50 protein-coding genes (1 of these 50 only partly in view) are annotated in these 57,671 nt (G+C 69.3%); 25 read left to right on the forward strand and 25 right to left on the reverse strand.

The genetic code is table 11. The annotated features are described in order from the left end of the window. On the forward strand, positions 1-1,305 hold the 3' portion of the coding sequence (locus QSK34_RS21580; protein ID WP_285586047.1) for an MMPL family transporter. Its footprint begins 903 nt before the window's first position; the window shows 1,305 of its 2,208 coding nt (coding positions 904-2,208); the start codon falls outside the window, past its left edge; its stop codon occupies positions 1,303-1,305. A 45-nt stretch (positions 1,306-1,350) separates the two neighbouring features. Here the strand turns inward: QSK34_RS21580 and QSK34_RS21585 are convergent, their stop codons facing one another. Further along, the gene (locus QSK34_RS21585; RefSeq protein ID WP_285586048.1) at positions 1,351-2,169 is read right to left on the reverse strand and encodes a hypothetical protein; all 819 of its coding nucleotides are present in this window, start codon (positions 2,167-2,169) and stop codon (positions 1,351-1,353) included. A gap of 58 nt (positions 2,170-2,227) precedes the next feature. Here QSK34_RS21585 and QSK34_RS21590 point away from each other — a divergent pair, with 58 nt between their 5' ends. After that, complete coding sequence (locus tag QSK34_RS21590; protein ID WP_285586050.1) at positions 2,228-3,436, forward strand: MFS transporter; 1,209 nt, start codon at positions 2,228-2,230, stop codon at positions 3,434-3,436. On the opposite strand, the gene QSK34_RS21595 is transcribed toward QSK34_RS21590, so the two are convergent. Then, a complete protein-coding gene (locus tag QSK34_RS21595) occupies positions 3,388-4,122 on the reverse strand; it encodes an MBL fold metallo-hydrolase (RefSeq protein WP_285586052.1) in 735 nt (244 codons plus the stop codon). The genes QSK34_RS21590 and QSK34_RS21595 overlap by 49 nt on opposite strands. Positions 4,123-4,344: 222 nt before the next feature. Between QSK34_RS21595 and QSK34_RS21600 the strand changes: the two genes are divergently transcribed. The 3 genes from QSK34_RS21600 (at position 4,345) to QSK34_RS21610 (ending at position 8,451) form a co-directional block, all read left to right on the forward strand. Continuing rightward, a complete protein-coding gene (locus QSK34_RS21600) occupies positions 4,345-5,124 on the forward strand; it encodes a putative RNA methyltransferase (RefSeq protein ID WP_285586053.1) in 780 nt (259 codons plus the stop codon). 138 nt (positions 5,125-5,262) lie between these two features. Beyond that, positions 5,263-7,035, forward strand: a complete 1,773-nt coding sequence (locus QSK34_RS21605; protein WP_161479741.1) for a S9 family peptidase — start codon at positions 5,263-5,265, stop codon at positions 7,033-7,035. Positions 7,036-7,236: 201 nt separating this feature from the next. Continuing rightward, positions 7,237-8,451, forward strand: a complete 1,215-nt coding sequence (locus QSK34_RS21610; RefSeq protein WP_285586054.1) for an MFS transporter — start codon at positions 7,237-7,239, stop codon at positions 8,449-8,451. On the opposite strand, the gene QSK34_RS21615 is transcribed toward QSK34_RS21610, so the two are convergent. Further along, entirely contained in the window at positions 8,338-9,855 is a 1,518-nt protein-coding gene (locus tag QSK34_RS21615) for a PP2C family protein-serine/threonine phosphatase (protein ID WP_285586055.1), read from the reverse strand. The genes QSK34_RS21610 and QSK34_RS21615 overlap by 114 nt on opposite strands. Positions 9,856-9,978: 123 nt before the next feature. Between QSK34_RS21615 and QSK34_RS21620 the strand changes: the two genes are divergently transcribed. Together QSK34_RS21620 and QSK34_RS21625 are read left to right on the forward strand one after the other, a co-directional pair. Continuing rightward, positions 9,979-14,163 (forward strand): HAMP domain-containing protein, encoded by a 4,185-nt coding sequence (locus QSK34_RS21620; RefSeq protein WP_285586056.1) that lies wholly within the window; start codon positions 9,979-9,981, stop codon positions 14,161-14,163. Positions 14,164-14,166: 3 nt separating this feature from the next. Beyond that, complete coding sequence (locus QSK34_RS21625; RefSeq protein WP_161479738.1) at positions 14,167-14,793, forward strand: response regulator; 627 nt, start codon at positions 14,167-14,169, stop codon at positions 14,791-14,793. Between the two features lie 129 nt (positions 14,794-14,922). On the opposite strand, the gene QSK34_RS21630 is transcribed toward QSK34_RS21625, so the two are convergent. Together QSK34_RS21630 and QSK34_RS21635 are read right to left on the reverse strand one after the other, a co-directional pair. Continuing rightward, a complete protein-coding gene (locus QSK34_RS21630) occupies positions 14,923-16,098 on the reverse strand; it encodes an NYN domain-containing protein (protein WP_285586057.1) in 1,176 nt (391 codons plus the stop codon). 120 nt (positions 16,099-16,218) lie between these two features. After that, positions 16,219-16,758 carry an RNA polymerase sigma factor gene (locus QSK34_RS21635; protein ID WP_285586058.1) on the reverse strand — a complete coding sequence of 180 codons (540 nt, stop codon included), beginning with the start codon at positions 16,756-16,758 and terminating at the stop codon, positions 16,219-16,221. Positions 16,759-16,884: 126 nt separating this feature from the next. Between QSK34_RS21635 and pyrE the strand changes: the two genes are divergently transcribed. Next, entirely contained in the window at positions 16,885-17,421 is a 537-nt protein-coding gene (pyrE, locus tag QSK34_RS21640) for an orotate phosphoribosyltransferase (RefSeq protein WP_161479735.1), read from the forward strand. On the opposite strand, the gene QSK34_RS21645 is transcribed toward pyrE, so the two are convergent. Together QSK34_RS21645 and QSK34_RS21650 are read right to left on the reverse strand one after the other, a co-directional pair. After that, positions 17,393-17,776, reverse strand: coding sequence for a hypothetical protein (locus QSK34_RS21645; RefSeq protein ID WP_285586059.1), 384 nt, complete (start codon positions 17,774-17,776; stop codon positions 17,393-17,395). The two genes, pyrE and QSK34_RS21645, sit on opposite strands and share 29 nt — an antisense overlap. A 128-nt stretch (positions 17,777-17,904) precedes the next feature. Further along, the gene (locus tag QSK34_RS21650) at positions 17,905-18,603 is read right to left on the reverse strand and encodes a DedA family protein (RefSeq protein WP_285586060.1); all 699 of its coding nucleotides are present in this window, start codon (positions 18,601-18,603) and stop codon (positions 17,905-17,907) included. Positions 18,604-18,723: 120 nt separating this feature from the next. Between QSK34_RS21650 and fbaA the strand changes: the two genes are divergently transcribed. The 4 genes from fbaA (at position 18,724) to QSK34_RS21670 (ending at position 22,639) form a co-directional block, all read left to right on the forward strand. Beyond that, complete coding sequence (gene fbaA, locus QSK34_RS21655; RefSeq protein ID WP_030456298.1) at positions 18,724-19,746, forward strand: class II fructose-bisphosphate aldolase; 1,023 nt, start codon at positions 18,724-18,726, stop codon at positions 19,744-19,746. A gap of 126 nt (positions 19,747-19,872) precedes the next feature. After that, positions 19,873-20,289, forward strand: coding sequence for a DUF3151 domain-containing protein (locus tag QSK34_RS21660; RefSeq protein WP_030456299.1), 417 nt, complete (start codon positions 19,873-19,875; stop codon positions 20,287-20,289). 99 nt (positions 20,290-20,388) lie between these two features. Further along, positions 20,389-21,672, forward strand: coding sequence for an adenylosuccinate synthase (locus QSK34_RS21665; protein ID WP_285586061.1), 1,284 nt, complete (start codon positions 20,389-20,391; stop codon positions 21,670-21,672). Positions 21,673-21,739: 67 nt separating this feature from the next. Next, positions 21,740-22,639, forward strand: a complete 900-nt coding sequence (locus QSK34_RS21670) for a glycerophosphodiester phosphodiesterase family protein (RefSeq protein ID WP_285586062.1) — start codon at positions 21,740-21,742, stop codon at positions 22,637-22,639. A gap of 9 nt (positions 22,640-22,648) precedes the next feature. On the opposite strand, the gene corA is transcribed toward QSK34_RS21670, so the two are convergent. Continuing rightward, on the reverse strand, positions 22,649-23,752 hold the full coding sequence (gene corA, locus QSK34_RS21675) for a magnesium/cobalt transporter CorA (RefSeq protein WP_161479729.1): 1,104 nt from the start codon (positions 23,750-23,752) through the stop codon (positions 22,649-22,651). 260 nt (positions 23,753-24,012) lie between these two features. Here corA and purD point away from each other — a divergent pair, with 260 nt between their 5' ends. The 3 genes from purD (at position 24,013) to QSK34_RS21690 (ending at position 28,482) form a co-directional block, all read left to right on the forward strand. After that, complete coding sequence (gene purD, locus QSK34_RS21680) at positions 24,013-25,230, forward strand: phosphoribosylamine--glycine ligase (protein WP_285586063.1); 1,218 nt, start codon at positions 24,013-24,015, stop codon at positions 25,228-25,230. A 475-nt stretch (positions 25,231-25,705) separates the two neighbouring features. Continuing rightward, positions 25,706-26,977, forward strand: coding sequence for a UDP-N-acetylglucosamine 1-carboxyvinyltransferase (murA, locus tag QSK34_RS21685; RefSeq protein ID WP_285586064.1), 1,272 nt, complete (start codon positions 25,706-25,708; stop codon positions 26,975-26,977). Positions 26,978-27,189: 212 nt separating this feature from the next. After that, complete coding sequence (locus QSK34_RS21690; RefSeq protein WP_030456307.1) at positions 27,190-28,482, forward strand: transcriptional regulator; 1,293 nt, start codon at positions 27,190-27,192, stop codon at positions 28,480-28,482. Between the two features lie 602 nt (positions 28,483-29,084). On the opposite strand, the gene QSK34_RS21695 is transcribed toward QSK34_RS21690, so the two are convergent. Further along, a complete protein-coding gene (locus QSK34_RS21695) occupies positions 29,085-29,519 on the reverse strand; it encodes a hypothetical protein (protein WP_156046100.1) in 435 nt (144 codons plus the stop codon). A 297-nt stretch (positions 29,520-29,816) separates the two neighbouring features. Here QSK34_RS21695 and QSK34_RS21700 point away from each other — a divergent pair, with 297 nt between their 5' ends. The 3 genes from QSK34_RS21700 to QSK34_RS21710 all read left to right on the forward strand — a co-directional run bounded on the left by QSK34_RS21700 (position 29,817) and on the right by QSK34_RS21710 (position 31,502). Then, entirely contained in the window at positions 29,817-29,993 is a 177-nt protein-coding gene (locus QSK34_RS21700) for a hypothetical protein (RefSeq protein ID WP_285586065.1), read from the forward strand. 20 nt (positions 29,994-30,013) lie between these two features. Then, the gene (locus QSK34_RS21705; protein WP_285586066.1) at positions 30,014-30,325 is read left to right on the forward strand and encodes a hypothetical protein; all 312 of its coding nucleotides are present in this window, start codon (positions 30,014-30,016) and stop codon (positions 30,323-30,325) included. A gap of 283 nt (positions 30,326-30,608) precedes the next feature. Then, positions 30,609-31,502 carry an EamA family transporter gene (locus QSK34_RS21710; protein ID WP_285586067.1) on the forward strand — a complete coding sequence of 298 codons (894 nt, stop codon included), beginning with the start codon at positions 30,609-30,611 and terminating at the stop codon, positions 31,500-31,502. On the opposite strand, the gene hisC is transcribed toward QSK34_RS21710, so the two are convergent. Continuing rightward, complete coding sequence (gene hisC, locus QSK34_RS21715) at positions 31,477-32,550, reverse strand: histidinol-phosphate transaminase (RefSeq protein WP_285586069.1); 1,074 nt, start codon at positions 32,548-32,550, stop codon at positions 31,477-31,479. The two genes, QSK34_RS21710 and hisC, sit on opposite strands and share 26 nt — an antisense overlap. Before the next feature lie 102 nt (positions 32,551-32,652). Here hisC and QSK34_RS21720 point away from each other — a divergent pair, with 102 nt between their 5' ends. Further along, the gene (locus QSK34_RS21720; protein ID WP_161479720.1) at positions 32,653-33,363 is read left to right on the forward strand and encodes a polysaccharide deacetylase family protein; all 711 of its coding nucleotides are present in this window, start codon (positions 32,653-32,655) and stop codon (positions 33,361-33,363) included. On the opposite strand, the gene QSK34_RS21725 is transcribed toward QSK34_RS21720, so the two are convergent. The 6 genes from QSK34_RS21725 to QSK34_RS21750 all read right to left on the reverse strand — a co-directional run bounded on the left by QSK34_RS21725 (position 33,364) and on the right by QSK34_RS21750 (position 41,124). Continuing rightward, positions 33,364-34,455, reverse strand: a complete 1,092-nt coding sequence (locus QSK34_RS21725) for an acyltransferase family protein (RefSeq protein WP_285586070.1) — start codon at positions 34,453-34,455, stop codon at positions 33,364-33,366. 50 nt (positions 34,456-34,505) lie between these two features. Next, positions 34,506-35,162, reverse strand: a complete 657-nt coding sequence (locus tag QSK34_RS21730) for an NUDIX hydrolase (protein WP_161479718.1) — start codon at positions 35,160-35,162, stop codon at positions 34,506-34,508. Between the two features lie 26 nt (positions 35,163-35,188). Next, positions 35,189-36,964: a DUF4434 domain-containing protein gene (locus tag QSK34_RS21735; protein WP_285586072.1), complete on the reverse strand. Its 1,776-nt coding sequence runs from the start codon at positions 36,962-36,964 to the stop codon at positions 35,189-35,191. A gap of 94 nt (positions 36,965-37,058) precedes the next feature. Next, a complete protein-coding gene (locus QSK34_RS21740; protein WP_285586073.1) occupies positions 37,059-38,147 on the reverse strand; it encodes a glycosyltransferase in 1,089 nt (362 codons plus the stop codon). 13 nt (positions 38,148-38,160) lie between these two features. After that, a complete protein-coding gene (locus QSK34_RS21745) occupies positions 38,161-39,423 on the reverse strand; it encodes a nucleotide sugar dehydrogenase (RefSeq protein ID WP_285586074.1) in 1,263 nt (420 codons plus the stop codon). A 105-nt stretch (positions 39,424-39,528) separates the two neighbouring features. Next, complete coding sequence (locus QSK34_RS21750; protein ID WP_285586075.1) at positions 39,529-41,124, reverse strand: glycosyltransferase family 4 protein; 1,596 nt, start codon at positions 41,122-41,124, stop codon at positions 39,529-39,531. Positions 41,125-41,243: 119 nt separating this feature from the next. Here QSK34_RS21750 and wecB point away from each other — a divergent pair, with 119 nt between their 5' ends. Both wecB and QSK34_RS21760 read left to right on the forward strand, forming a co-directional pair. Continuing rightward, positions 41,244-42,386, forward strand: a complete 1,143-nt coding sequence (gene wecB, locus QSK34_RS21755; protein ID WP_161479715.1) for a non-hydrolyzing UDP-N-acetylglucosamine 2-epimerase — start codon at positions 41,244-41,246, stop codon at positions 42,384-42,386. A gap of 76 nt (positions 42,387-42,462) precedes the next feature. Then, on the forward strand, positions 42,463-44,538 hold the full coding sequence (locus tag QSK34_RS21760; protein WP_285586076.1) for a glycosyltransferase family protein: 2,076 nt from the start codon (positions 42,463-42,465) through the stop codon (positions 44,536-44,538). A 58-nt stretch (positions 44,539-44,596) separates the two neighbouring features. On the opposite strand, the gene QSK34_RS21765 is transcribed toward QSK34_RS21760, so the two are convergent. The 6 genes from QSK34_RS21765 to QSK34_RS21790 all read right to left on the reverse strand — a co-directional run bounded on the left by QSK34_RS21765 (position 44,597) and on the right by QSK34_RS21790 (position 50,610). Next, positions 44,597-45,976, reverse strand: a complete 1,380-nt coding sequence (locus tag QSK34_RS21765) for an acyltransferase family protein (protein WP_285586077.1) — start codon at positions 45,974-45,976, stop codon at positions 44,597-44,599. Positions 45,977-46,201: 225 nt separating this feature from the next. Continuing rightward, complete coding sequence (locus tag QSK34_RS21770; protein ID WP_285586078.1) at positions 46,202-46,639, reverse strand: hypothetical protein; 438 nt, start codon at positions 46,637-46,639, stop codon at positions 46,202-46,204. Further along, positions 46,636-47,958, reverse strand: a complete 1,323-nt coding sequence (locus tag QSK34_RS21775; RefSeq protein ID WP_285586079.1) for an alpha/beta hydrolase — start codon at positions 47,956-47,958, stop codon at positions 46,636-46,638. Before QSK34_RS21775 ends, QSK34_RS21770 begins: the two co-directional genes overlap by 4 nt. 72 nt (positions 47,959-48,030) lie before the next feature. Beyond that, the gene (locus QSK34_RS21780; protein WP_285586080.1) at positions 48,031-48,483 is read right to left on the reverse strand and encodes a hypothetical protein; all 453 of its coding nucleotides are present in this window, start codon (positions 48,481-48,483) and stop codon (positions 48,031-48,033) included. Then, positions 48,480-49,775 carry an alpha/beta hydrolase gene (locus tag QSK34_RS21785; RefSeq protein WP_285586081.1) on the reverse strand — a complete coding sequence of 432 codons (1,296 nt, stop codon included), beginning with the start codon at positions 49,773-49,775 and terminating at the stop codon, positions 48,480-48,482. Before QSK34_RS21785 ends, QSK34_RS21780 begins: the two co-directional genes overlap by 4 nt. Positions 49,776-49,806: 31 nt before the next feature. Beyond that, positions 49,807-50,610: an SDR family NAD(P)-dependent oxidoreductase gene (locus tag QSK34_RS21790; RefSeq protein ID WP_285586082.1), complete on the reverse strand. Its 804-nt coding sequence runs from the start codon at positions 50,608-50,610 to the stop codon at positions 49,807-49,809. 177 nt (positions 50,611-50,787) lie between these two features. Between QSK34_RS21790 and QSK34_RS21795 the strand changes: the two genes are divergently transcribed. Genes QSK34_RS21795 through QSK34_RS21810 form a run of 4 tightly spaced genes read left to right on the forward strand, consistent with a single transcriptional unit; the run spans position 50,788 to position 54,512 of the window. Next, positions 50,788-53,187, forward strand: coding sequence for a sensor histidine kinase (locus QSK34_RS21795; RefSeq protein ID WP_285586083.1), 2,400 nt, complete (start codon positions 50,788-50,790; stop codon positions 53,185-53,187). Beyond that, positions 53,184-53,591, forward strand: coding sequence for a roadblock/LC7 domain-containing protein (locus tag QSK34_RS21800; protein WP_030456327.1), 408 nt, complete (start codon positions 53,184-53,186; stop codon positions 53,589-53,591). The genes QSK34_RS21795 and QSK34_RS21800 overlap by 4 nt, the downstream gene beginning before the upstream one ends. After that, positions 53,588-53,956: a DUF742 domain-containing protein gene (locus QSK34_RS21805; protein WP_062341071.1), complete on the forward strand. Its 369-nt coding sequence runs from the start codon at positions 53,588-53,590 to the stop codon at positions 53,954-53,956. Before QSK34_RS21800 ends, QSK34_RS21805 begins: the two co-directional genes overlap by 4 nt. After that, the gene (locus QSK34_RS21810) at positions 53,937-54,512 is read left to right on the forward strand and encodes a GTP-binding protein (RefSeq protein WP_061296721.1); all 576 of its coding nucleotides are present in this window, start codon (positions 53,937-53,939) and stop codon (positions 54,510-54,512) included. Before QSK34_RS21805 ends, QSK34_RS21810 begins: the two co-directional genes overlap by 20 nt. A gap of 10 nt (positions 54,513-54,522) precedes the next feature. Here QSK34_RS21810 and QSK34_RS21815 read toward each other — a convergent pair whose 3' ends face one another. The 3 genes from QSK34_RS21815 to QSK34_RS21825 form a co-directional block, all read right to left on the reverse strand. Beyond that, a complete protein-coding gene (locus tag QSK34_RS21815; RefSeq protein ID WP_161479706.1) occupies positions 54,523-54,885 on the reverse strand; it encodes a DUF742 domain-containing protein in 363 nt (120 codons plus the stop codon). Then, positions 54,882-56,744: a sensor histidine kinase gene (locus tag QSK34_RS21820; RefSeq protein ID WP_285586084.1), complete on the reverse strand. Its 1,863-nt coding sequence runs from the start codon at positions 56,742-56,744 to the stop codon at positions 54,882-54,884. The genes QSK34_RS21815 and QSK34_RS21820 overlap by 4 nt, the downstream gene beginning before the upstream one ends. Positions 56,745-56,866: 122 nt before the next feature. Next, complete coding sequence (locus QSK34_RS21825; RefSeq protein ID WP_161479704.1) at positions 56,867-57,544, reverse strand: DUF998 domain-containing protein; 678 nt, start codon at positions 57,542-57,544, stop codon at positions 56,867-56,869. Positions 57,545-57,671 lie beyond the last annotated feature (127 nt).

The following is a 57,671-nucleotide window of genomic DNA, read 5'->3' on the forward strand; positions in this document are numbered from 1 at the left end:
GGCATCTTCATGGGCTTCGCCGAGGGCACCATCCTGGTCGTGCTGACCGCTGTGGTCGGCTCGCTGACCGCGCTGCCCGCGCTGTTGTCGCTGATCGGCGACAAGATCGACGCCCGCGCGTTCCACGGCACCGTCCGGGTGCTGACCCGGGGCCGCGTGACCTGGCGGCGGATCCTGGGCGTGCGGGGCGGCGAGAGCCGCGTGTGGGGCGCGATCCTGCGCCCGGTGCTGCGGCACCCGATCGTCTCGGTCGTGATCGCGGGCGGCCTGATGATCGCGCTGGCGGTGCCCGGCCTGAGCCTCAAGCCCGGCCCGCAGACGATCGACGAGCTCCAGGGCGACTACAAGATCGCCGAGACGTTCAAGGCGATCGACCAGGCCTTTCCCGGCGGCAACGAACCCGCCGTGGTGGTCGTGAAGAACCCCGACACCGCCGCGATCGAGCGGCTCAAGGAGCGGGCGCTGGCCTCGGGCCACTTCAACGAGCCGGTCACCGTCGACGTCAACCCGCGCGGCGACGTCGCCCGGATCAGCATCGGCGTCAAGGGCACCGGCACCGACGCCGTCTCGGAGAACGCGATCCACGAACTGCGCGACACGATCATCCCGGCCACGCTGCCGGGCGCGCACGTCACCGGCTCGACCGCCGGGTCGATGGACTTCAACGACCAGATGTCGGCCACCCGGCCGCTCGTCTTCGGGTTCGTGCTGCTGCTCGCGTTCGTGCTGCTGCTGGTCTCCTTCCGCTCCCTGGTGGTCGCGGTCAAGGCGATCCTGCTCAACCTGCTGTCGGTCGCGGCGGCGTACGGCGTGCTCGTGCTGGTCTTCCAGTGGGGGTACGGCGAGAGCGTCATCGGCTTCCAGTCGACCGGCACGATCACCGACTGGCTGCCGATGTTCCTGTTCGTCATCCTGTTCGGCCTGTCGATGGACTACCACGTGTTCATCCTGAGCCGGATCAGGGAGGCCTACGACAAGGGCATGCGCACCGAGGACGCGGTCGCCCACGGCATCCGCTCCACGGCCGGGGTGGTCACCAGCGCCGCCCTCATCATGGTGGCCGTGTTCGCGGTCTTCGCCACCCTGTCGCTGCTGACGTTCATGCAGATGGGCGTGGGCCTCGCTGCGGCGATCCTGATCGACGCGACGATCGTCCGCGCGGTGCTGCTCCCGGCCACGATGCGGCTGCTGGGCGAGTGGAACTGGTACCTGCCGCGCTGGCTGAACTGGCTGCCCACGTTGTCGCACGGCGACGACGACGAGGACGATCTGCCCGCTCCGCGCAAGGAGCCCGCGCTCGTCTAGATCAGGCGCGGAGGGCCCGGCTCAAGGGGGAGCCGGGCCTTTCCGTCACAACACCCGCAGCAGCCCGTACGTCCGGTACTTGGCCGGTTCGGCGATCTTCTGGACGACCTTGAGCCCGGGGGTGAGCACGACGACGGTGTTGCGGGTCGCCCCCCTGACCCGGACCGCCAGTTTCCCGTCGTTCAGATACGTGGCCCCGATCAGGGTGCCCTTGACCGGCGGCACGATCCGCTTGCCGGTGACCGTGTCGACGATCCGCGGCGGGAACGCGGTCGGCCACGAGCCGTCGCCGCCGCTCCGGGCCTGGTAGACGACCTTGCGCCCGTCGGGCGAGAGCGACTGCACGTGGTTGGCCATACCGACTCCCCTGGCCTTGCGGGTCTTGCCGGTCACCGTGTCGATCAGGTGGACGCCGTCGGTCGTCCCGGTGTATCCGGCCAGGTGGCGACCGCCCCACGCCAGGTGGCACACGCCGTAGGTCTTGCCGAGCCGCTTGCGGCCCGTGCCGTCGGCGCCGACGATCGCGATCGGGGCCATGCTCTCGGCCGCCGTCATCGCGTAGGCGACCTTCGTGCCGTCGGGCGACCACGCGGGGGTAGCGCAGGGCGTGCCGGAGATGGCGCCGGTGGCGATCACCTTGTCGGAGGCGCCGGCGCGCACGTGCACCCGCCCCGACGCGTCGATCCAGGCCACCTTGCGCCCGTCGGGCGACACCGAGAACTGGCTCATGCCGCCCACGGCGGTCTTCCCGTAGGGGGAGTGGACCGCCGAGTCGCGGTAGAACACCAGCCCCGGCGCGGCGGAGGCGGGCGCGGCGGGGATGATCGCGACCAGGGCGACGGCGGTGGCCAGCAGTCTTCTCATGGCATGCGATCTTCGCACCGCCCGAGGGGCGAAAACGGTCGAAAGGTAAAATCGCCCCATGTCGGGGACGCGGAAGGCCTACCTCTACTGGGGCGCCGGAGTCGTCGCCTACCTCGTCGCGGTCTTCCACCGCCAGACCCTCGGCGTCACCGGCCTGGAGGCCGCCGCCCGCTTCGACCTCGGCGCCGCCGGCCTGTCGGCGCTCGCGATGCTCCAACTGCTCGTGTACGCCGCCCTCCAGGTCCCCGTCGGCATCCTCGTCGACCGCCTGGGCTCCAGGAAGATGCTGCTCGCCGGGGCTGTCGTGCTGGCGGCGGGCAACCTCGTCTTCGCCCTCGCGGGCGGCGCCGCCGGAGCGATCACGGCCCGGATCCTGATCGGCGCGGGTGACGCGGCGACGTTCATCAGCGTGATCCGCATCGTGAACCTGTGGTTCCCGCCCGGCCGCAACTCTCTGATGGTGCAGACCACGGGGCTGCTCGGGGCGCTGGGGGGCATCCTGGCGGCCGTACCGCTGATCTCGGCCCTGCACGCCTTCGGCTGGCGCGACACCTTCCTGGGCGCGGCAGGCCTGAGCGCGGTCGCCTTCGCCGTGGTGGTCGTGCTGCTGCGTGAGGCCAGGCCGGGGAGAGCCGCGAACCCGCGCGGGTTACGCGCCGCCTGGGCCGAACCGGGCACCCAGCTCGGCCTGTGGACACACGCCGCCACCCAGTCGTCGATGGCGGCGTTCCTGCTGCTCTGGGGCTACCCGTTCCTGCTCCAGGACCAGAGGCTCTCGCCGAACGCGGCCGGTGCGCTGCTGACCACGATCACCGTGGTGTCGCTGGCCTGCAACCCGCTCTTCGGCTGGGTCGCCGGACGCTGGCCGCACCGCCGCTCGTGGATGGTCCTGGGCATCGTCGGCTCGACGGCGGGCGTCTGGACCGTCGTGCTGCTCTGGCCCGGCCCCTCGCCCCTGTGGCTGCTCGTGCTGCTGATGACGGTCCTGGCCACGAACGGGCCCGGCTCGGTCATCGGCTTCGACTTCGCCCGCACCTTCAACCCGGCCGAACGCATCGGCGTGGCCACCGGCATCGTCAACGGCGGCGGCTTCCTGGCCACGGTCGCCCTGCTCGGCCTGATCGGCGTCGGGCTCGACCTGCACGGCGACTTCCGGTGGGCGCTGGTGGTGCAGTATCCGATCTGGGCCCTCGGCGTCTTCCAGGTGCTGCGCTACCGTCAGCGGACCTTCGTGAAGGGCTCGGCCAAATGGGAGGTCGCCAGGTAGGCGGCCCGGCCGAGCACGACCTGACGGCTGGTCAGCGCCCTCTCGGGGTCGTCGTCGTAGTGGTAGCCGATCGTCGGGTCGGCGAGCTGCACCGGGTGGTGCAGCACGTCGCCGGAGACGATCAGGTCGCCCACCAGCACGACCTGGTGACCGGGGGTGTGCCCGGGGGTGTGCGCCACCCGGACGTTCTCGAAGAGGTCGCGGGATCCGTGCACGATCCAGAGCTGGTCGCCCAGCGGCTTCACGATCCGGTCGCGCATGAGCCCGCCGCCCGGCCAGTCGAGCTCGGCCTCCTGGATCACGTGACGGGCGTTGGGGAACACCGGCACGCCCTCGGCGACGCAGCCGCTCACGTGGTCGCTGTGCAGGTGGGTGAGGATCACCGTGTCGACGTCGGCGGGTGCCACGCCGACCGCGTCGAGTTCCTGGAGCAACCGGCCGGGGATGGGCGCCCAGCCCGCGGCGGGGCCGGTAAGGTCGCCGACGCCGGTGTCGACCAGGATGGTGTGGGAGCCGGTGCGCAGCAGGAAGCAGTGGAAGTGGAGGATCCACTCCTCGCCGTCGGCGAACGACCCGCCGGGGAACAGTTCGGGCAGCGGCCGGGCGATGCTCGGCCCCATGGGCCCGACGGCATCACACAGCGGCGTGACCTCGACCCCGGCGAAGGTCATCGGTTCGTACGGCATTACCGCACTTTATTCTCCTACATGCGGTCATCGTGCATCATCGGCCTGAATAATCGAAGTTCACGTCGGCGGCGTACACGGCACGCTGGCACTTCGCGCAGCGGTAGACGATCGGGCCTTCGTCCAGAACGGTCCGACAACTCGGGCAGTTACGTCTTTTCTTCGTCATAGGGACAGTTCACCCCAGACCGGTTGCAGACGACTTGACGGGATACTGGTCGGATGCTTGGAGACGTCATCGACCTGCTGGTCTGCCCCGTCTGCCGCGACGACCTGGCCCTCGCGGCGGGCGCCGCCCGCTGCCCGCGCGGCCACTCCTTCGACGTCGCCCGGCAGGGCTACCTCAACCTGCTGAGCACCCCGGTGAAGGGCGACACCCCGGAGATGGTCTCGGCACGTGAGACGTTCCTCGCGAGCGGCGCCTTCGCCCCGATCGCCGAGACGGTGGCCGCCCGCGCGAAGGGCGTCGTCGGGGACGCCGGCGCCGGAACCGGCTACTACCTGGCGCGGGCCGTCCACGACCGGGGCCTGGCCCTCGACGTCTCCAAGCACGCCCTGAAGAAGGCCGCCAGGGCCCATCCGAGGATCGGCGCGGTCGTCGCGGACGTGTGGAAACCGCTTCCGGTCCGCGACGCGGCCTTTGACACGCTTCTCAACGTGTTCGCCCCCCGGAACGCCGGCGAGTTTCGCCGTGTCCTGAAACCCACGGGAACCCTGATAACGGTCACGCCTAACTCCGACCACCTGGCGCCGATCGTGGCACGTTTCGGTCTGTTGTCGGTCGACGACGAAAAGGACCGGCGGTTGGCCGACACCCTCGGCGACCACTTCGCACGCGACGTGACCGAGCCGGTCGCCAGCTGGCTCGACCTGACGGCGGCCGAGGTCATGTCGGTGATCGCGATGGGTCCGAGCGCCTGGCACGCGCGTGCCGTGGAGGTGTCGGAGGGGGCCAGGGTGCGACTGTCGGTGCAGGTCACGGTGTGGCGTCCGAAAAGCTGAAAATGGTGCCCGCAGCCCTAGTGACCAAAGGGCTTTTTCACCGTAAATTCCCACCTGAGATCCCCTGTTTGTCGGCCATTCCGGGGGCTGACGGGACATACTTGACCGCGACCGACGGCGGACCCGGGAGGAAAGCCGATGAAGGCCGAGGAACGCTGGCAGACCAGGTTCCGTTCCCCGCGTATGACGCTGCCCACCTGGGCCCGTCAGGCCCCGCACCACGCGGTCTACCGAAGCAACGCCTCCGGCACGTGGGAGATCTACGCCTGGGACCGGGCCACCGGCACCAGCCGTCAGGTGACCGACCGGCCCAACGGCACGGCCTACGGTGACATCGACCCCACCGGCCAGTGGATCTGGTGGTTCGCCGACACCGACGGCGACGAATACGGCGTCTGGATCCGCCAGCACTTCCACGGCGGAGCCGCCCGCCCGCTCGACATCTCCCCCGGCCACCCGGCCGGTCTCGCGCTGGCCGCCAACGGCACCGCCGCCATAGGGCGTTCGTGCCGGCTCGGGTTCCAGATCGTCCTGATGGGCGAGGGCACCGAACCGACCGTGCTCTACCAGCACAAGGAGTCGGCCTCGGTGGCCGGCATCTCCCTCGACGGCTCCCTGATCGCCATCGACCACAGCGAGCACGGCGACGCCCGCCACCCGGCCCTGCGGGTGGTGAAGAAGAACGGCTCGGTCGTCGGCGACCTCTACGACGGCCCTGGCAAGGGCGTGCGCGGCATCCGCTTCTCGCCCGTGCTGGGCGACCGCCGCCTGCTGGTCCTGCACGAGCGAAGGGGCCGCCACGAGCCGCTGGTCTGGGACCCGCTGACCGGCGAGCAGCGCGAGATCTACCTCCGCGACCCCGGCGAGGTCACCGCCGACTGGTACGACGACGGCCGCGCCCTCCTGATCGTCAACCACCACCGGGGCCGCACCCAGCTCTTCAAGTACGACCTCGTCGGCGGCGCCATGACCCCGATCGAGACGCCCCACGGCGTGATCGAGGCGGCCGCCACCCGCCCCGACGGCACGGTCGAGTACTCCTGGTCGAGCGCCGCCCATGCCCCCGTGATCCGGTCGAGCCACGGCCACGTCGTCATGAGCCCCGGCCCCACCGCGCCCCCGTCGGTCCCGGTCGAGGACGTCGACGTCGAGGGCCCCGGCGGCTGGATCCACGCGATGATCTCCCGGCCCACCGGCCAGGCGGCCCCGTACCCGACCGTGTTCCTGCTGCACGGCGGCCCGTCGGCGCAGGACAACGACTCGTTCCTGCCCCACGTGGCGGCCTGGGTCGACAGCGGCTTCGCGGTCGTGCGGGTCAACTACCGGGGCTCGATCGGCTACGGCACGGCCTGGCGCGACGCCCTCCACGGCGAGGTCGGCCACATCGAGCTGGCCGACGTCTCGGCGGTCCGCGACTGGGTGGTCAACCGGGGCATCGCCGACCCCGACCGGCTGATCCTGGCGGGCGGCTCCTGGGGCGGCTACCTGACCCTGCTCGGCCTCGGCACCCAGCCCAAGGTCTGGAGCGCCGGCATCGCGGCCGTCCCGATCGCCGACCACCGCGCGGCCTACGAAGACGAGTCGGAGGCCCTCCGCTCCTTCCACCGCGCCCTGTTCGGCGGCTCCCCCGAAGAGGTCCCGGAACGTTACGTGGCCTCCTCCCCGATCACCTACGCCGACATGGTCGAGGCACCGCTGCTGATCCTCGCGGGCGAGAACGACCCCCGCTGCCCGATCAGGCAGATCGAGAGCTTCATCGAGGCCGTCCCGGTCCCGTGCCAGGTCTACCGCTACGACGCGGGCCACGCGTCCCTGGTCGTCGAGGAGCGCATCCGCCAGATGCGCACCCAGATCGAGTTCGCGACCAGGGTCATGGACGGCCGCAAACAACCCGCGACCCCAGGTCTGTGACGAACGACCCGGGCTTCGAGCGGCGCCGACCGCCGCGCCCGGGTCGCGGTCGCCCTGCCGTTCCCGGCCAACGGCGCGATCTTCCCCAGCCCGGTGCCGCGCCACCCCGCCCCCTCAAGCGGCATGCGGAGCCCTGAGCCACCTCGCCAGACCCGCGGGCCCCGCGAAATAGACGCGGGGCGTCTCGGCGCTGTTCCGCGCGTGCGTTCTGCCCTCCTCTCCCTGGCGATCAGCGCGTTCGGCATCGGCGTCAGCGAGTTCGTGATCATGGGACTGCTGCCCGTGGTCGCGGCCGACCTGGACACCTCGGTGCCCGCCGCCGGGAACCTCGTGGCCGCCTACGCCATCGGCGTCGTGGTCGGCGCTCCGCTGCTCGCGGCGGCGGGCGTGCGGATGTCCCGCAAGCGCCTGCTGGTGGCCCTGATGGCCTTCTTCGTGGTGGGCAACCTGCTCTCGGCGCTCGCCCCGGGCTTCGGGTGGCTGACCGCCGGGCGGTTCGTCGCGGGGCTCCCGCACGGCGCGTTCTTCGGCGTCGCCTCGGTCGTGGCCGCCCGTCTCGCGCGGAGGGGCCGGGAGGGCCGGGCGGTCGCCTCGATCCTGCTGGGGCTCACCCTGGCCAACATCATCGGCGTGCCCGGCGCCACGCTGCTCGGCCAGCATCTCGGCTGGCGGGCCACCTTCCTGGTCGTCACCGCCATCGGGCTGCTCGCTCTGGTCGCGTTGGTGCTCTTGATCCCGTACACCCCTCCCGAGCCTCACCAGAGTCTCAAGCGTGAGCTCCGAGCTTTCCGGAACCCCAAGGTCCTGCTGTTCCTCGGCACGGCGGTCTTCGGCTTCGGCGGGGTCTTCGCCGCCTACGCCTACCTGGCGTCCATCACGACCGAGGTCATGGGCCTCGGCGAGGGATCGGTCATGTGGGTGCTGGCGCTGGCGGGCGTCGGCATGACCATCGGCGTGGCCGCCGCCGGGCCGCTGACCGACCTGGCCGCCCGCCCCACCGCCTACGCGAGCCTGGCCGGGCTCGCCGGCGTGCTGGTGCTCTTCTACTTCTGGCCGGCGCCCGTCATGGTCGTGCCCATCCTCGCCATCGGCTTCCTGATGACCGCGCCGCTCCAGACCATGGTCATCCGGTACGCCTCCGACGCCCCCACCCTGGCCGCGGCGTCGAACCACTCGGCCTTCAACCTCGCCAACGCGGGCGGCGTACATCTCGCCGGGCTGGCCATCGCGGCCGGCTGGGGCTGGATGTCGGCGGCCCTGGTCGGCGCGGCCCTCGCGGTCGCGGGCCTGGCCGTGATGCTGCTAGAGCGGCTCCACCGGCGCCCGGAGCACGAGGATGGCCAGGTCGTCGGCGCTGGGCTCGGGGGCGAAGTCCTGGACGGCACGCCTGATCCGCTCGGCGACCGCGCGGGCTGACAGGTCGACACACTCGGCCAGCAGCTTGGCGAGCCCGCCCTCGTCGTCGAGCAGCCGCGATCCCTGCCGCCGCTCGGTCACGCCGTCGGTCACCCCCAGCAGCACGTCTCCCGGCCCCAGATGGATCGAGTCGGCCTCGAACTCGGCCTCGGGGAAGACGCCCAGCAGCGACTGCGGCGAGCCCACGACGTCGACGACCCCGCTCGGCCGCAACCGCAGCGCCTCGGGATGCCCGGCCGACACCAGCCGCATGTCGAGCCCGTCGTCGGCGATGGTGATCTCGCCGTGCAGCAGGGTCAGGAACCGGGCCCGCTCCCCCTCCTCGAGGATCGCCTGGTTCAGCCGTTTGACCACCGCCGCGACGCCGTACCCCTCGCGGGCCAGCAGCCGGATCGTGTGCCGGGCCAGGCCGGTGACGGCCGCGGCGACGGGACCGGTGCCGCAGACGTCGCCGATCGCGAACCGCCAGACGCCGTCGCCGATCGGGAACAGGTCGTAGAAGTCGCCGCCGACCTCGTTGGTCTCGCCCGCCGGCTCGTAGATGACATAGGAGTCGAGGCCGGGGGTGCGGGGCTCCTCGGGCGGCAGCAGGCTCCGCTGCAGCGCCCGGTTGGCCGCCGCCTGCTGGGCGTAGAGGCGGGCGTTGTCGAGCGCCAGCGCCGCCCGGCGGGCCAGGTCTTCGGCGAGCTGGAGGCTCTCGTCGGGGAACCGGTCACGCCGCCCCAGGCACATGACGCCCAGCCGCCGCCCCCGCGCGGTCAGCGGGAACCCGAGCGCCTGCGTGCCGTCGACGCTGAGCACGGCGGGCCCGTCGGCCGACGGCAGCACCACGTCGGCCAGCCGCGCCCGCAAGGCGTCGCTCTGCGCCTCGTCGGCGTGCCACAGATAGTCGAGCCGCAGCGGCCCGGTGCCCTGGTCGGCCGTGTAGACCGCGCACCAGGAGGCCAGCCGGGGCACCACGATCTGCGCGATGATCGCCGGCACCATGCCGGGGTCGAGCGTGCCGGCGAGCAGATCACTCGCGTCGGCCAGAAACCCCAGCCACCCGGGGCTCGGCGTGGGCTCGGTCCACGCCTCCTCCTCCGGTACGCCGCCACCACCCGGCAGGTCGAGCCGCGCCCAGCGCACCCGGGAATTGCCCGAGAACGAGACCCCCCAGTCGGCCGCGTCGAGCGGCGGACCGTAGTCATGACCGCGCTCGATGACCTCAAGCTGGATAGAGTCGCCTTGGTGGAGCCATCTCACCTCGAACGACTCGCCGGAGACGCCTTCGACGAGCGCCTGGGTGAGCCGCTCGGCCTCGGCGCCGACGGGCATGGCGGCCCACGCGGTCATCACCTCTCGGGTGAACCGCTTCGCCGCCGGAACGGCCGTCTCGCCCATCGTGAAAGAAGCCGCGAGCACGGCACGTGGAGAATTCGCCACTGCACTCGTGCTTACCACAAATCACCCTGACGCGTGGTCAATCAACGGCCGGTGGAGCTACCACGGAACGTGACAGACTGGGCGTACACGTAAGGAGGCCCCATGACGCGTGCGGACGTCGAACCGGCCCGGACCGAACGCAGCTACACCGAGTCTGATCTGAAGCCGCTCCTGGACACGCTGACCGTATGGCGAGACGGAGACTTCCGGCGGAGAGTCCCGCACGCGCCACCCGGCATCCTGAGCGAGATCCGGTTGCTGCTCAACGAGGTGGCCGACCGCCGGGAACACCTGGCCAACGAACTGGCCCGGGTCCGCCGTGAGGTGATCAAGGAGGGCCGCTTCGGCGAACGCCTGACCCCCGGGCCCGGTGTGGGCTCGTGGGCCGAGAGCGTCGAGTCGGTGAACGGCCTGATCGACGCCCTGGTCACCCCGGTGACCGGCGCGGCCGACGTCATCGACGCCGTGGCCAAGGGCGACCTGTCGCAGCGCATCGACCTCGACAGGGCCGCCAGGGGTGAGGTGCGCCGCCTCGGCAAGGCCATCAACGGCATGGTCGACCAGCTCGCCCTGTTCACCGGCGAGGTGACCCGGGTGGCCCGCGAGGTCGGCACCGAGGGCAAGCTCGGCGGCCGGGCGAACCTGCGCGGCATGTCGGGGAGCTGGCGTGATCTGACCGAGGCCGTGAACACGATGTCCAGCCGCGTCTCCGCACAGGTGCGCGACATCGGTGAGGTCACCACGGCCGTCGCCAACGGCGACCTGTCACGCAAGGTGACCGTCGACGCCGTCGGCGAGATGTTCGAGCTCAAGATCACTGTCAACACGATGGTCGACCAGCTCTCCGCCTTCGCCGAAGAGGTGACCCGTGTCGCCCGCGAGGTCGGCACCGAGGGCAAGCTCGGCGGCCAGGCGCAGGTGCGCGGGGTGTCGGGGGTCTGGAAGGACCTCACCGACAACGTCAACTTCATGGCCAACAACCTGACCAGCCAGGTACGCCAGATCGCCGCCGTCTCCACCGCCGTCGCCCAGGGCAACCTGACCAAGAAGATCACGGTCGACGCCCAGGGCGAGATCCTGGAGCTGAAGGAGACCCTCAACACGATGGTCGACCAGCTCTCGGGCTTCGCCGACGAGGTCACCCGCGTGGCCCGCGAGGTGGGCACCGAGGGCCGCTTGGGCGGTCGCGCCGAGGTGAAGGGCGTGTCGGGCGTCTGGAAGGACCTCACCGACAACGTCAACTCGATGGCCAAGAACCTGACCTACCAGGTCCGCAACATCGCCCAGGTCACCACGGCGGTCGCCAACGGCGACCTGACCCGCAAGATCGACGTCGACGCCCAGGGCGAGATCCTGGAACTCAAGTCGACCATGAACACGATGGTCGACCAGCTCTCGTCCTTCGCGGCCGAGGTGACCCGAGTCGCCCGCGAGGTGGGCACCGAAGGCCGGCTGGGCGGTCAGGCGCAGGTGCGCGGGGTGTCGGGGGTCTGGAAGGACCTCACCGACAACGTCAACTTCATGGCCAACAACCTGACCAGCCAGGTCCGCCAGATCGCCGCCGTCTCCACCGCCGTCGCCCAGGGCAACCTGACCAAGAAGATCACCGTGGACGCCCAGGGCGAGATCCTGGAGCTGAAGGACACGATGAACACGATGGTCGACCAGCTCTCCTCGTTCGCCGACGAGGTCACGCGCGTCGGCCGCGAGGTGGGCACCGAGGGCCGGCTGGGCGGGCAGGCGCGCGTACCGGGGGTGTCGGGGGTCTGGAAGGACCTCACCGACAACATCAACTCGATGGCGACGAACCTGACCTACCAGGTCCGCAACATCGGCGAGGTCACCACGGCGGTCGCCAACGGCGACCTGACCCGCAAGATCGACGTCGACGCCCAGGGCGAGATGCTCGTCATGAAGACCACGATCAACACGATGGTCGACCAGCTCTCCTCGTTCGCCTCCGAGGTGACCCGAGTCGCCCGTGAGGTGGGCTCCGAGGGCCAGCTCGGCGGTCAGGCGCGCGTCGAGGGCGTCGAGGGCTCGTGGAAGCGGCTGACCGAGAACGTCAACGAGCTGGCCGGGAACCTGACCACGCAGGTGCGCGCCATCGCCGAGGTGACCAGCGCGGTCGCCCGCGGCGACCTGACCCGGTCGATCACCGTCGAGGCGCCGGGCGAGCTGGCGCAGCTGAAGGACAACATCAACACGATGGTGTCCAACCTGCGCGACACCACCAACGCCAACCAGCAGCAGGACTGGCTGAAGTCCAACCTGGCCCGGATCTCCCGCCTGATGCAGGGCCACCGCGACATGATCGAGGTCGCCCGCCTGATCATGAGCGAGCTGACCCCGCTCGTGTCGGCCAGCTACGGCGCCTGCTACCTGGTCGTCGACGGCGAGCTGACGCTGATCGCCGGTTACGGCATCCAGCCCGGCCGCAGCCCCCGGCAGAGGTTCGCGCTCGGCGAGGGCATCGTCGGGCAGGCCGCCCTGGAGGCCAAGCAGATCATCATCCACCAGGTGCCGCCCGACTCGTTCACGATCGACACGGCGCTGACCTCGTCGCGGCCCGCGCAGATCGTGGTGGTGCCGATCCTGTTCGAGAGCCACGTGCTGGGCGTGCTGGAGATGGCCTCGTTCGCCAAGTTCTCCGACGTGCACCTCGACCTGCTGACCCAGCTGGTGGAGTCGATCGGGGTCACGATCAACACGATCATCGCGAACTCCCGTACCGAAGATCTTCTGAAGGAGAGCCAGCGGCTCGCGACCGAGCTCCAGGAGCGGTCCGACGAGCTGCAGCGGCAGCAGGAGGAGCTGCGGCGCTCGAACGCCGAACTGGAGGACAAGGCGGCGCTGCTGGCCAAGCAGAACCGCGCGATCGAGATCCAGAACTTCCAGATCGAGCAGGCCCGCCGCACGCTGGAGGAGCGCGCCGAGCAGCTCGCGGTCTCCAGCCGCTACAAGAGCGAGTTCCTGGCCAACATGTCCCACGAGCTGCGCACCCCGCTGAACAGCCTGCTCGTGCTGGCCAAGCTGCTGACTGAGAACTCCGAGGGCAACCTGACCGACCAGCAGGTCGAGTTCGCCAAGACCATCCACGGCGCCGGTTCGGCCCTGCTCCAGCTGATCAACGACATCCTCGACCTGTCGAAGGTCGAGGCCGGCCGGATGGACATCCACCCCGCCGAGTTGTCGCTGCCCAAGCTCTACGACTACGTCGACGCCGCCTTCGCCCCGCTGGCCCAGGACAAGGGCCTGTCGTTCGCGATCGACGTCGACGACGCGGTGCCGACCGAGATGCGCACCGACGAGCAGCGCCTCCAGCAGGTGCTGCGCAACCTGCTCTCCAACGCGGTCAAGTTCACCCCGCGCGGCGAGGTCAGGCTGCGGGTCCGCCCGGCCGGCGACGTCGCGTTCGTGGACGAGACCCTGCAGACCAGCGACAACATCCTGGCCTTCTCGGTCGTCGACACGGGCATCGGCATCGCCCCCGACAAACTCGACGTGATCTTCGAGGCGTTCCGCCAGGCCGACGGCACCACCAGCCGCAAGTACGGCGGCACCGGCCTCGGCCTGTCGATCTGCCGCGACATCGCCCGCCTGCTCGGCGGCGAGATCCACGTCGACAGCGAACCCGGCCACGGCAGCGCCTTCACGCTCTACCTGCCCACCACCTACGCGGGCCCGCTGTCGGCCCGCGACGGCGGCGCGGCGACCTCCCTGGCGGTCGTCGACCGCCCCGAACAGGCGCTCCAGGTGGTCAACGACGACGTGATCCCGGAACTGCCGCCTCCGCCGGTCCGCCCGATGGAGGACGTCAACGGCCGCGACTGGGTAGGCGACGACCCCCTGAACGGCGCCAAGATCCTCATCGTCGACGACGACATCCGCAACGTCTTCGCCCTGACGAGCGTCCTGGAACGCCACGGCACGACGGTCGTCTACGCCGAGAACGGCCGCGAGGGCATCGAACAGCTCGAACGCAACGAGGACGTCGCCCTGGTCCTGATGGACATCATGATGCCCGAGATGGACGGTTGGGCCACGACGTCCGCGATCCGCCGGATGCCCCAGTTCGCCGACCTTCCGATCATCGCCCTGACCGCTAAGGTCATGCGGGGCGACCGCGAGAAGAGCATCGCGTCGGGCGCCTCCGACTACGTGCCCAAGCCGGTCGACGTCGACCGTCTTCTCGAACGCCTGCGCGGCTGGCTCATGCGAGGGCGTGTATCGGGTAGTTCTGGTCGGGCAGACTCGGATGTGACGGATTCCACTGAAGGTGCGTGATCGATGCCAGACCGGGCGAAGATCCTCATGGTCGACGACCGCGAGGAGAACCTCATCGCACTCGAGGCCATCCTCAGCTCCCTCGACCTGACCCCCGTACGCGCCCGCTCCGGGGAAGAGGCTCTGAAAGCCCTGCTCAGCACCGAGTTCGCGCTGATCCTCCTCGACGTCCGCATGCCCGGAATGGACGGCTTCGAGACCGCCGCCCACATCAAGCGCCGCGAACGCACGAGGAACATCCCGATCATCTTCCTGACGGTCGTCGACAGCGCCCCCGACTACGCCTTCCGCGGCTACCAGGCGGGCGCCGTCGACTACCTGACCAAGCCCTTCGACCCGTGGGTCCTGAGGGCGAAGGTGGCCGTCTTCGTCGAGCTCTACAACATGAACCGCCGCCTGACCGAACAGGCGGCCCTGCTCCGCGAACGCCTCGCCACCGAACTCCCCGGCAACGGCGACGAGCCCGCCGTCCTCCCGGAACTCTCCCGCCGCCTCACGGCGGTGGAGGAGGAACTGAGCCGGGTACGCGAACTCGCCCGCAAGAACGGCGACTCACCCTTGAGCGGGCCTCTGTCGGACCTGGGCCAGCGCATCGCGAACCTGAGAGCGGGCTTCGACGCCCTGGGCTGACGACCGGCGTCCGTCAGCGGAGTCGACCGTTCCGGCCGGACGCCAGCGCCGTCAACGCCCACGCACTTCCCGGAGTTCGGCGGCCTGAGGCGAACGCGCCGGCGTCTCATGCGAGTTCGATGGCGTGAGCTAGCGGCGGGCTCGCTCCAGGGCGTCCCAGAAGCCGCGCCGGAGTGCGTGGCGGACTTCGTCGTGCAGCAGGAAGTCGATCGGGAGTGAGGAGCCCTGGAGGAGTCTGGCCTCCAGGTCGGAGGGCATGCGCGGCTTCCTGGCCAGGACCGCCTCCAGCCACAACGCCGGCGCGTCGCGGGCTATCGAGTCGCCGAAGTCGTGGCCTTCCTTGTGGGCCGCCTTGACGGCCTCGGCCAGCGTGGTGGTCGCGCCGCTGTGGGCGGCCACCGGGGCGGCCTGGGGGCCCGTGTAGGGGCCGAGCTGGGCGGCCGGGAAGCCGCCCGTGTTGGACTCGCGGTAGCCGTTGTCTCTGCCGCTGCCGTGGGAGCCCTGGTATTGGGGCTGCGGGGGCGCGGCGGGGGGTGGCGGCGCGGGCTGCGGGGGCGGCTCTGGGGTGGGGTTGTAGGTGTAGGTCGGCGTCGGCTGCCTCGGCGGCGGGGCCGCGTGGGAGCCCTTCGACTGCGGCTGGGGCGCTTGGGGCTGCGGTGGCGGCGCGGGAACCGGGGCTGGGGGCGGCAGGGCGGCTTGGGCGGCCTGGGCGCCGTTCAGGGCCGGGAGGGAGCCGGTGGTCCGCGTTCCGTTCTGGGCGGCCTCGGCGCCGGTCGAGAGGGTCACGAACGGCCTCAGGTGGCCGCCGCTCATCTCGATCAGGTCGTCGCACTCCTGGCGGAGCGTACGGGAGACCGCCCAGCTCCCGTCGGAGGCGATGGAGATCACGGTGACCCGGATGCCGAGGTCCTGCGCGTCGCTGACCACCTGGGCCAGGTCTTCGTCGCCGCTGACCACGACCGCGTCGCAGACGGCGTTGTTGCGGGCCAGGGTCATCAGGTCGCGGTGGACCTGGGCGTCGACGCCCTCACGGCGGCCCGGCCGGATGCGGGCCAGGCGCAGCTTGAGGCCGGGGATGTCGGCCAGCACGTCGTGTTCCGGCGTGCGGCGGCCCTCGACCGTCGCCTCGTACCAGTAGCAGCGCAGCAGCGGCAGGCCGGTGCGCTCACGGGCGAGGTTGGTGAGCAGTTGGAGAAGGCCCGGATAGTCCCAGGTGACGGCCTCACGGTGGCGGGTCCCGTGAACGGCCATCGCGCCATCGGCCAGCAGATAGCCGGCGTCGACGAAAAGCGCGCAGCGATCCACGCGACACCGCCTTCCTTAACGTGGCCATCTCAGGGTAATCGGGTGGCACATGGCGCGAGGATGAATCCCGCCGATTGTCTCCTCCGGGACCGTACCAGTTTGTCCCGTTATTGCCTCCTGTCACGTGCGCAGGTAGGCGTCTCGCAGACCTCTTCTCGCGCGATACGCCAGGGCCGCCACGCCGTTGGCCGTCAGCCCCATGAGAGGGGCGATCTCGGCCGCCTGGTGGTCTTCCACGGCGGTGTGCCAGAGCACCTCGCGCCACCGTTCGGGCAGCGACCGGAAGGCCCTGGCGAGGTCGGCCCGTTCGCAGCGCGCCAGCGCCGGATCGACGAAGGGCTCGCCGGGGGCGTACCGCTCGATCTCGTGGGTGGGGACGTCTCGGCGGTCGGCGCGGTCGTAGACGGCGCGGCGGACGGCGGCCAGCAGATAGGGGCGGAACTCCCCTCTCGGGCCGCCGCCCCGGCGGATCAGGTCAAGGATGCGGGTGAAGGTCTCGGCGACGATGTCGTCGGCGTCGTCGATCGCCCCGTGACGGAGCAGGTGGCGCGCGACCACGCGGGCGGCCGGGCGGTGGCGTTCGTAGAGGGCGCCGTAGGCGGCGGAGTCGCCGGCTCGGAGGGCGTCGAGCAATTGCGCGTCGCTTTGCCCGATTTGCACACTCAATGTTACCTCTCGATTACCTAAGGTTGACCGCCTGATGATTCCGCGTCCAGGCCGACTCCTAACACGACTTGAGGGAGTCAGAAAAACTGACTTGCTCAGACGGTCAATACGCTGAGGACCATGACTGACCGAGAACTTCTGCTGGACGAGATCAAGAACAAGGCCGTCGTGCACGGCCGGGTGACCCTTTCCTCGGGCAAGGAGGCCGACTACTACGTCGACCTGCGCCGCGTGACCCTCGACGGCACGGCGGCGCCGCTGGTGGGCCGGGTGATGCTCGACCTGACGAGAGATCTCGGCTTCGACGCGGTCGGCGGGCTCACGCTGGGCGCCGACCCGGTGGCCACCGCGATGGTGCACGCCGCCGCCGCGCGGGGCGAGCGCCTCGACGCCTTCGTGGTCCGCAAGGAGGGCAAGGCCCACGGCCTCCAGCGCCGCATCGAGGGCCCCGACGTGGCCGGGCGCCGGGTGCTGGCCGTTGAGGACACCACCACGACCGGGGGGTCGGTGCTGACCGCCGTACAGGCGTTGAACGAGGCGGGGGCGGTGGTCGTGGGCATCGCCACGATCGTGCACCGGGGTGGCGACGAGAACCTCGCCGCCGCCGGGGTGCCCTACCGGTCGGCGTTCAGCTTGGCTGACCTTGGCCTCGGGTGACGGTGAAGGCGGCGCGCTCCCCGGGCTCGACCGGGGGGCGCGGCTTCCCGTTCTCCCAGATCTTCACGAGTGAGGCGTCGTCGAGGACGACGTCGAGTTTGCCGTCGAAGTAGGCGACCTGCTCCCCCTTGGAGAGCTGCCCGTTGATCAGCACGTCGCCGCCGGGAATGCGGACGAAGACGGGACAGTGGTCGGCCTGGCAGACGATCTGGAGCGTCGCGGGGGCGGTCCGGGCGGCCTGGGCGGAGGCCGCGGGGGGCACCGGCGTGTCGGGGGCGTCGACGGGGTCGGTCGCGGTGAGCAGCCCTACGACACCCACCACGATCAGCGACAGCAGGGCACCTACCGCGAGCACGATGAGTACGATCCGGGCGATCCCCAACGGATCGGACCTGTGTCGTCCCACTCTTCTGACGGTAACCGGTTGGAAAGACCCAGCTGTCCCAAAAAGTAAGATTATTACGATCGGCTATCGCCGACAGGTCAGGCCGTCTCGCGGTGGTGCTTGCCCTTGGGCTCGGTCACCGGGGCCGACGGAGAGCCGCCCGCCGCGGCCTTCCGGTTCTTCATGACCTCGCGGATGATCGGGATCACCGAGACGATGATGATCACCGCGGCGCCGGGCAGGATGTAGCGGTCGACGCTGGGCACGAGGTCGCCGATGAAGTAGCCGAACAGCAGCAGGCCGTCGGTCCACAGGACGCCGCCGACGATGTTCCAGACCAGGAAACGGCGCGGCCGCATGCCGAGCATGCCGGCGACCGGGTTCAGGAAGGTCCGGACGATCGGGATGAACCGCGCGAGCACGACGGCCTTCTCGGGGCCGAACTTCTCGAAGTAGTACTGCGCCTTCTCGACGTACTCCTGCTTGAACAGGCGCGAGTCGGGCCGGGCGAACAGGCGCGGGCCCGCCTTCGCGCCGATGTAGTGTCCGAGTTGGGCGCCCGCGATGGCGCAGACCGGCGCGCCGACCAGGAGCACCGGCAGCGGGAACGGCGTGTCGAGGCCGACCGCCGAGGCCACCTTCGCCGACGCGCCCATGCCGGCGACCACCAGCAGCGAGTCGCCGGGCAGGAAGAAGCCGATCAGCAGACCGGTCTCGGCGAAGATGATGGTGAGAATGCCGATGAGCCCGAAGGTGACGATCCACCACTCGGCGCTGAGAAGATTCGTGACGTCCATCGCGAGAGCAGCGTACCCCGGCATGATGAAGACCGGCGGCAAGCCGGGGCGCTTCACACATCCGGGCACGCTTCGGAATACTGGTCCAGACCAATCCTCACTCATTGGAGCTGACTTTCGATGCCTATCGCAACCCCAGAGGTCTACGCCGAGATGCTCGACCGGGCCAAGGCCGGCGGGTTCGCCTATCCGGCGATCAACGTGACGTCGTCGCAGACGCTGAACGCTGCGCTGCGCGGCTTCGCCGAGGCCGAGAGCGACGGCATCATCCAGGTCTCCACCGGTGGCGCCGAGTTCGCGTCCGGCACCACGGTCAAGGACATGGTCATCGGTGCCACGGCCCTTGCCGAGTACGCCCGCGTGGTGGCCGCGAAGTACAACGTGACCGTCGCGCTGCACACCGACCACTGCCCGGCTGACAAGCTCGACGGGTTCATGCGCCCGCTGATCGAGATCTCGCGCGAGCGGGTCGCCCGCGGCCAGGAGCCGCTGTTCCAGTCGCACATGTGGGACGGCTCGGCCGTGCCGCTGGAGGAGAACCTCCAGATCGCCTCCGAACTCCTCGACAAGTGCGCCGAGGCGCGCGTCGTCATGGAGATGGAGATCGGCGTCGTCGGCGGCGAGGAGGACGGCGTCTCCCACGAGATCAACGACAAGCTGTACACGACCCCCGAGGACGCCATCGCCACCGCCGAGGCGGTCGGCCTCGGTGAGCGCGGCCGCTACATGCTCGCCGCCACCTTCGGCAACGTCCACGGCGTCTACAAGCCCGGCGCGGTCAAGCTGCGCCCGTCGGTGCTGAAGGACATCCAGGACGCCGTCGGCAACAAGTACGGCAAGGACAAGCCGTTCGACCTCGTCTTCCACGGCGGCTCGGGCTCGCTGCTCGAGGAGATCCACGAGGCGATCTCGTACGGCGTCATCAAGATGAACATCGACACCGACACCCAGTACGCCTTCACCCGCCCGGTCGCCGACCACTTCTTCAAGAACTACGACGGCGTGCTGAAGGTCGACGGCGAGGTCGGCAACAAGAAGGCCTACGACCCCCGCGCCTACGGCAAGCTGGCCGAGGCCGGCATGGCCAAGCGCATCGTCGAGGCCTGTGAGCACCTCAAGTCGGCCGGCACCAAGCTGAGCTAGGTGTCATGCGTGGAGGCCCGGATCGACGGAGATTCGGGCCTTTGGCATCTGCAGGAGTAAATGATTACGGTTTGCCGCTACAGGTAAGACAGTGTTCAAAGACCGATCACGAGAACGGGAGCCGCTGTGGAAACGCACGAGAACCTGCTGGCCGGCCCACCCCCCACGCAGCTTCCCGACAACGCCGAGGCGCGCAAGATGATGGAGAGCGGGATCAAGGCGGCCGACGTCGCGGCCCGGTTCCCCACCTACTCCGCCGCGTGGGCCACCCTGGCCGACGACTACTTCGCGGCGGGGCACGCCATCACCTCCTACGCCTTCGCCCGCACCGGCTACCACCGGGGGCTCGACCAGTTGCGCCGCGCCGGGTGGAAGGGCCACGGGCCGATCCCGTGGGACCACGAGCCGAACCGTGGGTTCCTGCGCTGCCTCAACGCGCTGGCCCGCGCGGCCAACGCGATCGGTGAGAAGGACGAGGCCGAACGTTGCCAGCAGTTCCTGCGTGACTCCTCCCCGGAGGCGGCCGACGCGCTGTCGAACTGACCGGAGATCCCCTTTTTCCGGCAGCTCAGGTAGTCTCGGTTTGCAAGAGCCCCTGTCGCTTGCGTCAGGGGCTTTGGTTTTTGTTCCGGGAGATTGACCATGCCGGCTGTCGTTCTCGTGGGCGCCCAGTGGGGCGATGAGGGCAAAGGAAAGGCCACCGACATCCTCGGTGGCGTCGTCGACTACGTCGTCCGTTACCAGGGCGGCAACAACGCGGGTCACACCGTCGTCATCGGCGACCAGAAATACGCCTTGCATCTGCTGCCCACGGGAGTGCTGTCCCCCAACGTCACACCCGTGATCGGCAACGGCGTCGTCATCGACCCGGGCGTGCTGCTCGGGGAGATCGACGGGCTGGCCGCGCGGGGCATCGACTGCTCGCGGCTGCTGATCTCGTCGAACGCGCATTTGATCATGCCGCACCACAAGGCCATCGACAAGGTCACCGAGCGCTACCTCGGCAAGGCCAAGATCGGCACCACCGGGCGGGGCATCGGCCCGGCGTACGGCGACAAGATCTACCGGATGGGCATCCGGGTGCAGGACCTGCTCGACCCGGGCATCCTGCAGAAGAAGATCGAGGCCGCCCTCAACGAGAAGAACCAGATCCTCACCAAGATCTACAACCGGCGCGGGCTCGACCCGGCGAAGGTGCTGGAGGAGTACCTCGGCTACGCCGAGCGGCTGCGCCCCCACATCGCCGACACCGCGCTCATCCTGAGCAAGGCGCTCGACGACGACAAGTTCGTGCTGCTCGAAGGCGGCCAGGGCACCCTGCTCGACATCGACCACGGCACCTACCCGTTCGTCACCTCGTCGTCGCCGACCAGCGGCGGCGCGTGCGCGGGTTCGGGCATCCCGCCGACCCGCCTCAACCGGGTGATCGGGATCGTGAAGGCGTACACGACCCGGGTCGGTTCGGGCCCCTTCCCGACCGAGCTGCTCGACGAGACCGGCGAGTGGCTGCGCAAGACGGGGCACGAATACGGCACCACCACCGGGCGCAACCGCCGCTGCGGCTGGTACGACGCCGTGATCGCCCGCTACGCCTCCCGCATCAACGGCGTGACCGACTTCTTCCTCACCAAGCTCGACGTGCTGTCGGGCCTGGAGAAGATCCCGGTCTGCGTCGCCTACGACGTCAACGGCGTGCGCCACGACGAGATCCCGATGACCCAGACCGACTTCCACCACGCGAAGCCGATCTACGAGGAGTTCCCGGGCTGGGAGGAGGACATCACCTCCGCCAAGACCCTCGACGACCTGCCGCCCAACGCGCAGGCCTACGTCAAGGCGCTGGAAGACATGTCCGGCGCGCCGATCTCCGCGATCGGCGTCGGCCCCGGCCGCACCCAGACGCTGCAGATCAGGTCCCTGGTCTGAAACAGGGCACGCCGATCGGAGCCCCAATACCGGGGACCGGTCGGCGTGCCTTGTAGGGTTCGCGGTTGTGCACCGACCTGTTGAGTTGCACGGGCACCGGGGCGCCCGCGGCCTGCGGCCCGAGAACACCCTGCCCGGTCTCGCCTACGCGCTGGAGATCGGCGTCGACGCCATCGAGTTCGACGTCGTGCTGACCGCCGACCACCAGTTGGTCCTGAGTCACGACCTGACCGTCTCCGCGGTGACGAGCCGCGACACCGGCACGGAGCAACTGGTCGGCCGGCCGATCAACCAGCTCACCCTGGCGCAGCTCCGCACCCTCGACGTCGGGGTGCGCCGCCCCGTGCGCGAGAACGACCCGTTCATGCTCACCCAGGTCGGCCGTCCCGACACCCGCATGCCCACGCTGGGCGCGGTGCTCGGGCTCGTCAGCGCCTACGGCGCCGACCACGTGCGGCTGAACGTCGAGCTCAAGTCAGACCCCACCCGGCCCGACCTGTCGGCCGACCCGAAGGTCTTCACCGGTCTGGTCTTGGACGAACTGGCGCGGCACCGGCGGCTCGACAACTCGGCCATCCTGAGCTTCGACTGGCGCATCCTGACGGCGGCACGTGACGCCGTACCGAACAGATACGCGCTGGTCGAGGCGGCGACCATCGATCCGGTGTGGATGGCCGGCTTCGACATCCGCGACTTCGAGGTCGACATCGCGGGCGCGGCCGAGGCCGCCGGGGCGACCGTGTTGTCTCCCGACCGGGTGCTCGTCGACAAGCAGCTCATGACGGGCGCGGCCCGGCGCGGACTGCCCGTGGTGGTCTGGACGGTCAACGACGTCACCGAGGCGGCCGAACTGCTCGACCTGGGTGTGGCCGCGATCGTGACCGACTACCCCGACCGCATGCGGGAGTTGTGGGCCACTCGCGGCATCCCGCTGCCGCGCTCGGTCAAGGCCGTCGCGGCTGTCTAGAGCAGCCGTCTAGAGCCAGCCGTTGCGCCGGAACGCCCGGTGGAGCAGGGCGCAGGCGACGACCATCACGCCGACGACCACCGGGTAGCCCCACACCGCGTCGAGCGCCGGCATGTGCTCGAAGTTCATGCCGTAGATGCCCGCGATCATGGTCGGGACGGCCAGGATCGCCACCCACGACGAGATCTTGCGCATGTCCTCGTTGGCCAGGGCGTTGGTGCGGGCCAGCGCGGCCTGCAGGATCGAGTCGGAGAGCTCGTTGCTCGACTGGACCTGCTCGCACACGCGCGACAGGTGGTCGGAGACGTCGCGGAAGTACTCGCGCATGTCGGAGGGGATGCTGCGGCGCTGCGGGAGCTGCGAGAACGGGGTGGAGAGCGGCGCGACGGCGCGCTTGAGCTCCAGCATCTCCCGCTTGAGGTGGTAGATCCGGTTGATGTCGCGCGAGCTGACCTCGGCGAACACCGCGGCCTCGACCTCTTCGAGCTCGGCCTGCATCTGGTCGGCGACGTAGAGGTACTTGTCGACGACGTGGTCGGCGATGGCGTGGAGGACGCCGGTCGGCCCGCGGTTGAGCAGCTTGGGCTTGTCTTCGAGCTTCTCGCGCACGTCGCTGAGCGGGCTGTGGGCGCCGTGGCGCACCGTGACGACGAAGTCGGGTCCGACGAACACCATGATCTCGCCGGTGGCGATGATCTGGGCCGACTCGGTCAGCACCTCGTGGTCGAGGAACGCGACCGTCTTCAGCACCACGAACAGGGAGTCGCCGTAACGTTCCACCTTGGGCCGCTGGTGGGCCTTGACCGCGTCTTCGACGGCGAGGGGGTGCAGCCCGAACGTCTCGGCCAGCCACTCGACCTCGGGGGCCTCCGGCTCGAAGAGCCCGACCCAGACGTAGGCGTCGGGCTTGGCGGCGTCCTCGTTGTGCTGCCGGACCAGCTGGACGGCCTGCGCTATTCCGTCGGCGGCCACCTTCCGGCCGCCGATGTAGGCGCCGAAGGTGATGAGCGACTCGCTCGACGGGACGCAGGGGAACTTCTTGTGCTCACGCACCGGTGAGACCACGGTGGCGGCACGGGTGTAACGACGGGGGAAGAGCGTGGCGGAGCGCATGTCGGTCCCTTCGAAGGCCGAGCTCACATGCTCCACGCGAACAGCGGAGTCACCCCTTACACGGGCGCGGGCATGCGGGCGGCGTGCATCTGGAAATGGAGAGGGATGTCGCGCACGTCAGACGCGCGCGTGCACGTACTGACGGGATCGCCAGAAGACACCCGTACCACCTCCAATCGCCACTTGACACCGCAAAGCCAACCCAAAATATCACAGGGTCCCAGGATAACCGTGGTCGCCGGGCCTGAGAGAATGCGTGGGTGCGAGTTCTGGTGATCGGTTCAGGAGGCCGTGAGCACGCGATCTGCCGTGCTCTCCGACCCGCCGAGGTGCACTGCGCGCCCGGCAACGCGGGCATCGCCGAGGTGGCGCGGCTCCACGACGTGTCGCCCCTCGACGGCTCCTCCGTCGCGGCGCTGGCGCTCGACCTCGCGGTCGACCTCGTGGTCATCGGCCCCGAGGCCCCGCTGGTCGCCGGGGTGGCCGACGCCGTCCGCGCGGTCGGCGTGCCGTGCTTCGGCCCGTCGCGCGAACCCGCCGCGATCGAGGGCTCCAAGAGCTTCGCCAAGTCGGTGATGGAGGCGGCCGGCGTCCCGACCGCCCGCGCCTTCTCCTGTACGACCCCCGAAGAGGCCCTCGACGCCCTCGACACCTTCGGCCCGCCCTATGTCGTCAAGGACGACGGCCTGGCCGCCGGCAAGGGTGTCGTCGTCACGACCGACCGCTCCGCCGCGCTGGCCCACGCCGCGGCCTGCGAGCGCGTGGTGATCGAGGAATACCTCGACGGCCCCGAGGTCTCGCTGTTCGCCCTGTGCGACGGCAAGACGGCCGTCGCCCTGCAGCCCGCACAGGACTTCAAGCGTGCCCACGACGGCGACGAGGGCCCCAACACGGGCGGCATGGGCGCCTACACCCCCCTGACGTGGGCCCCCGAGGGCCTGGTCGACGAGATCATGACGACCGTCGTCACCCCGACCGTCAACGAGCTGGCCCGCCGCGGCACGCCCTACACCGGCGTCCTCTACGCCGGCCTGGCCCTGACGAGCAAGGGCCCCAAGGTCATCGAGTTCAACGCGCGCTTCGGCGACCCCGAGACCCAGGTCGTGCTCGACCGCCTGGAGACCCCCCTCGCCGACCTGCTGCTCGCCTGCGCGACCGGCGAACTCGCCGCCCAGCCCGCCGTGGTCTCCCGCCCCGGCGCCGCCGTGACCGTGGTGATCGCGGCCGAGAACTACCCCGGCGCCCCGGTGAAGGGCGACCCCATCGAGGGCCTGTCGGAAGAGGTCGAGGGCGCTTACGTGCTCCACGCCGGGACCGCCCTGAAGGACGGGAGGGTCGTCTCCAACGGCGGGCGCGTGCTGAACGTGGTGGGCACGGGCGAGACGGTGGCCGAGGCGCGGGAGCGGGCCTACGAACTCGTGGGGCGCATCCAGATGCGCGGCTCCTTCCACCGAAACGACATCGCCGAGGGGCGATAGTCACAGGAGTCACTGTTTTCCCTGATCCGGCCGCTGCGTCCTGACAAAATAGGACAAGTGAAAGAGCGGTATTCCGGTAAGGCGCGCTGTCGGTACGTCGCCGACTGCGCCACTCGGCCGGTGGTGGCGGTGTGTCGGATTTCGGGCCGTGGTCGCGTATAGGAGACCGAAAATCGCTGTGCGGGAAGTGGGGGAAGCTGTCCCCTGCCTGGGCGGATGTCGGTTTTGGGGCTGATTTCGAAGCGTTTCGGGCGTTCGATCAGTCGTTCGTGTTCCTTGCGCTGAATCCGGCGAACTTCGCATTCCCGGGCAGAACACCGGGCCCGTAAGCGACGGCCTTTAACAGCCTTACGGGCCGGACTTTGCGAGGGTGGTTTCGCCGCGAATGACCCCGGCTAGCGGCTACTGTGGGCCGATACCCGGCTACCGCACCTGCCGCACCATCCTCCCCACCCCCAACCGAGGAGTTTTCTTCATGGTTCGTTACCGCGTGCGCGGTGGCAATGCGCTGCGTGGAACCGCGTTCGTTCAAGGCGCGAAGAACGCCGTGCTGCCCATGATCGGGGCGGCCCTGCTGGCGGCGGAAGGCCGGACGGTCCTCCGTAACGTCCCGCTGATCGAGGACGTGCGCCGGGCGATCGAGCTCGCCGAGGCCGTCGGGGCCCGGGTGCAGTTCCACGAGGCGGAGCGCACGCTGGTCATCGACGCCTCGGGTGTGAACACGCCCGTGCTGCCCGAGGAGATCGCCTCGCGCTTCCGGGGCGTGATCCTGTTCGTGCCGGCGCTGCTGCACCGGGTCGGCGAGGTCATCGTCGAGGGGGTCGGCGGATGCAACTTGGGCGCCCGCAACCTCGACTTCCACTACAACGGCTACAAGCGGCTCGGCGCCCTGGTCGACGAGCAGGAGAGCACCATCCACATCAAGGCCGCCGGGCTGACCGGGGCCACGCTCTACCTCGACCGGCCCTCCCACACGGGCACCGAGAACCTCATCATGGCCGCCGCGCTGGCCCAGGGCACGACGGTCATCGAGAACGCGGCGCTGGAGCCCGAGGTCCTCGACGTCATCGAGATGCTGCGCAAGATGGGCGCGAACATCAGCGGTGAGGGGACGGGGTTCATCACCGTCGAGGGGGTACGCGAGCTCAAGGCCGTCGAGCACACCGTCATGGCCGACCGGCTCGACGCCGGGGCGTTCATGATGGCCGCCGCGATCACCGGGGGCGAGGTGACCCTGCTCGGCACCTCGCTCGAACACCTGGGTGTCGTGCGGTGGAAGCTGGAGCAGATGGGCGTGGAGTTCTTCCAGGAGGGCGCCGTCGTGCACGCCCGCCGCGACGGGCAGCTGCGGCCGATCAACGTGATCACCGACACCTACCCGGGCTTCGCGACCGACCTCCAGCCGCAGCTGATGGCGATGGCGGCGCTCGCCCACGGGCCGAGCTACATCCACGAGCGCGTCTTCGACGGCCGGTTCGCGCTGGCCCGGGAGCTCAACAAGATGGGCGCGCGGGTGGAGGTGGACGGCAACCGGGCGGTCGTCCACGGGCCCACCCCGCTGCGGGGCACGACCGTCGAGGCGCACGATCTGCGGTCGGGCATCGCGCTCGTGCTGGCGGGGCTGGCGGCCGAGGGCGAGACGGTGATCGAGTCGGGCTACCGCATCGACCGGGGCCACGCCGACATCGCGCAGCGGCTCCGGGCCCTCGGCGCCGATGTGGAACGCGAGATTTCCCCTTTTGCCTAGTTCGACGTCCATAATGGCATTGACCAGCCACAACATAATGGGAAAGGACCGTGCCGCCCTTCTCAGAACGGTATTCCGGAAAATCCGGGCGTGACATTACGGCCTCCGGGAGCGATCGTTCCAAAGAGAAGTCAATCGAGAAGGCACGCGGGATGGGACGAACATTGGTCGAGCGCACTGAAGACTCACCGCGCGGCCGCGTGGGGGGCGGAATGGGCGCTGGGACGCCGGACCTCACCATCGGTGTGGTGGGGCCCCATGACCTCGTCGAGCGGGTCATGCTCATGGGACACGCCGCCGCTCCGGTGCCGTGCCGCCTCGTGGCGGCCGCGTACCGGGACGAGCAGGAGGCATCCGACAAGGTGACCCGGCTGGGCGGCGTCGACGCCTGCCTATTCGCCAGCCCGATTCCATACGAGCTGGCACGGCGAGCCGGGGTGCTGACGATGCCGGCGACCCACGTCCAACTGGGCGGCGCGGCCCTGACGGCCGCGATCGCACGGGCGGCCCTCGACGACCGCATCGACCCCAGGCGGGTCAGCGTCGACGTGCTGAGCCGGGGCGAGGTCGACGAGGCGTTCGCGGACCTGGGCATATCCACGGCAGAGGTGCACAGCCGCGACGAGCCGGGAGCGACCGGCACGATCGCGGCCTACCACGAGCGGCTGGTCCGCCAGGGCGCCACGACGGGCGCCCTGACCTGCATACCGGGTGTGGCCGACCGATTAACGGCGGCCGGCATCCCCACGGTCCGCATCCGGCCCACGTCGGCGGCGGTCCGGACCGCTCTCCACACGGCGGCCCTGCTCGGGGCGCACCACCGGCTGGAGGAATCCCAGCTGACGGTGATCCTCGTCGAGGTGCCGACGCTGCGGGAGCCCATAAGGCGGGCGGCGCCCCGTTACTGGCGTGACGAGCTGCGGCTCTCCCTGCACCGCCTGCTGGTGCAGGAGGCCAACCGCATCAACGCCAGCGTGTGGCCGATCGACGACCACAGCTACCTGGTGGTGGCCACACGGGGATCGATCGCCGGCGCGACCGACGGCTTCCGGGTGCTGCCCTTCGCGGCGAGGATCCGCGACGAGCTGGGCCTGGCGGTCGAGGTCGGGGTCGGCATGGGCCGCACCACCCACGACGCGGAGACCCACGCACGGGCCGCACTGGCCCGCACGCAGGCCGGCAAGCAGGCCCAGGGCTTCGCGGTCGACCGGGAGGGACGCACGCTGGTGCCCCCGCCCCGGATGCCCCCGCAGTCGGCCGGCCCCGCGAAGCCGAAGGGTGTCGAGGTCCTGGCCCGGCTGGCGGCCAAGCTGGAAGGCGGCGACACCGTCGTCGACGCCGAGGGCGCGGGCAAGATGCTGGGGGTGACACCGAGAACGGCGCGGAGACTGCTGCGCACGCTGGTCGACGAGGGACTCGCGTGGCCGCTCCCACCGAACCGGACACCCCAACCGGGACGGCCCCGGCAGCTCTACCGGCTGATCGTGGAGAAGCTGAACCGCTGAGACGGGTGAGTACCCGGCATCCCCTTAACCGGGGGTGCCGGGTACTTGCTTTTTAATGTGTACGGATACGTCCGGATAAATCCGGACAGGGAATTCACTTCACCGGATTCGAGAAAGTGCGGGGCGGGCGGGGCTGGAGTTGCGCAATATTGCGCAACTTCAATGCAAGTCGTGAAATGCCGGGCTTGGGAACGACGGCCGGGCGCCTTTCACCGAGCCGCGGTGTCCGTTCTCCCATTGGCTCCTTGAGACCCGAGCCCTGCCGGCGACACGGCCCACGGCACGCGTCGTCGGCCGTCACCGCGAGAGTCGCCCCGGGTCATGGTCGAACAGGCGGGCGTCGGTGAGCACACCTCTCGGGGGCCCACCCCCCGCTGGTGATCCCCGACGGTTTTCCACAGGGCGGAGTCGTCGCACGGAAGACGTCGGTCGCGGGAGAGACGATGACCTCAGCCCGGGCGGGCGGGCGGAGTGCACGCCCGGCCCCGGCACGCGCCCACCGGCTCCTGCGCCACAACGGCTGGGAGAGCACGGCGACCGGCGACGGCGAGCGTGTCATCCTGCGCCGTCCGGCGGGCCGGCACACACGGGAGGCTCCGGCTTCACCAGGGCCGGCCAGGCCGCCTCCGGCGCCTGTTTGGTGACGCCATCCGAACATCGGGCATCCGAGGTACCGGTCGGGTCGGAGCGGCCTGGACGTCGATGGCGTCCCACACTGCCGCGAACTCCTTGGTGAGCGCGCTGAGCACCTGGGGCGAGGCCTCCATCCGGCCGTTCATGGTGCCGTTCAGATAGAGCACTGTGACGATGGTGCGGACGAGCGGCCAACGCGGACGCCGCGCGAACCTGCCCTGCATGATGTTGGACAAGTTCGACGGGGAGAGCGAGCGCCACTCCTCGGAGGGCTCTGCCTTGATCATGGACTCCGCCAACACCGCCATCCTGCGGTAGCTGGGCAGTCCCACCGTGCGGTGCAGACTCTTGAGCTTGTCCAGAAGGGCATCACAGTCGATCCGCCCTCCGCGCATTTCACTCATCAACGAGTTCCGTTCTCAGACAGCGCAACCGCGCATTAGGCCATCAACGACCAAGAGTTCACACAGAGATCACCGGGGCGGCCGGTGATGGTGGCGAGACTAACGCGTCCGCTCGGACCGCGCCCCATAATTCCCAAACGTCTCGAGCGCGAGGATTCGCCTTGTCGTCCGGTTCCGTCCAGAGTCGTCCAGACCCGGAGAAAGTCGTACAGAAATGATGATCTTCGAGTTCTCGGCATGGGGTCACTGATAGCTCTGGAGTCGTCGACTCCCCGCTATCAGAAAGAAAGTCAGGAAATGTCGCCTACCGTTTCTCTGATCATCGCGGCTCTCGTTTCCGCCGTCGCCGCGCTGATCTGCTACATCGTCAGCCTCAGGTCCGGCAAGGCCGGGCCGACCGCGCTCATCAACTCGGGAGGCGCCTACCTCGGGGTGGCCACGTTGTGCCTGCTCGTACTGGAGTACCTCCAGTGAGCCGGCTTCGGCTGAGCGAGGTGCATCCCCACCTGAGCGCGACGATCGCCTGGCTGCTCGGGATCAATCCGCTCGCGCGAACGGTGGCCGATCTTCCTTACTTCGGCGTCTGCGGATGCTCGCGGACTTGCCAGAACCTGTTGACCTCTCCGCCGGGATCGGCGAGCCCTCGGTCGTTACCGCTATTGCTCGACGGAGAGGAAGTCATCGGACTCAGCCTCGACCCCACCGGCATGGTCATCACCGATATCGAGGTACGTGATCCCACGCTCTACGGCCAATCAAACGAGACATCCGGAAATATCCGGTTACGTCCACAACCATCCCGGTAGTATTCCGCGCCGATTGGCCGGGAGCAGAAATGCCGCACTATCGCAAAGGAAGCCAGCGCAGCCATGCGAGACCACTCTCAAAAGAACGACAAATGCCGACGCACTTGAGCCGTCACCCTCATTGAAGGGGCGGTGTGGTCAGCCCGCCACCCGGAGCCTGCGGGACGCGCCCGCCGGCCCGGAGCGGGAGCACGACCTTCTCTTGCAGGCCCCGTCTCCGTGATGCCCGATTTCGGGCCCCGCTCTGGAGGGCTTTACCCCCGTTTGGCTATTGTCAGGAGTCATGCAGCGGGACGGTCGTGACATTCGTGTGTGGATCCTCCTGACGACCGTCTACATCGTCTGGGGATCGACCTATCTGGGCATCGGACTCGTCATCGAGACCATGCCGCCCTTCGTCTCCGGCGGCCTCCGGTTCGTCGTGGCGGCCCTCATTCTCGGCGTGTTCCTGCTGGTCAAGACCGGCCCGGAGGCGTTCCGGATGAACCGCCGCGAGTTCTTCGACGCGGCCCTGGTCGGGTTGCTGCTCCTCACGGGCGGCAACGGGATGGTCGCCGTGGCCGAGCAGCACATCTCCACCGGGCTCGCCGCGCTGCTGGTCGCCTCGACGCCGCTCTGGCTCGTCATCATGCGCACGGTCTTCCGCGACCGGCCCCACGTCCTGACGCTGACCGGGGTGCTCATCGGGTTCCTCGGCGTGGCCGGGATCTCGCTGACCGGCGGGATGTCGGGGGGCTCGGTCGGCGTGGTGGTGATCCTGCTGGCGTCGTTCTCGTGGGCCGTGGGGTCGTTCATGTCGGGGCGGGCGCCCATGCCGAAGAACCCCTTCGCCGCGTCGACCGTGGAGATGGTGGTCGGCGGCGGCGGGTTGCTGGTGTGCAGCGGGCTGGCCGGGGAGCACCTCGTCCTGTCGGAGGTGTCGGGGCGGTCGTGGGCGGCGCTGGCCTACCTGATCGTCGTGGGGTCGCTGGTGGGGTTCACGTCGTACGTGTGGCTGCTCGGCAACGCGCCGATCTCGCTCGTCTCGACCTACGCCTACGTGAACCCCGTCGTCGCGGTCGCGCTGGGGATGATCTTCCTGGGCGAGACCGTGACGGCCATGATGGTGGCCGCCGGTCTCGTCATCGTCGCCGGGGTGGCGCTGGTGGTCTCTACCGAGCGGAGACGTGTGTCCTGAACGCCTGCGCGGCGCTCAGGAAGACGTCGTTGGCCTCACGGTCACCGATGGACACACGGGCACCCTCCGTGCCGAAGGGCCGCACAGCGACGCCCTCAGCGGCGCACGCGGCGGCGAACGCGGGGGTGTCGTCGCCCAGGCGCAGCCAGACGAAGTTGGCCTGCGATTCGGGGACCGTCCAGCCCTGGGTGATCAGCGCCTCGCGGACGCGGGTGCGCTCGGCGACGACCCGCTCGACGCGCTCCAGCAGTTCGTCCTCGGCGGCCAGCGACGCGACGGCGGCGACCTGGGCGAGGTGGTTGACCGCGAAGGGGACCATCGTCTTGCGGACCGCCGCGGCGATGGGCTCGGGGCCGATCAGGTAGCCGACGCGGAGGCCGGCCAGGCCGTAGGCCTTGGAGAAGGTGCGCAGCACGGCGACGTTGGGGCGGTCGCGGTAGATGGTCAGGCCGTCGGGGACGGCCTCGTCGCGCACGTACTCCCTGTAGGCCTCGTCGAGGATGACCAGCACGTCCGACGGAACCGCGTCGAGGAACGCGGTGAGCTCGGCCGCGCGGTTGGCGGTGCCCGTCGGGTTGTTGGGGTTGCAGACCAGGATCATGCGGGTGGCGGGGGTGATCGCGGCCGCCATCGCGTCGAGGTCGTGGGTCTCGGCGGCGAGCGGGACACGTACCGAGAAGACCCCGGACAGATCCGCGAGCAGCGGGTAGGCCTCGAACGAACGCCACGCGTAGATGACCTCGGCGCCCGGCTCGCCGACCGTCTCGAAGAGCTGCTGGGCGACGGTGACCGAGCCCGCGCCGAGCGCGATGTGCTCCGGCGGGACGCCGTAACGGGACGCGAGCGCCTCGGTCAGCCGGACCGCCGCCGGGTCGGGGTAGCGGTGGACGGTCGTGGCGGCCTCGGCGATGGCGGCGACGACGCTGGGGAGCGGCGGCTCGGGGGACTCGTTGGAGGACAACTTGTACGACCGCCCGTCGGCCGACACCACCGCCTTGCCCGGCGTGTAGGCCGTCATGGTGTCGAGAACGGCCCTGAACTGCGGCATTGATTCCACCCCTCCGTTGCGGCGATGTGCCCCACACCCTACTTGAGGTCATTCGTGCCGATCTCAGAGTCGTCCCAGGAACACCCCTTAGGATTCGGCACCATGCGCGTGATCGTCCGGGGGGCACTCGCCCTCGCCTTAACCACGTCCCTGCTCGTCCCGGCCGCACCGGCGAACGCGAAGCCCAAGCCCTACTGCGAGCGCCACAAGTGCATAGCGCTCACCTTCGACGACGGGCCATGGCCCTACACCCCCGCCCTGCTCGACACCCTGAAGAAGCACAAGGCCAAGGCCACCTTCTTCGTCCTGGGCCGGAAGGTCGGCAGCCGCGTCGACATGATGAGGCGCATGGTCGACGAGGGCCACGAGATCGGCAACCACACCTGGGACCACCCCGACCTGACCAAGCTCTCCGACGAGGAGATCGTCTCCGAGATCACCGGCACCCAGGACGTCATCAGGGAGGCCGTCGGCATCACGCCGACGTTCATGCGTCCCCCGAACGGCGCGACCAACTCACGCGTCGGCTCCCTGATGGAGACGCTCGGGCTGCCGCAGATCCTGTGGACGGGCTCGACCCTCGACTGGCAGGCCCGCAACACCAAGGTCATCAAGGAGCGCACGCTCAAGTTCGCCAAGCCGAACGCCGTCATCCTGCTGCACGACATCGTGCCGGAGACGGTCAAGGCCATGGAGACCGTGGTCGACACCCTGACGAAGAAGGGCTACAAGCTCGTCACCGTCTCCACGCTGCTCGGCGACCGCGAACTGAAGCCGGGCGAGGCCTGGCCGAAGCCGCCGAAGAAGAAGTGACTAGTCGGCGATCTTGAGTGAGCGGGACAACGCCGCCTTCAACCGTGGCTGGGCGGGCACCTCGACGAACCGGTAGACCGCCCACGCCACGACCAGCACGATCCCGATGACCACCGGCAGCGTGACCCGGTGCCCGAGGACCGGGTTGAGCCACTGGATCATCAGGAACCCGACGTGGTGGTGGAACAGGTAGAGCGGATAGGTCAGCGCGCCCAGCAGCGTCAGCCCCCGCCAGTCGATCCCGTCGAGCCGTCCGAGCGCGACCAGGATCATCACCAGGAACATCAGCGAGATCACGCCGACCACGAGCGCGGTGCCCAGCGGCTCGCCGAACCGCTTGATCGCCGACGGCCCCTCGCCGAGCAGCTGGACCAGCCCGAAGGCGTAGGCGAGGCCGACGAACAACCACGGCAGCAGCGAGTTGCCGAAGCGGTAGATCAGATAGAGGGACATGCCAGCGATGAAGTAGGGCGCCCCGAACTGGGCCAGCCCGACCTTCAGCAGCGAGATGTCGAGCCGCTCGGCCAGCGCGAGCAGGAAGATCCAGCCGCCCATGAAGCCGAGCACCCGCCGGTACGTGATCCCGACCACCGCGAAGCAGGCGATCATCACGTAGAAGACGAGCTCGTGCCAGAGCGTCCAGTAGACGATCTCCAGGTCGCGGATCCGCAGGCCGTGCTGGAACATCGTCAGGTTGGCGAGCAGTTCGCTCAGGGTGGGCCGGTGGTCGGTGATGAACCCCATCAGCGCGATCCCGCCCAGGATGATCACGCTGGCCCAGTAGGCCGGATATAAGCGTGCGATCCGGGAGACCACGAACTCGCCGGGTGTGCGCCCCCAGGCGCTCATCAGGATCACGAAGCCGCTGATCATGAAGAACAGCCGGACTCCGTAGGAGCCGAACATCGTCACGCCGCTCAGCGCCGGGAAGGCGTTGACCGTCCCCCACGCGCGCGTCTCCCCGAAGTGGAACAGCACCACCGCCATGGCCGCGACGAACCGCAGCAGGTCGAGCACCCGTAAGCGGGGCTGGACGAAGGGTGGGTCAACGGCGGCCGCCGCCGGCACAGTGCGCGGCTCCGATATCAGCACAGGGGGAGAATATCCCTAATCACACCGGTAACAGGGACCCCAATCGCGGCTCAGACCCGCAACATGGGCGGGTGGAGCGCCTCGGCCGGGCCCCGCCGGTAGAGCATCGCCGGTCGGCCGCCGTCGCGGGTGGTCGTCCGGCCCGACGGCACCAGGAAACCCTCGGTCTTGGTCACCTTGCGGTGGAAGTTGCGGGGGTCGAGCGGGCGGCCCCACACGATCTCGTAGACCCGGCGCAGTTCGGCGACGGTGAACTCGGTCGGGCAGAAGGCCGCGCCGAGTGAGGTGTATTCGAGCTTCGACCGGGCGCGTTCGAGCCCGTCGAGCATGATGCGGCGGTGGTCGAAGGCCATCTCGGTCAGCTCGCTCAGCGGCTGCCAGCTCATGTGGGCCTCGGTCGACGCGGGCAGGTCGGGGGCCAGCCCCAGGTAGGCCACCGACACGACACGCTGGCGCGGGTCGCGGTCGGGGTAGCCGTAGGTGCGGAGCTGCTCCAAGTGGACCGGCGCCCCGGCCATGCCGGCCCGTTCGGCCAGCACGCGGGCCGCCGCGGCCGGGAGGTCTTCGTCGAGGTGGATGAAGCCGCCGGACAGCGCCCACAGATCGGGGTAGGGCGGACGATCCCGTCGCCACACCAGCGCGCACAGGGCGCTCGACCTCACTGTAAGCACGACGAGATCCACGCTGACGGGGATGCGCGGGACCATGTCAGGCACGTTACACGCTGTCGCGATCAATCGTTGTTGTGGTAGTAGACCGGCTCGGCGGCCTTGCGGCCGTCGGTGGCGGTCACCTCGACCCTGACCCACGCGTCCGGCGGCACGCTCTCCCAGTCGACCGGGATCCAGACCTGCCCGACGGCGGGTGGTAAGTCGGCGATCGGCTGCCCGTCGAACCAGCCCACCGACTGCGAGTCGACCACCCGCGGGGTCTCCAGACCGGTCCAGCTCAGCGTCACCCGCACGTTCTCCAGGTGGTAGCCGCGAATCTGCAGGCCGTCCTGGATCTGCCGCTTCGCCCTGATGGCCTGGATGGCGATGGGACGTTCCCAGTCGGTCGCGAGGTCCTCGGCCAGCGACGGGCTGCCGCAGGTGAAGAAGTCGCTCCACATGTACGAGATGATCTTCGAGACGTACGGCCCGACCAGCGTGACCGCCGTGTCGAGGCGGGGCTTGTCGGTGCGTCCGCGGGTGCCCTGCGTGCCGCACTTCTCGGTCGCCGACGGCTCGAACGCCTCGACGTTGGCCCACAGCTGCACGTCGACGCCCTCCTCGTCGCGCAGTTCGAGGCGGGACTCGTACATGGCCCGGTAGTAGTCGCGGGTGGCGCCCCAATAGGCGGTGCTGTACGTGCTCTCCCCCACCACCGGCTTCAGCCGCTCGTCGACGGGCTGGTTCTTCCAGTTCGGCCAGAACAGGCCGACCTTGCCGGTGCCGCGCGAGTCCTGCGGCGCGATGATGCCGACGCCCGTGCGGGCCAGCGCCTTGAAGCCCTCGCCCACCTGCGCGGGGGTCGAGGTGTAGTCGACCCGTTTGCGGGCGTCGAGGTAGGGGCTGACCAGGATCGGCTTGCCGGGGAGCACCTGTTCGACGATGCGGTGCTGTTCGGCGTACACCTGGAGGGTGGGAACGTTCTCGGGGTCGGCCCAGTCTCTGATGACCAGCTCGAAGGGCTGGTAGACGCCGCCGAGCGAGTCGCGGCCCGCGAAGCGGGTGCCGTAGTCCTGCAGGATGCGGCGGGTCAGCGTGGTGAGCGTGCCGATGTGGCGCGGGTTGGCGCGGGTGACGCCGGTCGGGTCGCGCGGGGCCAGCGGCAGCGACGGGAAGACCTTGATCCCGAACCGGTCGCCGAGGTCGAGCAGCTCGGTCAGGCTGTCGGTCGCGCCCGCCGACACCAGGATCAGGTGGTAGCCCTTGCCCTTGCTGGCGAAGTCGCAGGTGGCGTCGTCGGAGCCGTCTTCGTCGGCGATGAGGCGGAAGAACACCCGGTCGCCGACGACGATCTTCTTCTCCATCTGCGGGCAGCGGAAGACGCCGTCGCCGTACTGCTCGTCGGTGCGGAAGACGAACGACCACGAGATGCGGTTGTCCGGGTTGGCCGCCTTCAGGTCGCGCTCGGCCGCCTGGTAGCAGGTCAGCCCGTCTTCGACGCAGTGGCCGTAGCGATCGTCGGGCTTGGGTTGGCTCTGGTCGTCGGGGGCCGTCTCCAGGATGCGGCCCTCGGCGTCGACCCCGCGCGGCTGCAGGCCGAACCCGATGCGGACCACCGTGTCGCCGCCGACCTTGTGGATCTCCTCCAGCTGGCGGCGCCAGTTGCAGCGGTCGGCCGACGGCATGATCCAGTAGCCGGTGATCGCGTAGGGGGTGCGCATGTTCGTGTCGAACGTGCCACACGGGTCGGTGAAACCGGTGTTGGACGGGGTCGGGCTCGGCTCGGACGGCGAGGTGCTGCCGATCCGCGCGGCGTGTGGCGTCTCGGGCTCCTGGAGGGCGATCACCACGGTGGCCACGCCACCGAGGATCGCGATCCCTAGAAGCAGAGCAAGCCAGCGCAAACCGTCACCTCATCCGATCGACGTGGGCTGATTCGTTCAGGGGGCGGGCCTACGGCTTGACGCCGTTCCAGGCTTCGAGCTGGGAGACGAATCGACGCGCGGAGTTGGGCCAGTGGTGGTTGCCCCGGGCGGCGGCGTAGCCGCGGGCGCCGGCGTTGCGGCGCTCCTCGGGGTTGTCGCGCAGCGCGAGCACCGCTTTGGCGACGGCCTGCGGGTCGCTCCAGGGGACCACGACCCCGCTGCGGTAACGCTCGATCAGCTCGACCGCGCGGGGCGAGGGGGTGGTGATGACCGGGATGCCGTGGGCCATGTACTCCACGATCTTCGTGGGCATGGAGTGGCGGTAGTTGGGCTCGTCGTGCAGCAGCGACAACCCGGCCAGCGCGCCGTCGAGCCGCTTGAGCGCCTCGTCGTTGGGCATGAAGTCGCGCCATTCGAGCGCGCCCTCTTCCACGGCCTCGGCGAGCATGCGGCGCGACTGCGGGTCGGCGTACCCGATGAGTTCGACGACCACCCGGTGGGGCCGCAGCAGGCGGCCGACCTCGATGGCCTCGCGCACGCCCCGCGCCTCGGACAACCAGCCCAGGTAGACCACCCGGTCGTCGCCGGGCGGCGAGACCGTGTCGGGCACCCAGGTCTCGTTCGGCACGACCAGGTGCGCCTCCTTGAACCGGCCCGCGTAGGCGGTCTCGGCGAGCAGGAGGTGGAAGTTGCGCTCGGCCCAGCTCTCCAGCATGCGGGCCACGAACCGGGTCGGCGGCCGGAGGAAGGCCGGCAACCACGGCTTCAGCGACAACGTCGCGGGGGTGTCTTCGTGGACGTCCCACACGACCGTCGGCCGGTTGCGCACCCCGGCGACCGCGAACAGCAGCTCGGGGTCGTGGATGAGCGCCATGTCGACCTTGCCGCGCATGCTCTTGAACACCTTGCGCGCGGCCCGCACGGCGGTCATCCGCCGCCGCTCGGCCGCCCGGGGCAGGTCGACCCCGTTCACCCAGGACCGGGGCACCACTCCGCGCGCCGAGTACGGCGCGGCGTACGTGACCTCATGACCGGCGTCCACGAGCGCGCGGATCTGCCGGTGCAGGATCCGGGCGTCCTCGGGGTGATGCACCACCGTCATGACGAGCACGTGCACGCGCCAGGCCCCCTTACAGCCGCTCGACGCGTTCGCCGGTGGCCAGCACGCCCCGGGTGTCCAGCACCAGGCGGGCCTGCCGCTCGACCAGCTCCAGGTCGAACATCGAGTGCTGCTGGAGCAGCACCGTGACGTCTGCCTCCCGGATGGCCGTCTCGAGGTCTTCCTCGCGCGGCACCGGAGTACCTTCGACCGACCACTCCTTGACGTAGGGGTCGGCGTAACTCACGACGGCCCCGAGCTCCATGAGCGCCTCGGCGACCGGTATCGCGGGCGTCTCCCGCTCGTCGGCGATGTCGGGTTTGTAGGTCACCCCGAGCAGCAGCACCTTCGAGCCGTTGACGGCCTTCTTGTCGCGGTTGAGCAACCGCTGCACGCGGGTCACCACGTAGGACGGCATGCGCTCGTTGATCTCCTGCGCCAGCTCCACGAACCGGAACGGGAAGCCCAGCTTGCGCACCGCGTAGGACAGGTAGGACGGGTCGACGGGGATGCAGTGACCACCCACGCCGGGGCCCGGCAGGAACTTCTGGAACCCGAACGGCTTGGTCGCGGCCGCCTCGATCGACTCCCAGAGGTTCACCCCGAGCTCGTCACAGAAGATCGCCATCTCGTTGACGAGCGCGATGTTCACGTGGCGGTAGGTGTTCTCCAGCAGCTTGGCCATCTCGGCCTCGCGCGTTCCGGAGACGGGGACGACCCGCTCGACGAACCGCGCGTAGAACTCGGTCGCCCGGTCGCGGCAGGCGGTCGTGTAGCCGCCGACCACCTTCGGGGTGTTGCGCAGGCCGAACTTCGGGTTGCCGGGGTCGATGCGCTCCGGCGAGAAGGCCAGGTGGAAGTCGTCGCCCGCGACGAGGCCGGACTTCTCGAGGATCGGCCGGGCCACCTCGTCGGTGGTGCCGGGCCAGGTCGTCGACTCGAGCACCACGAGGGTGCCGGCGGTGAGCTGCTCGGCGACGGCGCGGGTGGCGCCCTCGACGGCGGACAGGTCAGGACGGTGGTCTTCGTCGAGCGGGGTGGGCACGCAGATGACGATGGCCGCGGACCGGGCCAGCACCGTCGGGTCGAGCGTCGCGGTGAAACCGTTCGCGAGCATGCTGTCGAGGTCGGCGTCCGTCAGGTCGTCGATGTAGGAACGTCCCTCGTTGAGCGCGTCCACCTTGCGCGCGTCAACGTCGAGGCCGACGACTTTCAGACCTGCCGCCACAGCCTCCTTGGCCAGCGGCATGCCGACGTAGCCCAGCCCGATGACCGTGAGATCGATCTCGCTCACGACATGGCCTGGGGGTGGAGAGAACACTTCATGGTCGCAAAGGCTATCTCAAGTCGGCACCAATGATGCCTGATGCTGCACATCCGGCGTCCCTGGTGGATTTCTCTAGCGGGTGAGTGATTCGTAAATTTCCCGATAAGTGTTGGCAAGGCTGCTCCAGGTTCGCTTCGCGGCAACCTCCTCCTTGCCCGCCGCGCCCATCTTGCGGCGGCGTTCGGGGTCGTCGCGGAGCTCGGCCACCGCGTTCGCCAGCGCCTGCGCGTTCCCGGCGGGCACGAGGATGCCCGGCTCGCCGTCGCCGATGAGCTCGGCGAGGGCCGGCAGGTCGCTCAGGATGACCGGCTTGCCCAGCGCCATCGCCTCGACCGGCTTCAGCGGCGTCACCAGACGGCATACGCGCAGGTCCTCGCGGGGGCAGATGAAGATGTCGATGGCCGCCTGGGCCTGCAGGGCCTCGTCGGGCCCGACGCGCCCCGGCACGATCGCGATGTCACCTATACCGAGTTTGTTCACCTGCGCGAGGAGGTTCTCGCGCTCGGTGCCGTCGCCCACCAGAAGCACCTTCACGGGCGTGCCGGACTGCTTGAGCAACGCGGCCGCCGACAACATCGTCGCGAAGCCCTCGTAGGCCACGATCGACGACACCGAGCCGATGACGATCTCGTGGTCGCCGATGCCGTACTGGCGGCGCAGCGATGCGCCGTCGTACTCGGCGGTCAGCAGCGACGCGTCGACGGCGTTGGGCGCCAGGAAGATGCGCTCACGCGGCACGCCGCGCTCGACGATCTCGCCGACCATCGTCTCGGCCAGGGTCACCACGGCGTCGGCCGAGTTCATGATGGTGGCCTCGCGCTCCCGCATGAGGCGGTGGCGCTCGGTGCCGACGCGCGCGGGGTCGCGGCTGGCCCAGGTCTCCTCCAGGAAGCCGCGGACCTCGTACACGAACGGGGTGTTGGTCCTCTCCCGCACGGCCATCGCGACCGACCCGTTGCGGTGGTCGGTGGCGGCGTGGAGGACCTGCGGGCGGAGCTGGCGGACCAGCTCGGTGACGTCTTCGGCGCCGCGCGTGATGCGGCCCCGGGTCTCCATCGGGATCTCGCTGCCGGTCGGCAGCAGACGGCGGTAGGGGATGCCGTCGATCTCCTCGTAGGGCTCGACGTCGGGGAAACCCTGGAGGGCCGGCCAGCCCCAGCTCGTCACCACGTGGGGGTCGAGCCCGGCGGCCTTCTGCGCGGTCACGATGCGGTGGGTGCGCACGGTGTAACCGGCCTGCGTGAACGGCAGCGCGTTGGTCACGATGTGCAGCGCGCGGCCCGGCACCCGCTCACCCATGATCACCTTGGGCTTCGGCGGGATCGGGTTGGGCAGCAGCGCGGCGCGCTCGCCCTCGTACAGGGCCAGCCGCTTCTTGATGAAGACCCAGCGCTCATGCGGCTTGAGCATGTCGATGGCCTGGCTCATGTGCCCGGCGTCGAAGACGGCCCGGGAGTCGTTGAGGGGAACCCTGGCCATCCGCCGCCACATCTTGCGGATCGTGACCTTGGCGACCCGCGCGACCGGCCACGCCACCTTGCCCACGAGAGGGCGAAGCGGCTTCGGCACGGTCTCCGCGGCTGCGTGCGCCACCCGAAGCGGGTCCTGCACGACCTTCCCCACGAAGATCCGGGAGGTCGTCACCGGGCTCTTGACGAACCCCTTCATGAACCTTCGGGCACTGGCCTTCGCGGCCTTTGCCGGAATGGGCTTGTTGGCCTCAGCTACCACGGCGTGACCGTACCATAGGCAACGTTTGCCCCCATCATGGATGAAAGGCAAGGTCAGTGAGGGATTCGCGTCTCCAGGACACCCTCGTCCTGCACGTCCTGGGTGCCCGGCCCAACTTCCCCAAGGCCGCTCCGGTGGTCAACGGACTGGCCGACCTGGGCATCCGTCAGGGCATCGTCCACACGGGGCAGCACTACGACGCCCTGATGTCCGACGTGTTCTTCGCCGACCTCGGACTGCCCGAACCCATCGCGAATCTGGGTGTCGGCAGCGGCTCCCACGCGAAGCAGACCGCGGCGCTCCTCGTCGGCCTGGAGGAGGTCGTCGAGCGGGAGAAGCCGTCTCTGGTGGTCGTGTACGGCGACGTCAACTCCACCCTCGCCGCGATCCTGGTCTGCGCGAAACTGGGGGTGCCCACGGCCCACGTCGAGGCGGGCCTGCGTTCGTTCGACCGGACGATGCCCGAAGAGGTCAACCGCATCGTGGTCGACAGCCTCTCCGAGCTGCTGTTCGCCACCTCGCCGGAGGCGCTGTCCTACCTGGCGAACGAGGGCGTCCCCTCGTCCAAGGTGCATCTGGTCGGCAACCCGATGATCGACAGCCTGTTCTCGGCGCTGCCCAAGCTCGACCCGGCACCCGTGCAGGAGCGCCTGGGCATCTCGGGCGAATACGCGGTCGCCACGCTCCACCGCCCCGCCAACGTCGACGACCCCGCCGCCGCGAAGGAGCTCGTGGACGCGGTCCTCGGCGTCGCCGAGCAGGTGCCGGTCATCGTGCCGCTGCACCCGCGTGGCCGCACCCGCCTGGCGGAGGCCGGCCTGGTCGACGGCCCTCGGATGCGCATCATCGACCCACTGGGCTACATCGACTTCCTGTCGCTGGTCAGGGGCGCGGCGCTGGTCGTGACCGACTCGGGCGGCGTGCAGGAGGAGACCACCATGCTGGAGGTGCCGTGCCTGACCGTGCGGATGAACACCGAACGCCCGATCACGGTGACCCACGGGACCAACCGCCTGGTGACCCCCGCCTCGTTGCCCGCCGCCGCCACGGTCGCGCTGGCCGAAGGCGCGAAGACGCCCTCGGGTGACCTGCCGATGTTGTGGGACGGCAAGGCCGGCCCGCGCATCGCCCGGGTCATCGCCGCCTGGCTGCAGGGCGAGAACCTCTCCCCCGCCGCCCGGAACGTCGTCGGGGACTAAGTCCGACAAACACACCAAACGACCACGGCCTGCGCCGTACGATATCGACCCTTGAGACGACGAGCAGGGACGAGGCATGTCTGAGACCGACGAGACCCCCGACGAGCCGAGATTCCAGCGCCTCGGCCCGGTCAACTGGCTGCCCGAGGACCGTCGCACCGTCGAGTTCTACGAGGAGACGATCCGCGAGCTGGAGACCCGGCTCGCCTACCAGGAGGCCCGCGCCGAGTACGCCCTCTGGAAGGCCAAGGCCACCCAGACCGGGCGTCAGTACCGGGTGGGCGAGGCCATCACCAAGGCCGGCTCCAACCCCAAGAAGATCGTCAAGCTGCCGGGCGACCTGCGCAAGGCGTGGCGGGGCAACAAGGCCCCCAAGGCGCCGCCGTCGGCCTTCGACGTCCAGGCCGAGGCCGAGAAGCGCGGCCCCACGGTCAGGATCCCCAACCTGAAGTGGCCCGACCCCGAGGGCATCCAGAACCGCCCCGACCTCAAGGTCGCGGTCATCCTGGACGACTTCTCCCGGCTCGCCTTCAAGTACGAGTGGGACCAGATCGAGTTCGGCCTGCACGACTGGCGCGAGATCTTCGCCGAGAAGCGCCCCGACGTGCTGTTCTGCGAGTCGGCCTGGCACGGCAACCAGGGCCGCTGGCGCTACCAGATGACCGGCACCAACGCGCCCAAGCAGGAGCTGCGCGACCTGGTCGAATGGTGCCGCTCCGAGGGCATCCCGACGGTCTTCTGGAACAAGGAGGACCCGCCGAACTTCGACTTCTTCATCGACACGGCCAAGCTGTTCGACCAGGTGTACACCTGCGACGGCGACATGATCCCGAAATACCGTGAGATCCTCGGCCACGACCGCGTCGGCGTGCTCCAGTTCGCCGCGCAGCCGCGCATCCACAACCCGATCATGACCCGCTGGGGCCGCAAGTACGACGTCGTCTTCGGCGGCATGTACTTCCGCGACAAGCACCCCGAGCGCCGGGAGCAGATGGAGACCGTCATCGCCCCCACCCGGGAGCTCGGCCTGCACATCTTCGCCCGCAACGCCTCCGTCGCCGACAAGTACGCCTGGCCCGAGGAGTACCGCCCCCACATCGTCGGCGAACTGCCCTATGAGCAGATGCTGGCGGCGTACAAGATGTACAAGGTCTTCCTGAACGTGAACTCGGTGATCGACTCACCGACCATGTGCGCCCGCCGGGTCTTCGAACTCTCCGCCTGCGGCACCACCGTGTTGTCCGGCTGGTCGCGCGCCATCGAGGAGACCTTCGGCCCGCTGATCCCGATCGCGCACTCGCAGGAGGAGGCGTACAACCGGGCGCTGTACTACATCAACAGCCCCGAACTGCGCGCCCGCCAGGGCCACCTCGCCATGCGCGAGGTCTTCGACAAGCACCTGTTCTCCCACCGCGTCGACCAGATCCTCGGCGACCTCGGCCACCCCGTCGCCGAACGCTCGCTCAGCGTCTCGGTGGTCCTGCCGACCAACCGCGCGGGCCAGCTCGAACACGCCATCTCCCAGGTCGCCCGCCAGCGCCACCGCAACCTGGAACTCATCCTCGTCCTGCACGGCCTGTCGGAAGACGCCGATGTGGTGCGCGACAAGGCACTCGCCGCCGGCATCCCGGCCGTGAAGGTCCTGCACGCACCGCCCCACTTCACCCTGGGCGAGGTGCTCAACCTCGGCATCGCGCAGGCCGAGGGCGAACTCATCTCCAAGATGGACGACGACAACCTCTACGGCCCCAACTACCTGTGGGACCTGGTGCGCGTCTTCGACTACGCCGACTGCGAGCTGACCGGCAAGGGGGCGCACTACACGTACTTCCCCGACTCCAACACGACGGTCTTCCGGCTGCCCGGCCTGGAGAACCGGTACACCCACCTGGTGCAGGGCGCGACCATCCTGGCGCGCGCCGACCTGCTGCGGACCTACCCCTTCGAAGCGGTCAACGCGGGCGAGGACACCCGGCTGGTGCGCAGACTGAAGGAAGAAGGGGTGCGCATCTACTCGGCCGACCGGTTCAACTTCGTGTACATGCGCGGGTCGGACGCCTCACAGCACACGTGGCAGGCGGCGGACTACAAGCTGACCCGCAACGCGGTGTTCTCGTTCGTGGCCCACCCGGATGAGCACGTGATGATCTGATCCCCTGTACGTCGGGACGGCGCCACCTCTTCTGCGATGAGGGGCGCCGTTCTGCTTTTTAGGGGTGGTGGGGGTGGGCGGGTGGTGTGCGGTCGTCTGGGCGGAAACGGGTGGCAGGGCCGGGCGGGCTACCTTCGTGCGGCCACGCGGGCGGAGGTGTGCCCTCGTTGGACCAAGTTTGGGCCGCGCCGCCCTGCGGTAGGCCGGTTTGCGGTTCATCATCCCTGGGCCAGGCGTGGGAGGTGCCACCTTGCGGCTGGTTGGTTCGATGTGGTGCATCGTCGTTCGGCCAAGCCGGTGGGGCGGGCGGATGCATGCCCTCGTTCGGCCAGGTCGTGTCGCCCTGCGGTTCGCCGTTTGGCCCGGTCTGGGGTGTGGCGGCGTGGGGGCGGTCTCCGGGGGGCGGCTCAACGGGTGGGGGCGACTGGCGTGCGGGGTCGGATTTGAAGGCCCACTTCAGGTTGGGCTCGATCGCCCATTTGAAGAGCCGGCGGAACGGCGGGGTGCACAGGACGGCCGTGAGGGCGACGCCGAAGACGATCACGGCGGCCACGCCGACGGGGTTGTTGAGCTGGTCGTGGAAGCGGTCGAGGCCCTTCACGACGAAGCCGTGCAGCAGGTAGGCGTAGATGGTCAGGCCACCCAGCGCGGTGAACCACGTCTTTCTCGACGTGATGATCGACAGGAAGGCCGCCACCAGGACCGCCCCGATGACCAGCATCAGCAACCGGATGCCCGCTCCGGTGAGGTTGTCGACCCCGATCCTCGTGTAGGCGTGCCGCCAGCGGATCCACTCCGTCGGCACGTCGTAGTGGACCAGGAACGTGATCCCGATCCCGGCGGCCAGCACGAGCGCTCCGGTGAGCCTGACCCACCTCTTCTTGAGGAGGTCGAAGTGTCGCGGGGTCAGCACCAGGCCCAGGACGTAGAACGGGAGCAGGCCCAGGGTTCGGTTCATCGACAGTTCGTCGGGGAGCGCCGAGGCGCCGCTGATGAGGGAGATGCCGACCGCGACGGCCAGCGGCCACTTGACCTGGAACCACACCGGGGTCGAGAGCCGCCAGATGAACAGCGAGAGCAGGAACCAGGTGAGGAAGTAGGGGTCGAGCAGGGTGAGCTGGAACTTGCCGTAGAGGATCCAGCGCGGCAGCGAGTAGGCGATCTCGAAGATGACGTAAGGGACTAACAGCGTCGAGACGAGCTTCTGTGCTCTCAGCCGGGTGAAGTTCCGCGACAGGTAGCCGCTGATGGTGATGAACAACGGCATGTGGAACGTGTAGACGAAGAGGTAGAGCGCGTGCGCGTACGGTACGTCGCGCAGATCCTCCACCAGGTGCCCGCACACGACCAGGACGATCGCCCAGAACTTGGCGTTGTCGAGGAAGGGGTCGCGCTGCGAGACAACCGAGGGGCTTGAAGAAGTCACTGCCGCTGCCACCTGGGGACGCTATCGGGGCGAAAGAGAACACAACGGGGAGCTGACGAAAACGGCAGGCGAACACTTGCTGGGAAGCGTTTGGGAGCTCCAGAGCGGGAGAATCACTCCCGGTTCTCGGGTGGGGTGCCCGGTTGGCGGGGTGGGTGATTTGGTGCTTATGGGAGCTGGCATCGGTCTACACCTCTCTTACCGCTGAACGAGGCTGTGCCCGGTCGCGAGGGCGCTTCACACATCTCGCCACGCTTCGGGAACCTCTCCGTCGAGGCAGGCGGTGTTCCCGGCGATCCAGACGGTGCCGCGCTCGGGGAAGCCGTGCACAGACATCTCGATCAGCCGGCCACGGACGACCACTTCGGGGCGGTTGGGGTGCTGTGTGCGGTCCATCTGAATGGTGAGCCCCTCCCGGCGCCAGAGTTCGCCGACCGCAACAACCGTCGCCCGAGGGTCTCGGGCGGGAGCGGTGAATTCCAGTTGGAAGGCTTCGCCTTCTCCGAAGTCGCATGGCCAGTTACCGGGAGTGCGGACAGGTGGGCCAGTGAGCGAACTCGCCTGAAGTGCCCGCCCCAGCGCCGCTTCGAGATCACTGAGCGCAGCGGATATCGGTGGGCGAGGCTCGGATGCGCACCCGGTGACCAGAAGGAGTGCGATCGCGAGTCGCTTCACAGAGCGGCCCTCGCTTCCTCATACGTCTCGTAGTCGTCACCGACGATCACCCTGGCCAGGTTGAGTCTGGCAAGACGGCCTGCCTGGCTGCCGCCGAAGTAGTCAGAGTGGGCATTCATATCGATGCCAAAGACAGGATGGGCTTCCGACCCTGACGACAGGCGCTGCACCCCAGACATATAGACGGGATCTTCCCCATGACCCGCGATGCTGTCCGGCAATGGCACAAACATGCCGAGGGTCTCATCTGCGGTCGGGACCAGCTTGATGATGTCGCCTTGATGCCGCATGGCGAACAACTTCGTCTCCGGAGCGTTGAGCTCGTCGGCGGACTCGACGCCCCAACCAGGACTCGCGACCGCGATCAAGTTGTCAGCGCGAAGGCCCGCCTTGACCGCGTGCCCTGTGACCACGCTCCCATAAGAGTGACCGATCAAGGTGGTCCGCACCTCGGGTGCGATACGAAGATCGCCGACGAAGGTTCGCAACTGCGGTGCACCACGATCGGCCTGCAGATCGAACACCGCTGCACCGAGCCCTTGAGGTAGCGGCGCACCCATCCACAGGATGGTGGCGGTATCAGCGGAGAGACCGATGGCCCCCTTGTGGACTGCTTCCAGAATTTCCTCGGAGCCCCCGACATAGTTCATGAGGCTGTTCCCGGTGCCGGGAACCAGGATGGCCACGTTCTTCGCGGTGGCGAGGTCGCCCTTGACCTCGGCGATCTTGCCCAGGCCTCTCGGGTCGAAGAGCAGAAGTTGCCGGTCGGGATTGAGAAGTTCGGCGTATCTGGCCGCCGTGGCCTTGTCGCCGACTCGAAGGGCCTCCGCATGCGCCTGACGTACAAGCTGGCGGTTCGCCGCGAAGCGGAGTTCGAACGGGACCCCGGCCCTGGCACCCACCTGCGCCGCCCGCGCCAACGCCACGCCGAGCGCCTGCACCGAAGAGAGCGCAGCGAAGAACGCCGCCGCATCACCCTCCGCGCCAAGGGCGTCGAACGCGGCGAGTTGGTCGTCGAGGCCGCCCGCCGCCGCCGTCATCAGGGCGTCGTAGGCCGCGTTGTCGCCAGTGGGGTTCCAGCCGATGAGGTCGGCCTGAGCGGCCACGGCCGCTCTCCTGCGGATCTCGGCCGCCGAAGAGTGGCACCACTCGACCAGGTTGCGCAGCGGTCCTTCGTAGTGCGCCAGTTCCGGCGAAGCGGTCAGAGGAAGCCCGACGGCCACCGAGGCACCCTGCAGGCGGCTGATCTCCTCGGCCGCCGCATCAAGACGGGAGGCCAGGAGGCGCATCGATGCGGCATCGGCGAGACAGAAGGTCACCAGCAGATGGTAAACGAACCATCACCCAAAGTTATCTGCATCGTCTGCGCAGCCGTCGCAAGGTCTCCGCGCCTATAGGACATCACGCCATGTCTCCGGCACTTCGCCCTCCAAGCAGGCCGTGCTTCCCCAGATCCACACCGCTTTGCGGTCGGGGAAGCCAGTGATCGTCATCTCGACCAACCGTCCTCGAACGGTCGCCTGCGGCCACTTCTGGTCTCGCGTCCGGTCTGACACGACCGTCAGCCCCTCCCGACGCCACGATGCCAAGACCTCCGCGACCGTCCTGGCCGGCTCCTCCGATGCGCCGTCGATGTCGACGCTCGCGCCATGGCGGGTCTCCGAGTGGCACGGATGAGGCCTCGGTTTCCTCGCCACATCAACGGGCAAGCCGGCCGCCTGCACGGCGCGGGTGAGAGCGGCGTCCAGATCGGCGATGGCCTCTGCGATCACCGGTTCCTCTTCGGACCACATGTGGCATCCCCCAATCGCGAGCAGGAGCACGAAGGCCAGCAGGTGTCTCATCGGCCCGCCTCTCCCACGACGACGCGAGCGATGTTCCACGTGGCCACGTGAGACGCCGCCGAGTGTCCGAAGTAGTCGGAGTGCGCGTGCATGTCCACTCCCAACGTCGACTCCCCGCCTGAGGGCAGGCGCTCGACACCGCGCAGGTAGACGGGATCGCTCCCATGGCCCGCTATCGACGTGGGTGGGACGATGCCCATCACCGACATCACGTCGTCCACGGGCGGGACGAGTTTGATGACGTCACCTTCATGACGCATCGCGAACAGGCGCGTCTTCGGAGCGTTGAGTTCGGCGGCGAAGTCGACGCCCCACCCGGGGCTGGCGACGGCGATGAGGTTGTCGGGATGGAGGCCCGCCTTGACCGCGTGCCCCGTGACCACGCTCCCATATGAATGGCCGATCAAGGTGGTGCGCACGTCGGGTTGGAGACCGAGACCTTCGGTGAACTCCCGCAGTTTGGACGCGCCGCGTTCGGCGTGGAACCTCAGCGCCGCCGCTCCCAGGCCAGACGGCAGTTCCGCGCCCACCCACATGATCGTCGCCGAGGCGCCTCCGGACATGCGCGCCGTCGATTCGTGCACGTTGCGGAGGTCGGCCCCGGCGCCCCTGAGGTAGTTGGCGAGTCTGCTCCCGGTGCCGGGCACCATGATGGCGACCGACGTGGCGGCGGCGAGGTCTCCCAAGACCTCGGCGATGCGGCCCGCGCCGCGAGGGTCGAACAGCAGAAGTTGCCGGTCAGGGGCCAGCAGCTTCGTGTATCTGTCCGCTGCCGCCCCGTCCCCCACCCGAACCGCCTCCGCAAGCGCGAGCCGCACAAGATGCCGGTTCGCCGCGAAGCGCAGTTCGAACGGCACCCCCGCCCGCGCTCCCACCTCCCCCGCCCGCGCCAACGCCACCGCGAGGGCCCGCCCCGGCGTCAGTCCCGCGAAGAACGCCGCCGCGTCCCCGTCGGCCCCCAGCCGGTCGAAGGCCGCGAGTTCGTCATCCACCCCGCCCGCGGCCGCCGACTTCAGCGCCTCGTAGGGGCTCGCCCCCGCGAAGGGGCCGTGTTCGATCAGGTCGGCCTGGGCCGCGACGGCCGCTCTCCTTCTCAGGTCGGCGGCCGACGCGTGGCACCATTCGACCAGTTCGCGCAGCGGCCCCTCGTAGTGGGCGAGTTCGCGCGGTGCGGTCAGGGGCAGCCCTGCGGTCACCGAACCGCCCTGGAGGCGGGTGATCTCTCCGGCCGCCTCGTCAAGGCGGGTGGCCAGCAGGCGCATCGACTCGGCATCCGCCAGGCAGAACGTCACCAGCAGATGGTAAACGAACGATCACATTCCGTTAGGGCTTACTTTCGAGCCCGACCGCTTCGGCACTCACCTTCCAGAGGCGTTCGGCCAGGTCAGGGTCTTTCATCCGGGCCGGCACCTTGTCGGGGCGGTTGTCTCGGAAGTAGGTCCCGGCCAGCTTCTCGCCGTCCTCCGAGGTCGCCAGGTGGGTCAGGCGGGCCGCCGCCTTCTCCACCGGCTCGTGGAGGCCTGGGAGGGTGACGAGTTTCATGAACAGGGTTCCCCCGGCAAATGACGTCTTGATGACCCCGGGATGGAAACAGGTCGCTTTACTGCCGCGCGCGGCGAGGGCGACCGTGAATAGAGCGTTCGCTTGTTTGGTTTCGCCATACTGCAGCCAGCCGTTCCACCGGCGGCGTTCTCGCGAGAGGTCGTCGGGGTCGAGGCGGGCCGTCTTCGCGGCGCGGGAACTCGTCGTCACGACACGCCCGACGCGATCTAGAAGAATATTCGTCAGCAGGAACGGCGAGAGGTGGTTGACCTGGATCATGAGTTCGTGACCGTCCGCAGTCATGCGGCGGTCGGGCACCATCACGCCGGCGTTGTTCGCCAGGACGTCGATCCGGTCGTACTTCGCGCGGATTCGGGAGGCCAGATCGCGGACGTCGGCCAACCTCGCGAAGTCCGAAACCTCGACGGTCACCTCACTGTCGGCGACAGAACGGACACGGGACGCAGTCGACTCTAAGCGTTCGCGATCCCTCCCAACCAACACAAGTTGGTATCCCTTTTGGGCAAGATCCAGCGCCGCAGCAGCACCAACGCCCGAACTGGCCCCGGTGATCACGCTAATCATCAATTCCTCCACTGCGCTCGAACTGTATCGGTGCTAGTCTCCTGTGCGATCTTCCGGAGGTGCATTTCCCCCCAAATGCGGCGCGAGCCTCCACGCACTGCAGGAGTGGCCATGGGTTCAAGAAACCGGTCGATTCGGTTCAAGATCTTTCTCTTGTTGCTTCTGCCTCTTCTGACGTTGAGCGCACTGTGGGGATTCGTCCTCAACCTCACCGTCGGTGACGGGCTGGCCCTGTTACGCACGGGCCAGCTGTACGAGTCCGTCGGCGTCAGCTCCACGGATCTCGGGCTCCGGCTCCAGGCCGAGCGCGCCATGGTGGCCGAGCTGCTGAGCCAGAACCGGACGTCCTCCCCCGAGCTGAACGCGCTGCAGGCGCAGACGACGTCCACCGTGAACTCCTTCGTCAAGGTCGCCACGGCGTCGGACAATCGGTCGATCATGTCCGACACCCTCCAGCGATCGATGGACGACCTGCTCGGCGCGTTGGACGAGCTCTCGAACATCCGCGACTCGGTCTCGGTCGGCAAGTTCAACGTGCTGCAGGCCATTGTCGCCTACAACACGATCTTGGACGAGCTGTTCGACGTCTACGAGCAGATGGTCCAGATCCCCGACGTGGCCATGTTCCAGCAGGCCAGTGCCCTGGTGACCATGGGCACCGCGCACGAGATGCTGGCCCGCGAGGACGCCCTGGTGAAGGGCTCGCTGGCGCAGAACCAGATGTCGGCCGAGGCGCACAATGCGTTCGCGGAGTTCGTGGCGCTGCGCAAGCACTACTACGCGAAGAACCTGCCGACGCTGCTGCCCGACGTGCGCGGGCCGTATGAGCGGGTGCTCAACTCCGACCTCTACGCGCGGTTCTCGGAGCTCGAAGACCTGATCCTGTCGCAGCAGCGGCTGGGCGGCGCGCTGCCGGCCGACGTGATGCGCTGGCAGCCCACCACCGACAGCCTGGTCGGCGAGCTCGACCGGGCGCGCGGGCCGGCCACCGAGGCGCTCAACGCCCACTCGGCCGACCTCGCCACCGGGATCCTCGGACGGATCGCCATCGCGGGTGGTGTGGGTCTGATCGCCGTCGTGGCGACGATCGTCTTCTCGGTGCGGTTCGGCCGCCGGCTCGTCGCCGACCTGGCCGACCTGCGCAACGCCGCGCTCGAACTGGCCGACCAGCGGCTGCCCCAGGTCGTCGACCGCCTCAAGAAGGGCGAGGACGTCGACGTCGAGCACGAGGCGCCGCCCATCGACGCCGGCGGTTCGATGGAGGTCGAGGACGTCGGCCACGCCTTCAGCTCCGTGCAGCGGACCGCCATCGAGGCGGCCGTCGGGCAGGCGGCGCTGCGGCGCGGCGTCGGCCACGTGTTCCTCAACCTGGCCCGCCGCAACCAGAGCCTGCTGCACCGCCAGCTCACCCTGCTCGACTCGATGCAGCGCCGGTCGAAGGACCCGGAGTCGCTGGAGGACCTGTTCCGCCTCGACCACCTCACGACCCGCATGCGCCGTCACGCGGAAGGCCTCATCATCCTCTCGGGCGCCGCGCCCGGCCGCTCGTGGCGCAAGCCCGTTCCGGTCGTGGACGTCATGCGCGCCGCCGTCGCCGAGGTCGAGGACTTCACGCGGGTGACCGTGCTGCCGATGCCGGGCGCCTCGCTGACCGGCGCGGCCGTCGCCGACGTCGTCCACCTGCTGGCCGAGCTGATCGAGAACGCCACGATCTTCTCGCCGCCGCAGACCAAGGTGCAGGTCCGGGCCGAACTGGTGGCCAACGGGCTGGTGCTGGAGGTCGAGGACCGCGGTCTCGGGCTGGCCCCCGAGGAGTACGCCGAGATCAACGACAAACTCGCCAGCCCGCCCGAGTTCGACCTGGCCGACTCCGACCGGCTCGGCCTGTTCGTGGTCGGCCAGCTCGCGGCCCGTTACGGCATCAGCGTGGTGCTCCGGTCGTCCCCGTACGGCGGCACGACCGCCATCGTGCTCATCCCGCGCAGCCTCGTCTCCGACGGGACGCCGGGAGGCGCCGTACCGTCGCGGAACGGCGCGCACGCCGCGCTGACCGCGGCCGAGAGCGGCGACCCGAGCGACCTGAGCGACCTCGGTGACCACGAGCCCCGGCACAAGAAGCAGGAGCCCGAAGAGGAGGTCGTCTTCCGGGCCGAGGAGAAGCCCTCGGTGGAGGAGCCCGAGCCCTCCCCCTACTTCACCCCGTCGGAGCGGCGCATCGAGGCGGTCCCGCCCGTCGAGCTGGTGCCGCCGATGGAGCCCGAGGAGAAGCCGGCGCTCTCCGCGCGCGGCCTGCCCACCCGGACCCGCACCACGGCCGCCCGGCCGACTCTGCCGAACAACATGCCGACCTCGGTCGCCAGCGGCACCCACAACGGGCTGCCCCGCCGGGTCCGGCAGGCGAACTTGGCACCGCAGCTCATGGACACCCCCTTGACCGCGCCCGTCGCCGAGACGCCGGAGGAACGGTCGCCGGAACAGGCTCGCGCGATGTTCTCCGCCTTCCAACATGGAGCGCGCAGGGGCCGTGAGGATGCAGACTACGCAGATAACGCGAACGGCGAGAAGGGTGAGGAATGACCGGGAAAGTCTCGGGGTCCGGCGAACTGAACTGGTTGCTCGATGACCTCATCAGCCGGGTGGGGGCCGTCCGTCAGGCGGTGATCCTCTCCACTGACGGTCTGGTCGTGGGTGCATCCCAGGGACTCTCACGTGAAGACAGCGAGCACCTGTCGGCGGTGGCCGCCGGGTTCCAAAGCTTGGCCAGGGGGGCCGGACGGCACTTCGGCGGCGGTGAGGTCCGCCAGACCATCGTCGAGATGGAGGCCGCCTTCCTGTTCGTGACGGCCGCCGGGCAGGGCACCTGCCTGGCCGTGCTGGCCGCCTCGGACGCCGACGTCGGTCACATCGCCTACGAGATGGCGATGCTGGTCAAGAGGGTGGGGCAACACATCTCGACCAACCCCAGGAGGGCCACACCGTGACGCGCAAGGAGTGGCTGGACGACGACGCCGGGCCCGTCGTCCGTCCCTTCGCGCTCATCGGCGGCCGGGCCCGCTCCTCCGGCGACGACCTCGACCTGATCGCGCTGATCACCACCACCGGTGTCAGTCCGCGCGACCGGGCCGACATCACGCCGGAGCAGGCCACCATCCTCGAACTGGCGGCCGACACCGCCTCGGTCGCCGACATCGCGTCGGATCTGAACCTCGCCCTCGGGGTGGTGCGGGTACTCCTCGGTGATCTGCAAGACCAGGGGCTGGTGCGGGTGCGCCCGCCGGCTCAGGTTGCGCCGCTGCCAAGCGCGCGCATTCTCAAGGAAGTGATCAATGGCCTTCGCGCCCTCTGACGAGCCGGTCGCTCTCAAGATCCTCGTCGCCGGCGGCTTCGGCGTCGGCAAGACCACGCTGGTCGGGGCGATCAGCGAGATCCGCCCGCTGCGGACCGAAGAAGTGTTGTCCGACCGCGGTGTGGGCGTGGACGACCTCGACGGCGTCGAGACGAAGACGACCACCACGGTCGCCATGGACTTCGGCCGCATCACGATCCGCGAGGGGCTCGTCGTCTACCTGTTCGGCACGCCCGGCCAGGAGCGCTTCTGGTTCATGTGGGACGAGCTGTCGTACGGCGCGCTCGGCGCGGTCGTGCTGGCCGACACCCGCAGGCTGACCGACTGCTTCCCGTCGATCGACTACTTCGAGCAGCGGGGCACCCCGTTCATCGTCGCGGTCAACTGCTTCGACGGCGCCGAGCGTTACGAGCCCGACGACGTCCGCATCGCGCTCGACCTCGACCCGGAGATCCCGGTCATGCTCTGCGACGTGCGTCGCCGGGCGTCGGCCAAGGTCGTGCTGGTGACCCTGGTCGAGCACGCGCTGAAGACCCTGACCGCCACCCAGCGCTGAAGCGCGCGCCTCACAGCGCGCGCAGGCCGTTGATGACCTCGCGGAGGATGTTCTCCGCGGGGGGCTTCGCCGTGTTCGCGGGGCGGACCAGGATCAGGCCGTGGTCGAGCAGGTCGCCCAGCAGGATCCGGACCACGCCGAGAGGCAGGTCGGCGTCGGAGGCGACGTCGGCCACCTGGCGCGAGCGCGGGATGAGCCCCAGCAGCCGCTGGTGCTCGCGGTTCAGGTCGGCCCCCGGCTGGATCCGGGCGCCGGTGGCGGCGACCACCGACATGAGGTCGAGGGGCGCGTCGGTCGTGGCCCGCCCCCTGGTGAGCGCGTAGGACCGGACGACCGGCCCGTCGTCGACCCATTCCTCCGACGACGCGGTCATGCGCGGACCCCTTCCAGCACCGGCTCCGGCGCGAGCGCCGAGGACGGGATGAGCACAATGGCGGTGGTTCCGCCGAACGGCGACTGCCGCAGTTCCACACGTACTCCCAGTCGGGTGGCCAGCCGTCCGACGACGACCAGGCCGAGCCGGTCGGTGTCGGCCAGATCGAACTCCGGCGGGCTGGCCAGTCGTGAATTGATCTTTTCTAGCTCGGCCGGGCCGAGCCCCAGGCCCCGGTCCTCGATCTCGACCGCGAACCCCTTGGCGACCGTCTCGCCCCGGACCGAGACCTCGGTCTGCGGCGGCGAGTAGGTCGTGGCGTTCTCGATGAGCTCGGCGAACAGGTGGATGTAGTCGGCGACGGAGGCGCCCTGGACGGCCACCTCCGGCATCGGGTAGATCCGGACTCTCGGGTAGTCCTCCACCTCGGCCACGGCGCCCTGGAGCATCTCCGCGACGGCCACGGCCTGCCGGTAGGTCCGGCCCGGCGTACCGCCCGAGAGGACGATCAGGCCTTCGGCGTGCCGCCGCATGCGGGTGGTCAGGTGGTCGAGCCGGAAGAGCTCTTCCAGAGTGCCCGGGTCCTCGGTACGGCGTTGCATGCCGTCGAGCAGTTTGAGCTGCCGCTGCAGCAGCCCCTGACTCCGCCGGGCGAGGTTGCGCAGCGCGAGGCCCACGCTCTCGCGCAGCCGGGCCTGGTCGACGGCCGCGTCGATCGCGGTGTGCTGCACGGCGCTGAAGGCGTGCGCGAGGTCGGCGACCTCGCCCGTGGTGCCCGGCGGTTCCAGCGCGGGCGCCTCGGCGGCCACGTCGACCTTCTCGCCGCGCCGCAGGCGCTCCACCACCCGGGGCAGCCGGACCTCGGCCAGTTGCCGTGCCGCGCCGCGCAGGGTGGCGAGCTCCCGGGTCAGGGCGCGCCCGAGGCGTACCGACACGAAGAGGGTCAGCACGACGGCGACCAGCCCGAGCAGCCCGGCGACGCCGGTGCGGACGAACGTGCTCACCGCCACCGGTTCGGCCCGCACCGACAGGCGCTGCTCGCTCGACAGCAGGGCGTCGCGGAAGGCCTTCTCGGTGGCGTCGACGGCCCGCCGCCACGCCGTGTGGCTGACCGGCGCGGCGCTCACGATCCGCGTCTCCAGCCGGATGTACGACCGGTAGGCGTCGGAGACCAGCATGTCCTCGAACGGCTTGCGCAGTTCGGGGTCGAGCTCCTTCATGCCCTGGAGGAACAGGAAGTCGCGGGTGCCGGAGTAGCGGATGAAGGCCCGGCTCTCCTCGACGGTGAACGGCCGCTCGTTGATGAGCACGCCGGCGCCCAGAGCGCTCTCGCGGGCCAGGAAGTCCTTGGCGAACGACAACAGGCCCAGGCTGCGCGACTGCTGGTAGAGCGGCACGTCGTTGTTGAGCGTGATGGTGTGGTCGAGCGCCTGCATCGCGGTCGGCAGCAGGCCGAACCGCTCGCCGAGTGCGGTCAGCCCGACCGCCTTGGTGTCGATGTCGTTGCGCAGGTCGTCGAGTTCGTCGACGGCCGCCATCACGTCGCTGAAGCGCCCGGCCATGGCCGGGGTCAGCGCGTCCTGCACGTCGGGGGTCGCCGCCTGGCGGCGCAGGTCCTTGCGGGCCCGGTCGGTGACCAGGCGCTGTTCCACGAGGGTGTCGAAGGCCTGGCGGGTGCCGGTGGCGGCGTACTCGGCCGACAGCAGGTGCTCCCGCTGGAGGGCCAGCACGAGCGTGTCGCCGGGGCGGCCGAGGCCGTCGTAGAGGCGTTCCACCTTGAGCAGGTCGAGCGATTCACCGGTCGTGATGACCGCCGCGAAACCCCAAAGGCCCACCAGGGAGACCAGTGGAATGATCAACAGCGTGGAAATCTTGAACCGGATGGATCTGCTCGAAGCCATGGCACCTCATCGGCCGTACGTAGCCGATGAGGTTAGCAGTTTGCCCCGGTTTGATTCATTCGAGGATCACGATTGTCTGGTCACGCGGCGTGAGCGTGCGGGCTCACGGCCTCGGACGTGGCGTTTTGTGTCGGCTCGGCAACGGGCTGACGGACGACTCCCGGAACTGTAGTGATCGCGGTCATGAGCCCGACTCGGAGAAGCTGCCAGGTGATCGAGGCCACCAGGGCGAACTCGACGACGAGCAGGCCGCGCTCGGCCGCGCCGATCAGCACGCCCCGGCCGGGCAGCGCCGCGTAGGTGACGGCGGCCAGGCCGAGCCCCGCGAGCAGGGTCAGCCATTCGAGTGTGCGGGCCACCGGCCGCCACTCGTCGTGGTCGCCGAACCGGCCGGCGAGTTGCGCGGTCGCGACGGGCAGCGCCAGGAACGCGACCGCCACGAGGTAGTCCTGCGCACGCGTCCACGGGATGACGGCGACGGCGAGCAGGGTGAGGGACCAGAGGAGGATCAGCCGCTCGGGCCAGCCGTCGACCGGGGCGGCGGCGGCCTTCAGTCCGGCGAGCAGGGCCAGTGAGGCCAGGCCCAGCATCGCGAGGGCGAACTCGGTCAGCACGCCGCGCTCCTGGGCGGCGTACTCGCTGATCGACAGCGCGACCGGGTCGAGGTGAGAGGAGGGATCAAGCTGACCGGCCACGACGGCGGCCATCGCGAGCACCAGACCGGAGATCGCGATCACGGGGGAGAGCCTCTTGACCATACTTCGAGAGTGCCTCTTCGGCCGCCGGATATGCATCCGGTTAAGACCCCATTCGCCCCTGATGCAAACCCCCTAGGGGGGATCAGGGTCGCCCCAGGGCCGGGGGTGGGCCCAGGCCCACCCCCGG

The organism is Herbidospora sp. NBRC 101105, assembly GCF_030269205.1.
GTDB classification, from domain to species: Bacteria; Actinomycetota; Actinomycetes; order Streptosporangiales; family Streptosporangiaceae; genus Herbidospora; species Herbidospora solisilvae.

Bases quoted from the DNA above. Each gene is read 5' to 3' on its own strand.
- QSK34_RS21585 (WP_285586048.1), bottom strand. From the start codon at position 2,169: ATGAGAAGACTGCTGGCCACCGCCGTCGCCCTGGTCGCGATCATCCCC.
- QSK34_RS21590 (WP_285586050.1), top strand. From the start codon at position 2,228: ATGTCGGGGACGCGGAAGGCCTACCTCTACTGGGGCGCCGGAGTCGTC.
- QSK34_RS21595 (WP_285586052.1), bottom strand. From the start codon at position 4,122: ATGCCGTACGAACCGATGACCTTCGCCGGGGTCGAGGTCACGCCGCTG.
- QSK34_RS21600 (WP_285586053.1), top strand. From the start codon at position 4,345: ATGCTTGGAGACGTCATCGACCTGCTGGTCTGCCCCGTCTGCCGCGAC.
- QSK34_RS21605 (WP_161479741.1), top strand. From the start codon at position 5,263: ATGAAGGCCGAGGAACGCTGGCAGACCAGGTTCCGTTCCCCGCGTATG.
- QSK34_RS21620 (WP_285586056.1), top strand. From the start codon at position 9,979: ATGACGCGTGCGGACGTCGAACCGGCCCGGACCGAACGCAGCTACACC.
- QSK34_RS21625 (WP_161479738.1), top strand. From the start codon at position 14,167: ATGCCAGACCGGGCGAAGATCCTCATGGTCGACGACCGCGAGGAGAAC.
- pyrE (WP_161479735.1), top strand. From the start codon at position 16,885: ATGACTGACCGAGAACTTCTGCTGGACGAGATCAAGAACAAGGCCGTC.
- QSK34_RS21650 (WP_285586060.1), bottom strand. From the start codon at position 18,603: ATGGACGTCACGAATCTTCTCAGCGCCGAGTGGTGGATCGTCACCTTC.
- fbaA (WP_030456298.1), top strand. From the start codon at position 18,724: ATGCCTATCGCAACCCCAGAGGTCTACGCCGAGATGCTCGACCGGGCC.
- QSK34_RS21665 (WP_285586061.1), top strand. From the start codon at position 20,389: ATGCCGGCTGTCGTTCTCGTGGGCGCCCAGTGGGGCGATGAGGGCAAA.
- corA (WP_161479729.1), bottom strand. From the start codon at position 23,752: ATGCGCTCCGCCACGCTCTTCCCCCGTCGTTACACCCGTGCCGCCACC.
- murA (WP_285586064.1), top strand. From the start codon at position 25,706: ATGGTTCGTTACCGCGTGCGCGGTGGCAATGCGCTGCGTGGAACCGCG.
- QSK34_RS21690 (WP_030456307.1), top strand. From the start codon at position 27,190: ATGGGCGCTGGGACGCCGGACCTCACCATCGGTGTGGTGGGGCCCCAT.
- QSK34_RS21695 (WP_156046100.1), bottom strand. From the start codon at position 29,519: ATGAGTGAAATGCGCGGAGGGCGGATCGACTGTGATGCCCTTCTGGAC.
- QSK34_RS21700 (WP_285586065.1), top strand. From the start codon at position 29,817: ATGTCGCCTACCGTTTCTCTGATCATCGCGGCTCTCGTTTCCGCCGTC.
- QSK34_RS21710 (WP_285586067.1), top strand. From the start codon at position 30,609: ATGCAGCGGGACGGTCGTGACATTCGTGTGTGGATCCTCCTGACGACC.
- hisC (WP_285586069.1), bottom strand. From the start codon at position 32,550: ATGCCGCAGTTCAGGGCCGTTCTCGACACCATGACGGCCTACACGCCG.
- QSK34_RS21720 (WP_161479720.1), top strand. From the start codon at position 32,653: ATGCGCGTGATCGTCCGGGGGGCACTCGCCCTCGCCTTAACCACGTCC.
- QSK34_RS21730 (WP_161479718.1), bottom strand. From the start codon at position 35,162: ATGGTCCCGCGCATCCCCGTCAGCGTGGATCTCGTCGTGCTTACAGTG.
- QSK34_RS21750 (WP_285586075.1), bottom strand. From the start codon at position 41,124: ATGAAGGGGTTCGTCAAGAGCCCGGTGACGACCTCCCGGATCTTCGTG.
- QSK34_RS21760 (WP_285586076.1), top strand. From the start codon at position 42,463: ATGTCTGAGACCGACGAGACCCCCGACGAGCCGAGATTCCAGCGCCTC.
- QSK34_RS21780 (WP_285586080.1), bottom strand. From the start codon at position 48,483: ATGAGACACCTGCTGGCCTTCGTGCTCCTGCTCGCGATTGGGGGATGC.
- QSK34_RS21790 (WP_285586082.1), bottom strand. From the start codon at position 50,610: ATGATTAGCGTGATCACCGGGGCCAGTTCGGGCGTTGGTGCTGCTGCG.
- QSK34_RS21800 (WP_030456327.1), top strand. From the start codon at position 53,184: ATGACCGGGAAAGTCTCGGGGTCCGGCGAACTGAACTGGTTGCTCGAT.
- QSK34_RS21810 (WP_061296721.1), top strand. From the start codon at position 53,937: ATGGCCTTCGCGCCCTCTGACGAGCCGGTCGCTCTCAAGATCCTCGTC.
- QSK34_RS21815 (WP_161479706.1), bottom strand. From the start codon at position 54,885: ATGACCGCGTCGTCGGAGGAATGGGTCGACGACGGGCCGGTCGTCCGG.
- QSK34_RS21825 (WP_161479704.1), bottom strand. From the start codon at position 57,544: ATGGTCAAGAGGCTCTCCCCCGTGATCGCGATCTCCGGTCTGGTGCTC.